At 36.2% G+C, this 56434-nt stretch carries 44 protein-coding genes and 2 pseudogenes; 11 read left to right on the top strand and 35 right to left on the bottom strand.

The genetic code is table 11. The features are described from left to right. Nucleotides 1-122 precede the first annotated feature (122 nt). Nucleotides 123-2861 carry a fibronectin type III domain-containing protein gene (locus H6W52_RS15290; RefSeq protein WP_116099881.1) on the bottom strand — a complete coding sequence of 913 codons (2739 nt, stop codon included), beginning with the start codon at nt 2859-2861 and terminating at the stop codon, nt 123-125. 298 nt (nt 2862-3159) lie between these two features. Here H6W52_RS15290 and rplS point away from each other — a divergent pair, with 298 nt between their 5' ends. After that, the gene (gene rplS, locus H6W52_RS15285; RefSeq protein WP_007846341.1) at nt 3160-3516 is read left to right on the top strand and encodes a 50S ribosomal protein L19; all 357 of its coding nucleotides are present in this window, start codon (nt 3160-3162) and stop codon (nt 3514-3516) included. A gap of 286 nt (nt 3517-3802) precedes the next feature. Here the strand turns inward: rplS and H6W52_RS15280 are convergent, their stop codons facing one another. The 7 genes and pseudogenes from H6W52_RS15280 to H6W52_RS21460 form a co-directional block, all read right to left on the bottom strand. Beyond that, the gene (locus H6W52_RS15280) at nt 3803-4798 is read right to left on the bottom strand and encodes an alpha/beta fold hydrolase (protein ID WP_116099880.1); all 996 of its coding nucleotides are present in this window, start codon (nt 4796-4798) and stop codon (nt 3803-3805) included. A gap of 72 nt (nt 4799-4870) precedes the next feature. Beyond that, the gene (locus H6W52_RS15275; protein WP_108411012.1) at nt 4871-5848 is read right to left on the bottom strand and encodes an EamA family transporter; all 978 of its coding nucleotides are present in this window, start codon (nt 5846-5848) and stop codon (nt 4871-4873) included. 123 nt (nt 5849-5971) lie between these two features. Beyond that, nucleotides 5972-8707, bottom strand: coding sequence for a T9SS-dependent M36 family metallopeptidase (locus H6W52_RS15270; protein ID WP_308196697.1), 2736 nt, complete (start codon nt 8705-8707; stop codon nt 5972-5974). A gap of 90 nt (nt 8708-8797) precedes the next feature. Continuing rightward, nucleotides 8798-10594, bottom strand: a complete 1797-nt coding sequence (rpsA, locus tag H6W52_RS15265; protein WP_076392562.1) for a 30S ribosomal protein S1 — start codon at nt 10592-10594, stop codon at nt 8798-8800. Nucleotides 10595-10819: 225 nt separating this feature from the next. After that, nucleotides 10820-13372 (bottom strand): DEAD/DEAH box helicase family protein, encoded by a 2553-nt coding sequence (locus H6W52_RS15260; RefSeq protein WP_116099879.1) that lies wholly within the window; start codon nt 13370-13372, stop codon nt 10820-10822. Nucleotides 13373-13376: 4 nt separating this feature from the next. Continuing rightward, on the bottom strand, nt 13377-15059 hold the full coding sequence (locus H6W52_RS15255; protein WP_241277932.1) for a site-specific DNA-methyltransferase: 1683 nt from the start codon (nt 15057-15059) through the stop codon (nt 13377-13379). Between the two features lie 96 nt (nt 15060-15155). Then, nucleotides 15156-15206, bottom strand: a pseudogene (locus tag H6W52_RS21460) (hypothetical protein); the annotation flags it as partial. 365 nt (nt 15207-15571) lie between these two features. Here H6W52_RS21460 and H6W52_RS15250 point away from each other — a divergent pair. Next, the gene (locus H6W52_RS15250) at nt 15572-16879 is read left to right on the top strand and encodes a DEAD/DEAH box helicase (RefSeq protein WP_116099877.1); all 1308 of its coding nucleotides are present in this window, start codon (nt 15572-15574) and stop codon (nt 16877-16879) included. Between the two features lie 69 nt (nt 16880-16948). Here H6W52_RS15250 and H6W52_RS15245 read toward each other — a convergent pair whose 3' ends face one another. Beyond that, nucleotides 16949-17842 (bottom strand): SMP-30/gluconolactonase/LRE family protein, encoded by an 894-nt coding sequence (locus H6W52_RS15245; RefSeq protein WP_116099876.1) that lies wholly within the window; start codon nt 17840-17842, stop codon nt 16949-16951. Nucleotides 17843-18104: 262 nt separating this feature from the next. On the opposite strand from H6W52_RS15245, the gene ccoG reads away from it, so the two are divergent. Then, the gene (gene ccoG, locus H6W52_RS15240; RefSeq protein WP_116099875.1) at nt 18105-19547 is read left to right on the top strand and encodes a cytochrome c oxidase accessory protein CcoG; all 1443 of its coding nucleotides are present in this window, start codon (nt 18105-18107) and stop codon (nt 19545-19547) included. A 71-nt stretch (nt 19548-19618) separates the two neighbouring features. Here ccoG and H6W52_RS15235 read toward each other — a convergent pair whose 3' ends face one another. Next, nucleotides 19619-20500, bottom strand: coding sequence for an AraC family transcriptional regulator (locus H6W52_RS15235; RefSeq protein WP_116099874.1), 882 nt, complete (start codon nt 20498-20500; stop codon nt 19619-19621). 166 nt (nt 20501-20666) lie between these two features. On the opposite strand from H6W52_RS15235, the gene H6W52_RS15230 reads away from it, so the two are divergent. Further along, nucleotides 20667-21011 (top strand): MerR family transcriptional regulator, encoded by a 345-nt coding sequence (locus H6W52_RS15230; protein ID WP_076392608.1) that lies wholly within the window; start codon nt 20667-20669, stop codon nt 21009-21011. A 194-nt stretch (nt 21012-21205) separates the two neighbouring features. Here H6W52_RS15230 and H6W52_RS15225 read toward each other — a convergent pair whose 3' ends face one another. The 23 genes and pseudogenes from H6W52_RS15225 to H6W52_RS15110 all read right to left on the bottom strand — a co-directional run bounded on the left by H6W52_RS15225 (nt 21206) and on the right by H6W52_RS15110 (nt 45911). Next, a complete protein-coding gene (locus H6W52_RS15225; protein ID WP_087711115.1) occupies nt 21206-22369 on the bottom strand; it encodes a cytochrome-c peroxidase in 1164 nt (387 codons plus the stop codon). A gap of 544 nt (nt 22370-22913) precedes the next feature. Then, complete coding sequence (locus tag H6W52_RS15220) at nt 22914-24326, bottom strand: RagB/SusD family nutrient uptake outer membrane protein (protein WP_087711117.1); 1413 nt, start codon at nt 24324-24326, stop codon at nt 22914-22916. An 11-nt stretch (nt 24327-24337) separates the two neighbouring features. Next, a complete protein-coding gene (locus H6W52_RS15215; protein WP_116099595.1) occupies nt 24338-27121 on the bottom strand; it encodes a SusC/RagA family TonB-linked outer membrane protein in 2784 nt (927 codons plus the stop codon). A gap of 312 nt (nt 27122-27433) precedes the next feature. Then, entirely contained in the window at nt 27434-28129 is a 696-nt protein-coding gene (locus H6W52_RS15210; RefSeq protein WP_087711121.1) for a VIT family protein, read from the bottom strand. 70 nt (nt 28130-28199) lie between these two features. Then, nucleotides 28200-29390, bottom strand: coding sequence for a DUF3570 domain-containing protein (locus H6W52_RS15205; protein WP_116099596.1), 1191 nt, complete (start codon nt 29388-29390; stop codon nt 28200-28202). Between the two features lie 35 nt (nt 29391-29425). Next, nucleotides 29426-29629 carry a DUF4266 domain-containing protein gene (locus H6W52_RS15200; RefSeq protein ID WP_087711541.1) on the bottom strand — a complete coding sequence of 68 codons (204 nt, stop codon included), beginning with the start codon at nt 29627-29629 and terminating at the stop codon, nt 29426-29428. A 250-nt stretch (nt 29630-29879) separates the two neighbouring features. Beyond that, nucleotides 29880-30806, bottom strand: a complete 927-nt coding sequence (locus H6W52_RS15195) for an FAD:protein FMN transferase (RefSeq protein ID WP_116099614.1) — start codon at nt 30804-30806, stop codon at nt 29880-29882. Between the two features lie 10 nt (nt 30807-30816). Further along, nucleotides 30817-31260 (bottom strand): thioredoxin family protein, encoded by a 444-nt coding sequence (locus H6W52_RS15190; protein ID WP_116099597.1) that lies wholly within the window; start codon nt 31258-31260, stop codon nt 30817-30819. 75 nt (nt 31261-31335) lie between these two features. Then, nucleotides 31336-31701: a hypothetical protein gene (locus tag H6W52_RS15185; protein WP_228457589.1), complete on the bottom strand. Its 366-nt coding sequence runs from the start codon at nt 31699-31701 to the stop codon at nt 31336-31338. A 679-nt stretch (nt 31702-32380) separates the two neighbouring features. After that, the gene (locus H6W52_RS15180) at nt 32381-33520 is read right to left on the bottom strand and encodes an efflux RND transporter periplasmic adaptor subunit (protein ID WP_116099599.1); all 1140 of its coding nucleotides are present in this window, start codon (nt 33518-33520) and stop codon (nt 32381-32383) included. Between the two features lie 4 nt (nt 33521-33524). Further along, a pseudogene (locus tag H6W52_RS15170) lies at nt 33525-37952 on the bottom strand (CusA/CzcA family heavy metal efflux RND transporter). Nucleotides 37953-38330: 378 nt separating this feature from the next. Continuing rightward, on the bottom strand, nt 38331-38714 hold the full coding sequence (locus H6W52_RS15165) for a hypothetical protein (RefSeq protein ID WP_087711133.1): 384 nt from the start codon (nt 38712-38714) through the stop codon (nt 38331-38333). Nucleotides 38715-38864: 150 nt separating this feature from the next. Next, nucleotides 38865-39449 carry a TlpA family protein disulfide reductase gene (locus H6W52_RS15160; protein WP_116099600.1) on the bottom strand — a complete coding sequence of 195 codons (585 nt, stop codon included), beginning with the start codon at nt 39447-39449 and terminating at the stop codon, nt 38865-38867. Nucleotides 39450-39452: 3 nt separating this feature from the next. Continuing rightward, nucleotides 39453-40154 (bottom strand): thioredoxin domain-containing protein, encoded by a 702-nt coding sequence (locus tag H6W52_RS15155; protein ID WP_185216787.1) that lies wholly within the window; start codon nt 40152-40154, stop codon nt 39453-39455. A 1-nt stretch (nt 40155) separates the two neighbouring features. Beyond that, nucleotides 40156-40452: a thioredoxin gene (gene trxA, locus H6W52_RS15150; RefSeq protein WP_116099601.1), complete on the bottom strand. Its 297-nt coding sequence runs from the start codon at nt 40450-40452 to the stop codon at nt 40156-40158. A 24-nt stretch (nt 40453-40476) separates the two neighbouring features. Then, nucleotides 40477-40713: a hypothetical protein gene (locus H6W52_RS15145; RefSeq protein ID WP_123892013.1), complete on the bottom strand. Its 237-nt coding sequence runs from the start codon at nt 40711-40713 to the stop codon at nt 40477-40479. A gap of 44 nt (nt 40714-40757) precedes the next feature. Beyond that, nucleotides 40758-41087, bottom strand: coding sequence for a rhodanese-like domain-containing protein (locus H6W52_RS15140; RefSeq protein WP_116099603.1), 330 nt, complete (start codon nt 41085-41087; stop codon nt 40758-40760). A 175-nt stretch (nt 41088-41262) separates the two neighbouring features. Beyond that, the gene (locus H6W52_RS15135; RefSeq protein ID WP_116099604.1) at nt 41263-41970 is read right to left on the bottom strand and encodes a lycopene cyclase domain-containing protein; all 708 of its coding nucleotides are present in this window, start codon (nt 41968-41970) and stop codon (nt 41263-41265) included. Nucleotides 41971-41972: 2 nt separating this feature from the next. Further along, a complete protein-coding gene (locus H6W52_RS15130; protein WP_116099605.1) occupies nt 41973-42431 on the bottom strand; it encodes a sterol desaturase family protein in 459 nt (152 codons plus the stop codon). Continuing rightward, nucleotides 42431-42901: an SRPBCC family protein gene (locus H6W52_RS15125; RefSeq protein ID WP_087711149.1), complete on the bottom strand. Its 471-nt coding sequence runs from the start codon at nt 42899-42901 to the stop codon at nt 42431-42433. Before H6W52_RS15125 ends, H6W52_RS15130 begins: the two co-directional genes overlap by 1 nt. A gap of 25 nt (nt 42902-42926) precedes the next feature. Next, the gene (locus H6W52_RS15120) at nt 42927-43763 is read right to left on the bottom strand and encodes a phytoene/squalene synthase family protein (RefSeq protein ID WP_108410405.1); all 837 of its coding nucleotides are present in this window, start codon (nt 43761-43763) and stop codon (nt 42927-42929) included. A gap of 2 nt (nt 43764-43765) precedes the next feature. Continuing rightward, nucleotides 43766-45235, bottom strand: a complete 1470-nt coding sequence (locus tag H6W52_RS15115; RefSeq protein ID WP_185216785.1) for a phytoene desaturase family protein — start codon at nt 45233-45235, stop codon at nt 43766-43768. Between the two features lie 4 nt (nt 45236-45239). After that, entirely contained in the window at nt 45240-45911 is a 672-nt protein-coding gene (locus H6W52_RS15110; protein WP_116099606.1) for a MarR family winged helix-turn-helix transcriptional regulator, read from the bottom strand. Between the two features lie 101 nt (nt 45912-46012). Here H6W52_RS15110 and H6W52_RS15105 point away from each other — a divergent pair, with 101 nt between their 5' ends. From H6W52_RS15105 to H6W52_RS15075, 7 genes are all read left to right on the top strand, one after another. Then, the gene (locus H6W52_RS15105) at nt 46013-46282 is read left to right on the top strand and encodes a hypothetical protein (RefSeq protein ID WP_116099607.1); all 270 of its coding nucleotides are present in this window, start codon (nt 46013-46015) and stop codon (nt 46280-46282) included. 368 nt (nt 46283-46650) lie between these two features. Then, on the top strand, nt 46651-47178 hold the full coding sequence (locus H6W52_RS15100) for a hypothetical protein (protein WP_123892014.1): 528 nt from the start codon (nt 46651-46653) through the stop codon (nt 47176-47178). Between the two features lie 62 nt (nt 47179-47240). Beyond that, nucleotides 47241-51116: a DUF11 domain-containing protein gene (locus H6W52_RS15095; protein WP_116099609.1), complete on the top strand. Its 3876-nt coding sequence runs from the start codon at nt 47241-47243 to the stop codon at nt 51114-51116. Nucleotides 51117-51198: 82 nt separating this feature from the next. Beyond that, entirely contained in the window at nt 51199-51771 is a 573-nt protein-coding gene (locus tag H6W52_RS15090; protein ID WP_087711162.1) for a hypothetical protein, read from the top strand. A gap of 197 nt (nt 51772-51968) precedes the next feature. Further along, entirely contained in the window at nt 51969-52406 is a 438-nt protein-coding gene (locus H6W52_RS15085; protein WP_116099610.1) for a helix-turn-helix domain-containing protein, read from the top strand. A 31-nt stretch (nt 52407-52437) separates the two neighbouring features. Continuing rightward, nucleotides 52438-52770 (top strand): transposase, encoded by a 333-nt coding sequence (locus H6W52_RS15080; protein ID WP_087711166.1) that lies wholly within the window; start codon nt 52438-52440, stop codon nt 52768-52770. A gap of 487 nt (nt 52771-53257) precedes the next feature. Continuing rightward, nucleotides 53258-54628, top strand: a complete 1371-nt coding sequence (locus tag H6W52_RS15075; RefSeq protein ID WP_185144436.1) for a tetratricopeptide repeat protein — start codon at nt 53258-53260, stop codon at nt 54626-54628. A gap of 89 nt (nt 54629-54717) precedes the next feature. Here H6W52_RS15075 and H6W52_RS15070 read toward each other — a convergent pair whose 3' ends face one another. Both H6W52_RS15070 and H6W52_RS15065 read right to left on the bottom strand, forming a co-directional pair. After that, complete coding sequence (locus H6W52_RS15070) at nt 54718-55323, bottom strand: hypothetical protein (protein ID WP_116099612.1); 606 nt, start codon at nt 55321-55323, stop codon at nt 54718-54720. A gap of 177 nt (nt 55324-55500) precedes the next feature. Further along, on the bottom strand, nt 55501-56118 hold the full coding sequence (locus H6W52_RS15065; RefSeq protein WP_116099613.1) for a DUF4142 domain-containing protein: 618 nt from the start codon (nt 56116-56118) through the stop codon (nt 55501-55503). Nucleotides 56119-56434 lie beyond the last annotated feature (316 nt).

Here is a 56434-nt window from a genome sequence, read left to right as displayed (position 1 = left end):
AAAGAAGGAGCGTAAAACTATACGTTTTACACTCCTTTTTTATTGGTTAATAAAAATTTAGTTTTTCAGTGACCTCCTTTTCTAAGCCCGTTTTGTTGATTTTATATAAAAAATGAAGTGTCTTACTGAATGACTAATTTTAAGGTAAATAATTTTCTTGTGTATACTTTTACAAAATACACTCCTTTCGGAAGATTTTCGTTGACCAGAGAAAAACGCTGGTTATTAACATTTTTCGACTGATATAAAAGGTCTCCGTTGGCAGAAAGAAGTTCTATTTTTTCGATCGGATAATCACTTTTAATGAAAGTCGGTTCACCCGGTTTTGTAGGATTCGGATAAAGAACCACATTTTTCTCTGTACTTTTTGTTTCTTCTGTTCCAAGCGGTGTTCCGGTTACCTGAAACTGAACCCTGTTTGAAACTTCCGTGTAAGAATCGTTGGTAAACATCACCATATAATAATTTCCCGGCGTTGCAGGAACTGCTGCTCCGGTGATTGTTTTGGTTCCCTGTGTAATTCCGTCAAAATAAGTATAAGAAATAAACTGATCATCCGGAACCGAAATATTCTGAGGATAAATTCCCAGCCAGTCTTTGATGATTCCCGGAGAATCCGTCCATGAAGCGGTGATATTTTCCCCTAAACTGTAAACCGGCTTGTTGATCCAAAGTTCGGTCACCACATCCCCTACTTTAAAGAAAACTTTTTCTCCAACCGTCGTATAGCCGTCTTCCAAGAAGTACTGTGCATAATAATATCCTTTGGCAAGGCCTGTAAAATTAAGCGTTCCCGAAGCCGTTGTCACATAGCTCCACTGAGTAGAATTTATGGTTCCGGGCGTGTGTCCCATTTTATAAATTCCGATCCAGTCTTTGGTTAAATTCGGTCCGTTGGAGAAATTTACGGTTACGGTTCCGCCAACAGGATAAACATCTGAAGTTGTGCTTAAATTAACTTTCGGACCAACGTAGAAATTTTTTCTCGGCGTAATTTCCGTGTACCCGTTATTGGCAAAAAAACCTGCAAAATACTGACCTTTGGCAGCAATTCCGTTCGGGAAAGTGGCTGTTCCTGCGGTTTGTCCGTTAGTGTACATAAAAGCCTGAGAAGTTACGGCAGAAGGATTCTGTCCTTTTTTGTAAATTCCAACCCAGTCCTGATTATTTCCGGGACCGTCTGTAAAATTGGCAATAATGGGCTCGTTTTGAAGATATTCTGTTTTGTTCAAAGTAAATGTAGGGTTGGAAACCACACTTCCAGTTACTGTAAACTGTTTTACATCGCTCCATTCGCTCCACTCCATATTTCGGTCTCTGTAACGCACTTTTACATAATAGTTTCCGTTGGTTATTGAGTTGGCGGCAATGGTCGCTTTGGTAATGTCTACTCCTGCATTCAGGTTTTTCGTGACATCGGGAGTTCCGTTTCCGTCTTTTCCGAACCAGTTTTCGTAATCTCTGTAAAATTCTTTTTCGATGATGGAAAAATCGGCAGCTTTACTAATTAAAAACTGAGTGGTATTCAGCAATTCTCCGTTTGAGCTTGAAAATGTACTTCCGTTTAAAGTTAACGGCAATGTAACCGGCGCCGTAAATGTATTGGAAATAGAAGGTTTTGCAGGTTTTGGCTGGTTTTTATAGCGGTGGAATGTATCAATCAGCTCATTATATTTTTTATGATAAACCCCTCCGATGGAATAAGACTCCACATCTACTTTTCCTGTGTTTACATCTACTTCCACAATTTGGTAAGTCCAATCTGTTAATGTTTTCTGAACATCATCAAAATCCTGTTCCGTCGACATTCCCCAGTACTGATCCCATGCAACTCCTCCGGAAATAATCTGGTAATTCGGTGTATTTTTCAACTGACCTCTGTGGTATAAATGGTGATGCGCTCCGACGTGCATTAAATATTTTGAAGAAGAGGTTAAAAGCGGAACTGCACTGTTTCTTATCCACGTAGAAATATCTCCTACATATTGTTCCGCCTGATACGGTCTGTGGCTAAGAGAAATGATCCAGTCGACCGTAGAATCGCCGTTTGCAGCATTTAATACCTGTTGCAGCCAAGTCATTTGCGCAGAACTGGTATGTTCGGAACTCAAACTTATAAACAAAACATTTCCAGCCTGTTGTGCGTAGTAATTTTCGTTTCCTGAGCTAATGTTTTTATACTGAATTTCATCGATGTAAAAATGTGCATAATAGGAATTCATTCCCAGACTTCCGTACGTTTCATGGTTTCCCACCGTGGTCTGAATCGGAAGATAAGGCGATAAATTAATATTTTTCTTGAAATGAACATTTTCGTAATGATCCAAAGTTCCCACATCTACCTGATCTCCAACCATAAAGGTTAAAGCAATATTATCTGAAGGATCTGAAGCTGCGCCGAATTTTTCCTTTAATTTTTTATACGCATTTAAAGTTAAGGTATCGTATCTCGGTTCTGCTTTAATCTGGTTGTCTCCCATGATGAGAAAACGAATTTTTCCGTTGGCTGTTGCCGCCTGTCCCGGTAAAGGAAGTGTTCGGAAATTATACACCGCAGATTCGCTGGTTCCTGTTTTAATCTTATAATAGTATTTTGTGTTAGGCTGAAGATTTGCAATTTTTGCGGTGTGATAAAAATAATTGTTGTTATACCCTGTATCTGAAAAAATATTCGTTGTTCCTGTAAAAGTAACATTCAGATTATTGGGGCTGGTTCCGTAAAAAACGGTGGTTTCATTATTGGAAGAGGTTTTCCAGTTGATGATCATGGAAGTTGGTGTAGGATTTTGTAAGTAAGGATACAAAGCCTGCCCAAAAGCCATCTGGACGACGAAAAGGAAAAAGAAAAAATAATGTTTCATTTTTAGTTTACTTTTTATTAGATTTATTGAGATTAAAAATTGTATATCAATGAATTATCAAAATTTTTATTGTCTGATTTTATATTCGTGCAAAAGTAGAATTCACATGTAAACTGTATCTGATGGGAAGTTGAAGGAAAGATTAAATCTGGGCCGAAAAAGGGGTTGAAAATTTCATGATATTTAATATAAAATTGTTTGGAAAATTTCAAAAATGTTTTGTACATTTGCAACCTGTTATTCAACCTCTGACGAAGTCCGTGTAAGTTGCTTAGCTTTAACATTTTATTTATTAATAATGGATTTATTAAAGTACGTACAAGACAAGTACATTACAAAAAAAGAATTCCCTGAATTCAAAGCGGGTGATACGATCACTGTTTACTACGAAATTAAAGAAGGACAAAAAACAAGAACTCAGTTCTTCAAAGGAACAGTTATCCAATTGAGAGGTACTGGTTCTACAAAAACTTTCACGATCAGAAAAATGTCTGGTGATGTAGGTGTAGAAAGAGTATTCCCAATCAACATGCCGGCTCTTCAAAAAATTGAAGTTGACAGAAGAGGTAAAGTTAGAAGATCTAGAATCTACTACTTCAGAGACCTTAGAGGTAAAAAAGCGAGAATTAAAGACGCTGCTTACAAGAAGAAATAATTCAGACAACAATACATACGAAAAGAGACTGCTAATTTTTAGCGGTCTCTTTTTATTTGAATTACTATTATTTGGAGCTTTTTCCCGCTTTCCGCTGCAATCTTTTTTTTCAAAAAAGGATTTTTATTGCATCGGGGCTAAGAAAAGGATGCATTTTAAAACCACCCCGTCAAAAATTTCAGGAAATTTTTGCCACCCCTCCAGAGGAGGGGAATTCATTCATTAAAAATAAATTTATATATTCTCTCAATCATTTAAATTTTCAATCATCAAACCTTTTGCTTTTCTACTTAATAAATTCATACAGCGCATTCCAGAATTTATCATAAACTTCGATATGCGGAAGGTGTCCTACGTTTTCAATTTCGACTAGCTTGGAACCAACAATCTGTTGTTGTGTTTTCTTTCCTAATTCCTGATATTGCCCCATTTTCGGTTGCAGTTCTTTTGGAGCACGGTCTTTCCCGATTGCTGTTCTGTCTCTTGTTCCTATAATGAGTAAAGTGGGAACTTTTATGTTTTTAAATTCATAGCAAACCGGCTGATTATAAATCATATCCGAAGTTAAAGCTGCATCCCATGCGACTTTCGGATAATCAGGATGCAACGTCCATCCTGCAATTAAGTCTAACCAGGGTTGATATTCTGCTTTCCATTTATTGTCATAATAAAATTTAAGCTGATAATTTTTATAGGTTTCTGCGGTATTTTTTAATTCTGACTGATATGCCTGATCAATGCTTTGATAAGTAGCGAATGTTTTATAATCTTCCAATCCGATTGGATTTTCCAAGATCAATTTTTCGACTTTTTCGGGGTATTGTAAAGTAAACCTTGTTGCAACCATCCCTCCCATCGAATGTCCTAAAACAATAATTTTATCGATTTTTAATTTGTCCAGAACAGCTTTTGTATTTTCTGCCAACTGCGAAAATGAAAACTGGTAACTTTGAGGCTTCGAAGATTTTCCAAATCCTATCTGATCCGGAATTATTACTCTAAAACCTTTATCTGAAAGGTCTTTGGCGGTTCTTTCCCAATAAGCTCCATTAAAATTTTTCCCATGAAGAAGCATTATGGTTTTACCGTTTGACTTTTTAGGCTGAACATCCATGTAAGCCATTCTTAAATCGTTTTTCTGAGATTTGAAATTTAAAAACTGAACTTCAAAAGGATATTGATAGTTCGTTAATTCCGCATCCAGTGGTCTCACCTGTGATAATAGAAGATTCGTACTTATAACAAAAATTAATGCGGTAAATATATTTCTGTAATATTTCATAAACCATTTTATCTACTGAAATTAAAAAACCGTTCCAAAAGAAACGGTTTTCAAGTATTAATGATGATTTATTTAAGATATTTCGGCTAGTTGTTTGTCTTTTTTGGGAAGATTCATTAAAACAATGGCAAAAAGAATCAATATAATTCCCACCCACTGAATAAAAATAACTTTTTCTCCCAATAAAACAAAAGCCATTGTTACGGAAACCGGCAATTCTAAAGAGGAAACGATACTTCCCAATCCGAGTCCGGCATTCGGAAATCCAACATTAAATAAAATCGGTGGAATTATGGTTCCGAAAAGTGATAAAATTAAACCATATTTCCATAAAATTGAATAATTAAAGGAATGAATATGCTCTGTATTGTCTGTAAAAGTAAGGTAAAAAGATTTTAATCCTTCGAAATGCAACGGCCCGATCTGTGCAAAAAACAAGAATGCAAAAACAACAACTGACCCACCCAAAAGCATAATAATACTTTTTCTGAAAACAGGCAAATGTGTCGCTAATGTATTGGAAGTAAACATAGTAAGCGTATAGGAAGCTGCTGCCAATAATCCCCAGAAAATGCCTTTCCAATCCAAATCCAAGCTTTCGTTGATTAAATTGGTTGCTAAAATAGTTCCCACCAAAACAATAATTACAGAAACGATTTTTCTTGCATTGGGTATTTTTTTTGTCAGAAAACTTTCCACCACTACACTGAACCAGACAGACTGCATCAGCAAAACAATCGCAATGGAAACATTAATGTACTGTACGGCAATGTAATAAAACAAACTGGTGCAGCCTAATGAAGTTCCAGCCAACATTAAGTTTCTTACTTCTTTTGATGTTGGCGACGGCAATGCTTTTTTAGAGGTGATTGTCTGAATAAAATTTAAGACTAAAAGACCAACGATTCCCAATAAAAACTGTGATGTTGTAACTTCTGAAGTGGTGTACCCATCCTGATAAGCGAGTTTAACAAACGTTGCCAACATTCCGTATATACTGGCTCCAATCCCTACAAATAAAACTCCCTTTAATATATTTCTCTTCTGCATAATTCATTTTTTACAGCCCGCAAAGGTACGGATATATTATTAAATTAATGAGATGGGATTAATGTAAAAAAGTTACGGCGCGAGCGAAGCTCGCGCCGTAACTAAAATTTATAAATGTTCAGATTATTTTTTAACAATAACTTTTGATGCCGCATCAATACCGATGCCTTTTACTTTCACCATGTAAGTTCCGTTAATCAACTTGTCTGTCGAAATTGATTTCTTAGCATCCGGAGAAATTTTATCTTCTGAAGAAACTAGTTTTCCAGACATATCATAAATTTCAACACTTACTTTACCTAATGTATTGCTTGGGAAATTGATGAAGAACTCATTTTTCGCAGGATTAGGGTAAATTGAAATGTTATTTTTAACAACATTTACTTCGTCTGTAGCTAACACACAGTCTGCAGGAACACTGAAATCTTCTACCTGATCGTTGATATTGGTTTTCGAACCAGCAGCAGCATTTACTCCAAGGCCTCTTTTCGCAAAAGTTCTCCAGATCATGCATCTGTCTGCTCCTCCTTTAGCCTGATCTGCCGCTATTATAGCATTTCTTCCATCAATAAATGTTGGATTACAAATTTGGAGTTTTAAAGCATCTGTAACTAACTGTAAAACTCTTGAGCTACCATTTGTCGTATTTGTCATTACATCAGAAGAATAACCATATTTAGCAACATACTGCCAATGAAGATCCCAAAGCATTGAAGCCCAAACAAATCCGATGGAATGAACATCAGGAACTATTTGTCCACTTGTATTGGTATACTCCATTCCATTCGTATCACCATAGGTATAATCATTTATAGTAAAGTCCGGAGAATATCTTGCCGGTCTAATACCTCCTCCTGAAATTCCTTGTCCTACAGCATATGTTCCAATACCTCTAGGTACAGAAGCATTATCTCCGGCTTTATTTGTTAACATCAAAGCAAAGAAATCTGACCAGCCTTCACCCATCTGTTCTTTGTCTGCAGATGAATTTAAACAACCCGCACCAGTTCCTGTTAATCTATTGGAAATTCCATGTCCATATTCGTGAACTACTATTCCATTATCAAAGCTTCCATCTGGTGTCACGCTGCTCGCAGGATCATTTTTTAGAGTTACGTTTACAGTTGTATTAGCTGAAAGCTGGCTTTTAATATATTCACCTTCAGTATTTGAAATTAAAACGGATGGGATAGTAATCGTTGCATCAGTTCCAGACATATTTCCGACCGTATCACCATTTGTAGTGTTATTATAAATAATTACTGCTGCAGCTCCTGCGTTTTGTGCATTTTTTACCTTAACTGTAAAATTACAGCTTCCTCTTTCTACTAAACCAATCTTACCTGTTAAAGATCCTGCAGGTATTGCTGTACAGCCATCTAAAACAGAGGATAACTGGACATTTCCTGTAACACCCGTTGCATCTAAAGCATTTCCAAATGAAGCTGTCCCTGCAATTGGTTGACGAGGTACTGCAGAAGTTGGAGCATTATAATAAAATATTCTATTCACAGTTGACCAAAGATACATTTGCATCGTTGGTTTATTTCCATCACTAGGACTTGCAAAGTTTGCGTTATTTGTTCCCCCTCCGTCTTGCGCTTCAGCCTGTACGTAATCATTACCAACACCACCTAAACCAAAATTAGTATTTTGAAAGTTTCTTGCAGCTGGTGTAAATCCAAACATATAGAAAATATCGTGAATTTTATTATTGATATAAAATAAATTCGTTATTGCAGCACTCTGATTATTAAATGGATCATCATTAATGTTAAAAGGATAATTAAAGTTTCTTGTAGCTCCTCCATCTGGTGAAAAACCTGGCGCATTTAAAGCTGATGTATCCTCATAAGCATGTACATTGTTACCTCTGGTAATTGTATAACGAGTTGTGCCATCATAATGCCAACCTTCCGGAGAGGCAGTTAAGATCCATGGGTTACTTACAATTGATCTTGAACCAAATGTAGGAGCCTCTATAGGTAATGCAAAAACATTATAAGAAGCGTTATCAGGTGCTAAAAGTGAAAAACTATTCTTACTTTCCTCTTGCTTTAGCGGTCCTGCTGCAATAGTTTCATTATGAACATGACTATAATCATGAGAATAGGCATCATGATGGAAATTACAAGATAGATTTAAATCTAGTTTGCTGATAATATTTCCTGTGTTTGCATCCACTAAAATATCCCAATAGCTTGGAGAATTCGGCTCCGGAAAGGAAAATTGGTAGGCTAATTTTAAAGCTCCATTATCTTGTACATATACCAATCTCTGTTTTGCAGCCGGTGTATTATTTAAATCTGTATCATTATACCCTAAAATAGGATAATTCTGAATTTTTTCTTTCTGTAAGTTTTCAGATATTTTTTGAAGCGCGGTTGTTTTTGAGATGGACGCAGTATTTGATACAGATGATGTATAATCTTTTAAAAATGTATCTGTATAATAAATTACCTTACTATCTCTTACCAAAACAGTACCTTCCGCATTATAAACGGGAAGTCCGTTATAAGTCTGTTGGAATTTAATTACATTTCCATTCAATGACTTTGACTCATCTACATTATCAATCTTAAAATTCGCAAGATCTGATTTTTTATATTCTCTAATCTTATTTTGAGAAATATAATCCTTAATTAACTTCTCATTATCCTGTCCGAAAAGAACAGAAGGAAACATTGCAGAAACTACAAATAAAAGGGGTAAAGCTACTTTTTTCATATACACTAATAAAGCCGCTAATTTACATATAATTAACAATAAAACAATATTATATTTAAAATTATTTAAATAGATATTTAATTTGATAACATTAAATAAATTCTCATTATTTTGTGAATAAATCAAATTCAAATTCCCACATTATAGGGGCAATATTATCTATTGTTTAAAAGCAAAAAAGCCACTCAAACGAGTGGCTTAATATTTAAAATGAATCAGGTATTATTTACCTTCTTCCATTTTTCTTTTTAATTCTGCTAATGCATCGATGTCTCCAAGAGTAGATCTCTCTTCGTTTGAAGAGGATGAAACATTATTAGATCTGTTGTTAGAGTTTTCTCTTACGTTTTTCTTCTCTTCGTCTCTGAAGATCCCTGTGTGAGAAACTACTACTCTCTTGAATTCTTTGTTGAATTCAATTACTTTGAAATCAGCCTCTTCACCTTTCTTGATTTTAGATCCGTCTTCCTTCTCTAATAATCTTGATGGACAGAATGCTTCAACTTCAGCATCTTCGAACTGTACAGAAGCACCTTTATCGTGTACTTCTACCGCTTTACCAGCGTGAACTGTTCCTTCAGCATATTTAGTTTCGAATGCATCCCAAGGGTTTTCTGTTAATTGTTTGTGACCTAGAGATAATCTTCTAGCTTGGATGTCTAATTCAAGAACTACAACATCTAATTTATCACCAACCGCACAGAATTCAGATGGGTGCTTGATTTTCTTAGTCCAAGAAAGATCAGAAATGTAGATTAAACCGTCGATACCTTCTTCTAACTCTACGAATACACCAAAGTTAGTGAAGTTTCTTACAGTTCCTACGTGCTTAGATCCTACAGGATACTTAGCTTCGATATTTTCCCATGGATCTTTGCTTAATTGCTTGATACCAAGAGAAATTTTTCTGTCTTCTCTGTCTAAAGTAAGTACTTCAGCTTCTACCTCATCACCTACTTTTACGAAGTCTCCTGCAGATCTCAAGTGAGTAGACCAAGACATTTCAGAAACGTGGATTAATCCTTCTACTCCCGGAGCGATTTCTACGAATGCACCATAGTCAGCAAGAACTACTACTTTTCCTTTTACTTTATCTCCAACTTTTAAGTCAGCAGAAAGAGCATCCCAAGGATGAGCTTCTAATTGCTTCATACCTAACTGGATTCTTGTTTTCTCATCATCAAAATCAAGGATAACCACTTTTACAGTCTGTCCGTCCTCAAGGATTTCAGATGGGTGGTTCACTCTAGACCAAGAAAGGTCTGTAATGTGAATCAATCCATCAACACCTCCTAAGTCGATGAATACACCGTAAGAAGTAATGTTCTTAACAGTACCTTCAAGAACTTGTCCTTTTTCTAACTGAGCGATGATTTCTTTTTTCTGACCTTCGATATCTGCTTCGATCAATGCTTTGTGAGATACTACTACGTTTTTGAACTCAGGGTTGATTTTCACAACTTTGAACTCCATAGTTTTACCTACGAACTGATCGTAATCTTTGATTGGCTTAACGTCGATTTGAGAACCAGGTAAGAATGCTTCGATTCCGTGTACGTCAACGATCATACCTCCTTTAGTTCTAGACTTAACAAAACCGTTAACGATTTCACCTGTTTCGTGAAGTTCGTTTACTTTATCCCAAGCTTTAAGCGTTCTTGCTTTTCTGTGAGATAACTGTAACTGTCCTGTTTTGTCCTCTCTTCTGTCTACCATTACTTCTACCTCGTCTCCTACTTTAAGACCTTGGTTGTAACGGAATTCGTTAAGAGAAATAACACCTTCAGACTTGAAGTTGATATCTACGATAGCTTCTTTATCAGTTAATCTTACTACTTTACCAATTAGAACGTCGTTATCGTCTAAGTTGTTTAAAGATCCGTTGTAGATTTCTTCTAAATCGCTTTTCTCTTTTCTAGCATCAGCATCAAGACCAGATTCGAAAGAATCCCAGTCAAATTGTTCAGGTGCTACGTTTTGATTTAATAATAATTCAGCTGAATTTGTCTCTTTTGACATAATTCTAATTAAATTTGTATTCCTTCTCTTTCAACGGTCTGAATAAATGTGAATTGAAAAATACGGAAGTAATTAATTTTTAGTTATTTACTCTTCAAACCTTTTCGCCACAAAAGTGGGTGCAAAGATATGAAATTTATTTGAAACAAACAATAATTTCAAAGATCAAACAATCCAATGTAAACAACTGAAATTCAAACCATTTAATTTAATCAAAATAACTTTTTACTCCATTAAAGTCTTTTCTAAGGTTTCCTTAAACTCATTCTCATTGCTGTAATTGTAAAAAGGTACAGCAGTAATTAAATAGTTGTCCGTATGAATCTTCACAGATTTCTGCCGATTTCCGATCTGTTTCAGAAAATCTTCCTTCCATTTATCATGTCCTGTTAAATGTTTTCCTTTCGGCTCTATAAATACCTGAAAAGTAAGCTCCTCTTCTTCACGGCGAGTACAGAAAAGAATAAAATCCGGTTCAAAAGCCCGTCCCAATTGATCAAAAACTTTAATTTCCCTTTCATTACGGATCAGGTGAATGTTCTGATATTTTTTATTGAGTCCTTCAAAACGTCTCGCAAACAGTTCGACAAACTTTTTCTCCTCATCGGTTCCGTAATTGGCATTATAAGCATACCATGGTTCATCCAGAACAAGCTCTTCCTGCCCATTTGCTCTTACACTGCCTTTACTTACTCTGATTTCTTTATCCTTAAAGACATCCTGAACAGGCCGCGCATAAAATTCGGAGCCTTCATATTCTGTAGAATTCTTTTTGATCTCTGTTTCGATGTCCTGCAATAAACCATTGAGCGCCTGAAGATAATCAAAATGAGAAATTTCATCAAGCCGGTTTCTGCTTCCTGTAAAAGTGATTTCCAGACCTCCCAGATATTGCTCACTTTCAATAAATTCAAAAATGGAAACAAGGCTGGGAAAATAATGAGAAAGACGATTAAAACAGTAAAACGGATTTCTGCTGAGCGCATATCTTACCACATGATTCTGTATTTCCGTAATCTTTATATCTTTTGACTTTATCTTTTCCTCACCGGATATTTCTTTTTCATTTTCTGAAAAAACATTAGAGATCCTTCCGAAACCCGAAGAAAGCTGATAACGGTAATTCATTTTCTTCACTCCCAAATCTGCAAAAGATTTAATATTATCAAACTTTTTCGGTACTTTTTTATTGGAAAAAACGACTCCTTTCTGATATAATTTCGAGGTTTTAAATACAGGCTTCAGCTTTAACTGTTTTGTTTCGAGATGGGCTTCATCTTCATAAATTCCGGATTCTACCAGTGCTTTTTTAAGTTCGGAAATATAGCGGCTGTCTTCTTTTGTATGGTAATAAAGTTCTTCCAGAATTTTAAGATCATTTGAAATGTCATCATCGTATTTTCTGGTGAACTTGTCTTCACCTTCATTCAGTGCAAAAGGATAATATCTCGCACCGCGACCGATCAACTGCGCCTCCGAGAGTGTGGTTTTGCCGGGATTGCCGTCTTTTCCATCGCGGTCTTCATACAAACGTACAATATCAAATAAATTTAAAACATCCCATCCTTCATTCAGTTTCTGAACGGCAAATATGGCACGGATCGGGTTATTTTCATCTTCGAGTGTATTCAGAAGGATCTGGTTTTTCTCCGCTTCCGAATCATTGTTTGCACTTAGGCAGTTTTCTTCCCGAAAACAGGATTTTACTCTCTGTGCAATATCATTTTCCGAGATATTTCTTAACTCAAAAAACTGAAAAGCTTTCTGTACAACCGAGACGGACGAAGTTTTCCTGATGCTGGTTACCATCGTTTCAGAAAATTCATCGATGAGCTTGTGGAAATTTTCTTTGTTCTGTTCAGATTCTTTAATAGTTTTTTTCGCTTTGAAAAGTATCACCGGCTTTATATTAATACCATGTTTTGCAGCCAGTTCCTGACGGTAAAGATTAAGGATCAGTGCCTGAATAATCCTTTCTTTTTCATTGTACATTGAGCGCACAAGATTAATTTCTTTGGAAAATTTATCTTTTCTGAACTGTGCAAGATCATATTTGTAAAGGACTTTATCCTTGTATTTATTCATAATTTCCCGGCTTTCATAATCCAGAGTTGCCGTAAATTCGAGCAGGATGTTTTCAAAATTCTGATTCAGGATCTGTAAAACAGTTTCTTCCCAACTTCCGAAAAGATTTCCGCTTTTGGTTCCGCTGTTGAGATGATGGGCTTCATCAGCAATCAGAACAATCTTTTTATCTTTAAAATCTTCATACGTAACGCTGTTTTCTCTGGTATTATTTAAATCTGTATGAAGCTGTTGAATCGTCGTAAACTTAATATTGATATTTTCCTGATCCGATTCATCAAAATTGTCAATCTCTTTCAGTAAAACCTCTTTTCCATTGATGATAATTTTATCTGTGAACAAATATTTGGAAGTCTGTGAATTAAGAAAATTATCTTTCGTTTTCTGAATGATGTTATTGCTGTTGACAAAAAACAGAAAATTACGGTAGCCTTTTTCAAATAGATGAAGCATAAGACCTGCCATGACCATCGTTTTTCCGCTTCCGGTTGCCATATTGTACAGCAGATGAGTCGGTTTGTTGGGTTTTCCTTCAAAATTCTCCTGTTCAATATACATATGCCGCCTGAATGCCTCTTCCTGATACGGACGAACTTTAAATTTTAAATTGTCTGTAATTTCGTTGGGAATAACAACCTGCGCTAAAGATTTTTTCGCAATAGGATTATTGAAGACCTCGTGTAAATATTCCATGGTTTCAGTTTTTAATTTTATAGAAATCTTGAGTCACTATTTTCTCCTCTTCAGTACATTTGAAATTTTCATCATTCAAAGAAGAAAGATTAACGTAGAGCTGGTTTTTATCCAGCAGTTCGCAAAGATGCCGTTTCTGTTCTTTCAGGCTTAACGCTTTGAAATCATCGAGATGTTGCTCCTGTTTTTTGAGATCTACATTATAATTAAGAAAGGATCTGGATTTCATTTCTTCCCAAATCTGAAGAAGTTCTGCTGTGTCTTCCGCAGCTTCTATTTTTTCAATAAAAATCTGGTTGTATTTTTTTAGTTCAAGATAAATGAAGGAACCGCCGCCTTGCCAGTTGACGGATTTGGAAATGCCTGTCTTATCTCCTTGAATTACATTTTGTAATCGAACAACACTGTCATTTTCATCATAATTTAGCTGTTCAATTCCAATATATTGTCTTTTCATTTTGTGGGCAACGGCTGCTGTTGTACCGCTTCCGAGGTGGTAATCCAAGACAATATCATTTTCATTAGTATTGAGCTCCAATATTTGTTTTAGAAGCTTTTCCGGTTTTTTACCATTTTTTAATTTGACTCCACCTTCGTTTGCAATTCCAGCCCAAGAAATATGATTCCAAAAATTAGTTAATAACTCTGTAACTTTCATTTCTCCATCAATTTCTCTAATTTTTGACGAATAAAATGCTAAAGCACCTCCATTTATGATATAAGTTTTTTCTCCATCTTGCTTATCATATACAAATATCCGATTTCTATCTATTTTAGATTTGTCTTGTAATTTTTTTATTAATTGCGTGGGTTTATGTAAATCTCTTACACTCACAATATTGTTACAATTTTGATATGCATAATCTTCTATCATTTGCTGTAAGAATAATAAATAATTTTTACCTAATTTATTTTTTAATTCTTTTTCATTTTTATATCCATTTTCTTGAATAACCTTTTCTTTCAATGGAATTAATTTCCAATTTTCGAAATTTGAATCACTATTGTCTAAATATTGATTATAATTTTTGTGATAACCCGTAACAACATAATTTTTTTTAAATTTTACAGCTTTCTTATTTTTTGAATAAAAAAAGATATTTTCGAGTACATCAATTGGACCAGGATTAACAGCTTTAAAGCCTGATGCAGAAGCTACTTTTATTGCTATTTGCTGAATTTTATTTTCGTTACCAAAAACTTCATCTAAAAGAATATTTAAATATCCCATTTCATGATGATCACACTGCACAAGAATAACACCATCTTCTGTCAATAACTTTTTAGCAATTTCTAACCTGTTTTTAACAAAAGTCAGCCAGGAAGAATGATTGAATCTATCATTATATTTAAACCCGTCATTCCCCGTATTGTAAGGCGGATCAATATAAATCAGCTTTACTTTACCGGCAAATTCTTTTTTCAGGGAATGAAGCGCTAAAAGATTATTTCCTTTGATAATCAGATTATCGGTAATCGTTCCGTTTTCATTGCGATTGAATTTATCAAAATTATTTTCACCGTTTTGGTCAATTCTTTTGGCGTTGGTTAAGACTTTGGGATCGAACAGTTCGGTAATTTCGTCCTGCGCCAATGTTTCATTGAAAAAGATTTCTTCCCTTTTATCCTCTTCCCGGCTTTGTCCGCCTTCCAGAACACAATCCTTAAAAGGCCAAACTAAGGACACTTCATTCCTCTGCTTTAAGTATTGATTTCCAATGGTGAGTCCAACCTTATTTTTAAACTGGGTATAGCTGTCGTTAAGATAATTTTTCTGCTCCAGAAACTGGATAAACAGAGTTTGCTTAAAGACCAGAACATCTTTTACCTTAATGAAAAAACTTTCCTTCAGATCCGGATCTTCCAGAAGCAGTTCAATTAATTCTTCATCCAGATTCTGTGCTTTGCTGAGAACGACCCATTTTTTAACTTCTCCGTTGTCGGAAACGTAATTAGGCTCCTTTTTAATTTGATTTTCAAGAGTTTGATAGAGTTTCATGGTGATTAATTTATTGAGCCAAATTTATCATCTCCTTAAGCTTCCACATTACGGATTTCCGTAATTCCAATAAGTTTGAAATATCATTTTAAGCTTCTGAATTTTCTCCACATCTTTTATTATTAAGAAAAATATCCTAAAATATCAAACCATCATCAAACAGCAATATTCCTCAGCCGCGAAATAACTATCTTTGCACCATGGAATTAGAATCTATCTACGAAAAACTGCAGATTCAGGACATGAATCAGATGCAGAAATCTACATACAAAGCAACAGAAAACAATCAGGATGTTGTTCTGCTCTCTCCTACCGGTTCGGGAAAAACACTGGCTTTTTTATTTCCTGTGCTGAGAAATTTAAAGAAAAACAGTTCTGGAATTCAGGCTCTTGTTCTGGTTCCGGCGCGAGAACTGGCTTTACAGATCGAGCAGGTTTTTAAAGCGATGGGAACAGATTTCAAAGTTTCCGTGTGTTATGGCGGTCACGACAAAAAAATTGAGGTAAACAACCTGATTGAAGCTCCGGCTGTATTAATCGGAACACCGGGAAGAGTGGTTTATCATCTGAGAAATAATAATTTTGATCCGAAAACCATCCAAACGCTGGTTCTGGACGAGTTTGACAAAGCACTTGAGCTTGGTTTTCATGATGATATGGAGTTTATTTCCAATTCATTGAAAGGATTGTCTCAGAGAATTTTAACTTCCGCAACAGCAATGGACGAAATTCCTGCATTTACCGGATTAAAAGATGAAAAGATTATTGATTTTTTAAAGCTGAGCGAAGCAAAACCCGACATTCAGTTTAAAAAAGTAATGACTACGCCGGAAGAAAAGCTGGATACGTTATTCAATTTAATCTGTAAAATCGGGAACAAAAGAACTTTAATTTTCTGCAATCACCGAGAAGCAGTTGACCGGATTTCAGAGCTTCTCCGCCAGAAAGGAATCGACAGAGAAACCTTCCATGGAGGAATGGAACAGGATGAAAGAGAACGCGCCCTGCTGAAATTCAGAAACGATTCTGCAAGAATTTTAATCACTACCGATCTGGCTGCAAGAGGATTAGATGTTCCGGAAGTAGAATCGATCGTTCATTATCAGTTACCGCCGAAAGAAGATGCTTTTATCCACAGAAACGGTCGTACAGCAAGAATGAACGCGAAAGGTTTTGCCTATCTTATTATGACGGAAGATGAAAATTTCCCTTTCATCAAAAATAATACACCGGAAGACAGCGTTGCCGGATTTACCAGAGTGCCGGAAAAAACGCCTTTCCAGACCGTGTACATCAGTGCCGGAAAAAAAGACAAAGTGAATAAAGTGGATATTGTTGGCTATCTGCTGAAAAAAGGAGAACTCCAGAAAGAAGATGTCGGCTTGATCGAAGTAAAAGACACAACTTCTTATGTTGCCGTATCGAGAAATAAAGTCAACGCACTGCTGAAAAAACTTGCCAATGAAAAACTGAAGGGCAAGAAAGTGAAAATGGAAGTGGCGTATTAAGATTGAGGTTAAGGTTTAGATTAAGGCTGAGATTAAAACACAACGCTTATCTAAACCTCAACCTTAAATTTATCTCACTCCTCTTACCCGTGTCGGTAAAGTATAAACAGATTTTGAAGCGGTGATGAACAGAACTTCGTTATTTTTCCCTCCGAAAGTCACGTTAGAAGTCCAGTCTTCTTCGATGGGAATATGATAAATCTTCTTCCCATCTCTGTTGAATACATGAACTCCTTTTCCTGTCAAATAAAGATTTCCGTGCTTGTCTAACGTCATTCCGTCGGAACCCATTTCGCAGAAAAGTTTTTTCTCGGATAATTTTCCTTCGCCCAAAATATCATAAACATATGTTTTTCCGGCATCAATATCCGAAACATACAATTTTCTGAATTTTTCGCTTCCTACCACTCCATTCGGCTGTGTAAAGGTTTCAAGTTTGGAAATCTGTCCGTCTTTATTTCTGTAGTATAAACTTTTATGCGGAGTTTCCTGCTTAAAATTCACCCAGTAATCTCGTACATACAGAGGATCGGTAAAATACATTCCGCCAAACTCGTCATTCCAGACATCATTCGGTCCGTTCAGTCTTTTTCCTTCAAAGCCTTTCAGCAGAACCTGTACTTTTTTATCTTTTGAAATTTTCCAGATTTCACCCTGATCATCGGAACAGGTGATTAAATTATCATCTTTATCGAAATGTGTTCCGTTGGCTCTTCCCGTTTTATTCATGAACTCAATCACTTTATTGGTTTTCCAGTCCCAATAATAAATCTTATCATTCGGCTGATCCGTGAAGTACACATTCCCTTCTTTATCCGAGGAAGGACCTTCGGTAAAACTGAATTGATCCGAAACTTTCTCGGGCTTTACATCTTCATAAAACATTTTAGTGGTATTTACTGATTGACAGCTATATACTGCTAAAATCAAACCAAGCGAGCCGGTTTTTAAAATATTTTTCATTCCGCACAATTTTTAAAGCAGGCAATTTACGATATGTAAAATGAGATTCAAAGTTTATTTTCTCTTTTTGATTAAATAAAAACCAAATCCAAAATGTCCGAATTGTACTATTTCAGAAGCAGATCATATTAGTTCAGGAAACAATTATTGCAGAGCTTTGTATCAGTGAAAAACACTATAGGATTTTAGTTAAAAATATCTGGAAATGAGCATTTAAACTTTATTAAATGATTTCAGCCAGCTTTCAGATCAAATCAAAAAGATGAATACACAGAACAGCAATTTTCAGGCTCCGGAACTTTATGAGGAAAGCTTCCGGAATTCCGTAGGAACAATGGACGAAACCGGAAAAAGAAAATGGGTCTATCCGAGAAAACCCAAAGGAAAATTTACCAACTACAGAGATTATGTAACTTATTTGCTTTTAGCGATATTTTTCACTTTACCTTTTGTGAAAATCAACCACAATCCTTTTCTTTTATTGAATGTTATCGACAGGAAATTTTTTATTTTCGGACAGCCGTTTTATCTACAGGATTTTTTCATTTTAGCACTTGGAGCCGTTACTTCTGTTATTTTTGTGATGCTTTTCACCGTTGTTTTCGGAAGGATTTTCTGTGGCTGGCTTTGTCCGCAGACCATTTTTATGGAAGGGGTTTTCCGGAAAATAGAATACTGGATCGAGGGCGACCGTAATAAACAGATAAAGCTCGACCGACAGGAATGGAACAGCGAAAAAATAAGAAAAAGGCTCACCAAATGGTCTGTTTACGCCGTTCTTTCTGTGGTGATTACGAATTTCATGTTCATGTATATTGTCGGTTATGAAGAAGTTTTCAGAATCATTATCGAAGGTCCCGCAGAAAATCCTTTGAAGTTTCTTGCGATGATCTCTTTCACTGCGGTTTTCTATTTTGTTTTTTCTTGGCTGAGAGAGCAGGTTTGTACTCTGGTTTGTCCGTACGGAAGATTGCAGGGCGTTTTAATCGACAAACAGACCATCAACGTTTATTATGATTTTAAAAGAGGTGAAAACCGCTCCAAATGGAAAAAAGACGAAGACCGAAAAGCCGTCGGAAAAGGAGATTGTATAGACTGTAATCAATGTGTCGTTGTCTGTCCTACAGGAATTGACATCCGAAACGGACAGCAACTGGAATGCGTAAACTGCACCGCATGTATTGATGCGTGTGATGAAATTATGGTAAAAGTAGGTCTTCCGAAAGGACTGATCCGTTATGCCACAGAAGCGGAAATTGAAAATCAGGAAAAATTCAAATTTACCGGAAGAATGAAGGCAACAACGGTAATTTTAAGTTTACTGATCGGGTTTTTAGGATTTCTGATGTACGACAGAGGTTCTATGGAAGCGAAATTCATAAAACCGGCAGGATCAACATTTTTCATTAAAAACGGAAAAATTACCAATACTTTTATTTATACGCTTTTAAACAAATCCAACGAAAAGAAAACACTCACCATAAAAGTCTTGAATCCTAAAAATGCAGAAATCAATTTCTTTGGCAATGAAAAAATCATATTGAAAGGAGATCAGATCTTAAAAGGAAATATCAATATTTCTTTCCCTGAAAAAGAAATCCGATTTTCGAAACAGAATATGACGATTGGCGTCTTTGATGAAAAAGGAAATCTGGTAGATTCTTTCGAAACCGTATTTGAAGGTCCTTTTCAATTGGTATTGTAGGTATTTAGTTTGAGTGTTTGAGTGTTTTAGAGAGAAGTTTGTTGGAGTTAATTTCATACCATCAACAAAAATTAAGCTTTATATTTTTTAATAAATTGCGTGGGAGTCATGCCGGAAGTTTTACGGAAGACTCTCACAAAATAGGAATATTCTTCGAAACCAAGACGGAACGCAATTTCCGTAAGGCTTTCATCAAGATACATAAGCATTCTTTTGGCTTCCAGAATTATCCTTTCTGTAATAACATCAGTCGCTGTCTTCTGAACGACAGTTCTGGTAATTCTGTTTAAATGTTTGGATGAAATTTCCAGTAGAGAAGCATAGAAGGCAACGGATTTTTCTTTTGCAAAATGCTCTTCAATAAGATTTTCAAACTGTTGATAGTGTTTAAAATAAGAAATGTTAACCTCAGAATTTTCTTTTCCCAGCTCTTTTGAAAAAGCTCTTGTTGCCTGAATGAAAATCTGTGACATCAGTGAAAGAATAAAACCATCTTTCATCACGTTTTGAAGCTGATATTCTTTTTCCAGCGCACTAAAAAGGTGATTATTTTCCGTTAGTTCCGTTTCAGTAAGCTGTAATTTTCTGGGGAAATTTACCGATCCGAAAAAGGGAAAACTTCTGAGCTTCTGATTGACGTAATGCATTTCATAAAAGTCCTGTGAGCAGAAAAAAATATATCCGTCGATATCCTCAGAAAGTTCCCAACTGTGAATCTGTCCCGGAGACATAAAAAATAAGCTTCCCGCCGAAACATCATATTTCTGAAAATCGATTTCATGTGTTCCGCTTCCTTTGGTAAAGAGAATCGTGGCATAAAAATCATGACGGTGCGGTTTTTCAATATGCCTATGTCCCAAAACCAGATGTTCTTTCATTCGGTTAAAATAAAAATCCGAAGTGTTTTTACCCGGTTGAAAAAGATTGATATGCAGGACAGAGATAGAGTTCAATTTTTTAGAAATTTTTATCCTTCAAAAATAACAAAAACAATAAAACTTCCTGTACTATAAAAATGACTTTTATCCCCTGATTTACAAAGTAAAAAAAGAACTTTTGCCCTCTTAATTTGCTGTGGGATTTAAAAAATTTTTATCTTTGACCATTACGATTCTAAAAATGAAGATAAATTTACCTGATAAACTGTATTATTCAATAGGAGAAGTAGCGAAAGCTTTTGATGTAAATACTTCATTAATACGTTATTGGGAACAGGAATTCCCTATCATTAAGCCTAAAAAGAACAAAAAAGGCAACCGGTATTTCACTCCGGAAGACATTAAAAATCTTCAGATCATTTATCATCTCGTAAAAGAAAAGGGCTATACTTTGGACGGTGCCAAAATCGCATTAACCACCAACAGCAAGATCTCCGAAACCATCACCATCATCGACAGGCTGGAATTTGTGAAGGCTGAACTGCTGAAACTGAAGGAGTCTTTGGCGGAGAGGGATGAGGAATAATTGAATTTTAAAATTACAATAAAAGCTACTTTATGAGTAGCTCATTATTTATTTTGAAATATCATTTTTTTGGAGATAAGCTCCAAACTTGTCCTGATGATATTTCACAACCATTAAAAAGTGATTATCAAAAAATAAAGATATTCAATAGTTTGTAATAATTATAAAAGCTCACATTTATAAATTCAGTTAAATTATTTGGGTAAGCCGGGAGGAACCAATCTTTGAGTTCTTGTACTCAGGGTAGCTAGAAATGCTTCTATCTGACTTATTTCTTTCTCGGTTAAATGTAAAGGTTTCAGCATCGCCGATTTTTTCGAAACCAACTGTACTCCATTGTGTACAGTTGCTCTTTTTTTAGGCGGCTCCGGATTTCCTCCATTGTAAAATGTCAATACATCTCTTAAAGTACCAAAAGCTCCGTTATGCATCCAGGGACCTGTTCTGGTGATCTCCCGCAAAGTAGGCACTCTGAATTTCCCTGCATCCGAAGGATCACCGGTTACTTTATATCTTCCCAAATCTTCCTGTCTGGATCCCAGAAGACCGGTTCCGTCATTCTCAAACTGATTATTGGAAAAATATCCTGAATTATGACAGTTCATGCATTGTCCTTTTGTCCTGAAAAGATGCATTCCGGCAACCTCGTCATCTGTAAATGCATCTGACTGACCATCAATGAATTTATCAAATTTTGTCTGAGGGCTCATTAATGTTCTCTCAAAAGTAGCTATTGCCATTGCAATCTTTTCTTTTGTAACGGTTTTGGTACCGAATGCTCTTTCAAAAAGCGATTCATATCCTTTAATTTTTGCAATCTTGTCTGTTGCAATATCAATATGCTCATTCATTTCTTTATGATCCTGTATGGGCATCTGAGACTGCTGTTCTATGCTTTCAGCTCTTCCGTCCCAGAATAATGATTTCGCAAATGCGATGTTCATAATGGTCATAGCGTTTCTGGTTCCCAACTGTCGGTCATGGCCAAAAGACTGTGTTTTGTTATCCGTCCATCCCAGTTCCGGATCATGACAGGAAGCACAGGCAATCTGGTTGGAACCGGAAAGTCTGGGATCATAAAAAAGTGTTTTTCCGAGGAGGACTTTTTCTTTAGAATAGGGATTATTTTCAGGAAACTTAACTTTGGGAAGGTGCCCGATTTCTGAAAAATGAGGAACAGCAAGTTCGTTAAGCTCGGGCTTCGGCCACAAAGAAGGATCTCCGGAGGAATACAGCTTTCTGATTTTGCTGATAAATGACTGATCCTGAGAAATATCTTTATGTAGCGTGGTTTTACAATTATTAAGTAAGAAAATACTTACACATACAATTAATGTCCAACTCAATGCATTCTTCATTTTTCCTGATAATTTTAAGCAAAATTAATGATTATAAACGGTGATATTTCCACCTTAAGTTTAATTTTGCGTAGGTAATTTTTAATAATATAAATCTTTTTAGATTTTTAATTTTAATTTTAAAAGCAGTTCTTTCCTGAATAAATAACGTTTAAAGTAACATTGAAAATTGATGAATTAAAATATTTCTTCTGTTTATTTTTATTAAAAGTCTGCTTAGCTTAAACTTTTATTTAACCTCAAAAGTCACAAAAGATCTACTATTTTTTTATTTAAAGCTGATCATTATAAATGAAAAAGCTCACAATAGTTTTTAAAAATCTTTGATTTTTATTCTTTTGAGCGCTTTGATTATTCTGGAAACTCGCTTTAACATTTTCTTTTGTCCCTTTTGCGGTTAATTCTGAAATTAGTTTAAACAAGTTTTCATCATGATTCTTACTGTCGCTGTAAAGTTCATCTGTTTTTTCCTGATATAAAAAATTTTGGACAACCGTTTCAACGTCTAACAGAATATGAGAAAGGCTCTAAAAAAAACCGTTATTTAATATCCCGGATTCTGCTGCATAGCAGAATTAACACTTATTGTTGCCTGAGGAATAGGAGCTACAAATTTATTATTGGGATAGGCAGGATTACAGTTTAAGGATATACAGCCATCATTTCTCACAATATTTTTATGATTTCTCATCAGATCAAAGAAATACTGATTCTCAAAAATAAATTCTTTTCTTTTTTCTTCGAGAATGGCATCGAGAGAGATATTGGTAAGACTTGTGAGTCCTGCCCTGTTTCTAATGGTATTGATATCATTAAGTGCCTGTATATTATTTCCTGCATGAAATGCTGCTTCTGCCCGAATAAAATAAGCCAGCGTGAGACGATAGATTAAACTACCGGTTTTTATTTTATATTTTCTTGTAAAGTGGTAAGGAAGAGATACCGATACTCCCGAAATCTTTGTTGCAAGATTTTTGGTTTCAAAAAGAGTTTTTCTTTTATCTGAAGAAGAAAATAGGTTGTAAACATCATGAGAAGCTACATAGCTGGATTTGCTTCCGGAACTTATAAAGTTATAGAGCTGTGAAGCAGGAAAATCATTATTACTGTCATTGGCAAGTTCAAAGATAGATTCCGAGACAGCCCAATTATCCGCCATTTCGTTGCCTGGAGTAAGAGTGTATGAAGAATTTGTAATCAAATCATTACTGTAATTAATGGCTTTTTGCCAGTCTCCTTTCCAAAGGGCAATTTCTGAAGCTAACAGTTTAACCGCATTTGCGGTGAGAAAGTTTTTCTTTAATCCTGCCGGAATTGCTTTTTCGGACTGAAAAAGTGATAGAGCCTGCTCAACGTCATTTTCCAACAGAACAAATGTTTCTGCTGCGGTTTTTCTGGACGGATAGTCTACTCCCACTTTCAGCGGTTTTAAGTTATAAACGATTCCGAGGTGAGAGGCATCTGCTGTGTAGCTGTAATTCTGAGCGTAATATTTATACAACTGAAAATGCGCAAAAGCTCTCATTCCCAATGCTTCCGCTTTTATTTCGCTTATTTCAGAAAGGGTTGCATCTGTTAAATTGTCTGCATACTGCAGAATAAGATTCACATTATTAATAAGCTGATACATATTGCTGTAGAAATAGGCTAGATCACTTTCTGTCTTCTGATCATCAAACTGATATATATTGGAAACTTGGGAATCTATTGAAATATTCCCGGATGTAGCCGGAGAAAATTTGAAATTACCAGACAACAGGTCTCCGTAAGTAATAGCCGGTTCCAGAAAATAGGTGGATCTTAGCTGATAATAGGCTCCGTTTAAAGATTCGAGCATTCCGGTTTTTGTTCCGAGCTGCTCATTGATAGAAACACTCTCAACCGGTTCGTTATAAAGAAAATCTCTGCATGACGATAAACTGATTAAGAATATAATGGTAAAAATTGTTTTTTTCATAATGCTGATAATTAAAAATTAACTTTGAATCCAAAGCTGAATGTTCTCATTTCCGGATATAAATATCTGAACTCTCTGATGCCATTTCTTCCTTCCGGCGATTTTTGTCTGTACCAGTACAGCACATTGGTACAGTCCATAAATATACTTGCAGATTTTATAAAACTTTTTTTAATGACATTAACAGGAAGCTGATAATTAAGGCTGATGTTCTGAAGTTTCACAAAGGTATTATCATAAACATATTTGCTGCTGTTGGCAATAGTTGCCTTGCTTGTAGGTTTATGATTCAGGGCATTATCTCCGGGATTTTTCCAATAATCAAGTGCATTTACACTCATGTTCCTGTTGAAAAGAATACTGTATTTATCTATCAGTTCACCCTGTACCAAAACATCTCCTCCTATTTCAAAATTAACGAGAAAAGACAGCGTGAATCTTTTATAGCTTAAAGAATTACTGAAACCGCCGATAAAATCCGGTTGAGAATTTCCAATGATTGTATAAGTAGAAGAATCCGGCGTGAACTGATTGGCATCTTTCACTTCTCCGTTTACCAAAAACATATCCTGTCCGTTTGCCGGATTTATTGCGAGCCACTGATATCCCCAGATTGCCGATGTTGACGCTCCGATTTTTTGGGCTCTGGCTAGTGATGCACTGGAAAAGCTATCTTCCAAACCCAGCATATCCGTAACTTTATTTTCAACCTTTGAAATATTGAATGAAGTATTCCATCTGAAATTTTTGTTGGAGATCCAGTTTCCGCGCATAGAAATTTCAAACCCTTTGTTGTACATTGCCGCACCGTTAATTTCTGCTGAAGAATATCCTGTCTCCAGCGGAACTTCTCTTGAAACAATAATATCTGAAAGATTATTCCGGAAAACCTCAACGGTAAAATCTACCTTTTTGAAAAAACTGAAGTCCAGACCCATATTCCATTTTTCATTTTTTTCCCACGAAAGAAGCCTGTTGGGAGGCGATGAAGATTCAGGATATGCATAATCGTAATCGTAAATAAATCCGTTTTGAGAAACTGTATAAAGCCCTGAAGAGCGGTAACTTCCTATTCTCGAATTTCCTGTGATTCCCCAAGATGCACGCAGCCTCAGGAAGCTGATGATATTATTGGACTTAAGAAAATTTTCATTCGATAAAACCCATGAGGTTCCTATTGCACCATTGGTAGAGGCATTGGTATCCGGACCAAAAGTGGAGCTTTCATCCCTTCTGATACTGGCAGAAAGAAAGTATTTTTTATCATAATCATAGTTAAGCTGTCCGAAAGTACTTCTCCCCGTATTTTGGCGCGTTAGCGAACTATAGGTGTATGTCTTTCCGATCATAGGTTCCTGATAAGTGGAGTAATCGGAAAAATTGCTTCCTATATGAGCTGTTTTAGAGTCTTTATTCTTTCTAAGTTCAAAACCTGCAATACCGTCAATATGATTTTTTCCTGCGAAGTTTTTCTCATAAGAAATGTGGGCACTCCAGTTCCAGTTAAAAGCATCTGAAATATACAAACGGCTTCTCCCATAATTATTATTTGAAATTCCGCTTTGGTTAAGTCCTGATTTCCAGTCGACATTATTTTTTTTGGATATATCCACTCCGAATAGACTGCTTATTTTTAGCCCTTTTGCCAAATCGTAACTGACATTAAGACTGGAAAGCAGAGAATTATTATCAACATTCAGGATATTCTGATTGGCTGCAGCCAGAGGATTGGGAACTCCGTTATTTCCGGAAAGTGCATAGTCTCCGTTTGTCTGATATATCGCTCTGTCCGGAGCCAGTATAAAATTAAAATATGTATTGGGCTGCTGTTTAAAAAAATTGTTATAGGCAGCGTAAAGATTTATCTTCAGCTTTTTGTAGTTAAATCCCAAAGAAACGTCAATTCCTTTTTTTTCCAGCGAATTGAGAATTTTAGACTCATTGTTTTTTGAATAATCCAGCCCTACCCGATAATTAAAATATTTTCCTCCTCCGCTGGCCGTAAAATTGGTTCGGAAAAAATCTCCGTTTCCATTCATTACCTCGAACCAGTCTACATCTGTTCCGTTCCAGACATAGCTGCCTGTTCCGTTGGCACTGTTATTTTTATTGTAATCGCTGAACACCTGGGCGTACTGCTGCCCGTTGAGATATTTAATTTTATTGATGCTTTGGGAAACTCCGTATTGCGTACTAAATGTATAGGAAGGCTTTCCTTTCTTTCCCTTCTTGGTCGTAATGAGAATCACCCCATTAGCAGACTCTGCTCCATACAAAGCTACTGCAGCTGCATCTTTCAGGATATTGATGCTTTCAATATTATCTGAATTAAATCTTGCCAAAGGATTGATATTCATTTCAGCAATAGATCCTCCGTTAAAATACGAAGCATCAAACGCCATATCTTCTCTGATGATAATTCCGTCAACAATAATCAGCGGCTGTGTTGATGTACCGGTTAATCCGTTCAATGAAATGATACTTCCCAAACCACGGATATTGATGTTTACGGCTTTCCCCAATTCCGTATTATTAACAATCTGAACCCCGGGCGTAAGTCCCATAATCATTTTATCAATGCTTTCAAAAGGCTGAGTTGTTACAATATCTTTTTCGGTTAAACTCACGATAGATCCCACTACCTCTTCCTTTAACTTCTTTGTTCCGTAAGAGGATGTTACAATTACTTCTGTAATCATCTGGGTTTTTACCGAATCGTTATCAGCCTTAAGATCCTGAGCTTTTAAAGACGTCAGTCCACATATCAGTATAGCGCTTGCAATTTTTCTTTTCATTTGGGAGCCAAAGTGTAAACTAAATTTATTTAGAATTAATAAAATTAACACGCAAAAATAATTATTATTCTGTGAAAAGTTTTACACTTTACAATAAAAGAACATGAAAATTATCATGTTTCATCTTAAGTCTCTTTATTTCAGAGCAGAATTATCTTGGTTGAATGTACAAAAACTATGATTTAATTTTTAAATCTGAATACGCTAAAATCAAATTACTTGATAAAAGTGATGAGGCTATATTTTTAATTTTCTGATTTTTTAAATCAAAAAAAGGGCTGGAAAAATCCAACCCTCATCTTTTTTTTTCTTTTAAGCTACCGTAACCCCGAAAAGATGCCCTATTAAAGCCGTAATTCCCATCGCAACCGTTCCCCAGAAACAAATTCTGAGAACGGCGATTCCTATTTTTGAGCCTCCTGTTCTTGCTGAAATAGCGCCCAGAATCATCAGAAATATAATAGAAAAGCCATATTGAAAATACACCATTTCCTTTAAGGGAGCCACCAGTGAAACGATAAACGGCAGTAACGCTCCCAAAGCAAAAGAACCGAATGACGCCAAAGCTGCCTGTAATGGTTTTGCCTGTGTAATTTCATTAATTCCCAGTTCGTCATGAGCGTGAGCTGCCAAAGCATCGTGTTCCGTAAGTTCTGTAGCTACTTTCAAAGCTATTTCTTTGCTTACGCCTCTTTTTTCATAAATTTTAGCCAGTTCCAGAAGTTCAACTTCGGGCATTTCTTCAAGTTCACGTTTTTCGCGAAGGAGATCTGCTTTTTCGGTATCTTCCTGCGAACTTACCGATACATATTCGCCTGCAGCCATAGACATGGCTCCTGCAATCATTCCGGCAAGTGCGGCAAGGACAATCGTATTTCTGTCCGGTGAAGCAGCGGCAACACCAATAACGATACTTGTGGTTGATAACAATCCGTCATTCGCACCCAAAACCGCTGCACGAAGCCAGCCTACTCTGTTTACATAATGTTTTTCCAACTGATGATGCATATGCTTTAGTTTTTAAGTTAAAAAAAATGACTTGCTAAATGTGTTAACAAGTCAAAATTAAACTGATTTTTTATTTAAACCTTAAATTTAACGAAATAATATCAGACTTCATTCCGATGGATTTTGTGTAATGTCCGTATCGTATTTCCAGCATATTCAGTCTTTCTACGCCGAATAAACCGTTCTTCGGACTGATTCTGATTCCTGCCCCATAAAAATGGCTGTCGAATTTGGACAGATCGTAATTACTGGTGTAGAAATCGTCAAAAGCGGTATGCTGCTGATAAGGCGCAAAATATTTAGCTGCAGTCTGCGAATAGTAACGATAGAAAGGACTTACCGAAACAAACGGAGAAATCTTTACAGGCGTTTCCAGACTGAAAGTATTGGATTTCAAGCCCCAATCGTCGGTATAATAACGGTAATACGCTCTCAGAATCACTTTGTCTCCCAAGAAATAATTGGCTCTTACTCCCAAAGGAATTTTAAATCTTTTATCCGGCAAAGCTTCCTGATGAACCGATTTATCATTAAAGTAAACCCTGTGGAAAGGTAAACTTAAATATCCGGTCTGCTGAACTCCATCTGCCAGAAATTCAACCTGAAAATTCTGATTGATGATCTGTGAGTACGCCAGAGAGAAAGCAAAGGTATTTCTTCCGCTGGTTCCGTAGTTTTCGTGTTCGCCGCCTGTGCTTCCGTTGGTTCTCAATTCAATAGGAGCAATGAGTTTTACCTGATCGAGATATGCCTGAAATTTCGCCGTGAACTCTCCCATTCTATTCGCTGTTTTTTGAGAAAACCCGATGTTTGCACCGTAAGATGCATAATCGAATTCGAAAGAGGTAGAAACTCCTGCCATTAAAGTCGTTCCTTTTTCGGTATTTTCGCGGCTCCAGCTTAATGCCGGATAAATTCTGTTGTCTGCATGGGAAGCCGATGAATTGGCTTTCAGATCAATCATATCCGAAGATGCGGAAGTATAATGATCGATCCCGACACTTACATTGAATTTATTTTTGCGGTCTTTTTTATCGTATTTTACCATCGTTACATCAATCGTGTTGGAAACATCGGTCAGTTTTTCTGAACCGATTCCTCCTGTAACGGCAGAATTGTTTCCGTCCTGTTTGTAGTAACTAGAAACTAAATTAGCTTCATCAAAAGTCAGCTTTTTGGGCTGTTCGTTATTTGTGTTTTCCTGTGCTTTTGCATTAAAAATTCCGAAAAGAGCAACAACACTTATGATTATTTTTTTCATTGTAGATCACATTAAATTTTTACCATTCTCTTTTCTTAATTGCATCCGCAACCACCGCCCACTTTTCCGGCATTTGCTCCTGAAGAACCTTCTCTGTAAGACTGAAAGCTCAGTTCGGTCTTTTCAATTGTTCGGTTTCCGAGCACCATTTCGGCATCGTTGAGTTTATTTTTTTCGTATTCTTTTACGGTGGTACAGGAATTCAAAAACGGAATTGTCAATATCGAAAGAACAGCAATTGTTCTGTAATTTAAAGCGTTGAATCTTCGCAGCCCGGCTTGAACGGAGCTCTTTTTGTGAGGAACGAGCAAAAAAGCGGGAGTGGAAGACGGTGAAAGCTGCCCAAATAAATATCCGAAAAGCTTCTGACTGTTTTTTATAAGGTCTGTCATTTGTATTGATTTGTTTTTAAAGTTGATTTAATTGCCTTACTCTGAATCAGATAATGTGTGTTTATTTAACTCAATTTTGTTCTGATAACAAAGCATTTTATTTTAAATTAATGTTTTGAGATGAATAAATTCTATCCTCATCGTCGATGATGATACACTCCAGATGATTGATCTGATTAATCATACCGAGTGCGGCATCGATTCCCATAATACTGACGGGAGTCGCCATTGCGTCGGCAATTTCTGCATTGGGACAAAAAATGGTAACACTTTTTACGCCCGAAACCGGCATTCCTGTTTTGGGATTGATGGTATGAGAATATTTTTTACCATTGATGACCACGAATTTCTCGTAATTTCCTGAAGTTGCGACCGCCATATCCGTAATATTCATATAAGAAAAAGGCTGTTTTGCATTGTCGGGATCGGCGATTCCTACAGTCCAGGGTTTTCCGTCCGCCTGATTTCCCCAAGTCGTTAAATCGCCCGAAGCATTTACAATTCCGGAATGTACATTTCTTTCCTGAAGAATTCTTTTTGCCATTTCTGCGGCATATCCTTTCCCGATTCCTCCAAAACCGATGCGCATTCCTTTTTCTTTGAGGAAAACGGTCTGACTGTCGCGATCGAGAATAATATTCTGATAATTAACGAGTTTCAGATGATCTTTTATTTTTTCAGGATTGGGAAGTTCTTTCATTTCACGGTCGAAATTCCAGAAACTTTTATCGATTCCGCCGTAAGAAATATCGAAGTAACCGTCTGTAATTCTGCTGATTCGTAAGCTTCTTTCAATGAGGTCGAAAATCTCGCGGTCTACTTGTACAGGCTTTATTCCTGCATTTCTGTTGATGAGATTGGTCTGACTATCATCGCTGAAGGTTGTCAGCAGTTTTTCGATTCTCCGGATTTCATCAATAGCGGCGTCAATATGATCGTAAGCGGATTTTTCATCATTACTTACAACGGTAATTTCAAAAGCGTTCCCCATTAGTTTTTGAGGTCTTTTGAATTCTCTAAGCATCTCTTTTCTGTTATTTTTGTTTTTCTCTGATTTCTCTGATTTCTTTACTGAAAGCCAGTGCATTTTCTGAAGGCAGTCCTTCCCAGCTTTTCAGAATTTTCCCTTCGGAATTTAATAAAAGGGTGTACGGAAACAAGCCTTTTTTATTGTATGCATCGGCAAGAGAAGCATTTTCTTTTTTGAGATCCGCAGAAAGCTGATTTTTCTTATTTCTCGGGAAATCGGCATTGATATAAACGATCACTTTATCGGAATCCAGTTTTTTGAAATCTTCTGTTTCAATGATGTTTTTATGAAGCTTGATGCACGGAATACACCAGTCTGAACCGGAAAAATTAAGCAGAATAAGTTCTTTGTTTTCTGCTGCCGTTTTTTTTGCGATTTCCAGTCTGTTTTGTGCGTGGAAACCAAAGGAAAATACAACCATAAGAATGGCTGATACTATTGTTTTCATTACTGTAAAATGTTATAATGATTTTTTAGAATAAATGATGTGTTCTGATTATGATATAATCAGATTGTAAATGGATTAAGAAAATGATTTCGGCGGTTCCCAGACTGATCCTGCGAATCCTTTGTAGCAGAAATCTTCGTCCTTTGAAGGAATCTTATGCGATTTCCGTAAGCGGAAATTTTCCGTTTTTGTTTCAAAATAAAAGCCCGGATTGATCGTAAAAACCAAATTCAGCGGTGCAGAATGAATTACAAACGGCAGTTTTCTGTCTTTACCGTAATCTCCGTCTTTTGCAGGATGATCGTAATGTGCTCTGAAAAACGCAATCAGTGGCATTTCCGGATTAAGCTGTTTATGTTCCCAGTAATGTTCCACCAGAGTAGGAATCTTCAAAAGCTGATACAGCTCGGTTGTAGAAACCAAGAATAAGGATAGTAACAATATGGAAACCAACTTTTTCACCTAATCAAAGGTATAAAATCTTCTGTTAAGAATGATTTTAAATTAATCCTGATTATAACGCTAAAATATTCAATAAATTGTTCAGCTTTAGTTTATTGTTTAAATTATAAATTTGTTTAGAGGCTGCTTAGATTTTATTTTTACCATTAAGAGAATTAAGGCTTTTAAGCTTAAAAAACTTAATAAAAATCAATTTATTGATTAATTCATTACAATCAACTTAACTACCTGAAATTCTTAATATTAAATTTAAGAATAAACGAGTTTATTTAATTTAGAAAATTAAGAAAATCTATAAAACTTTTATTTAGCAATATTAAATAAGCTCTTAAATTAAAGTTGTTTAAAGCAAAATTTTAGAAAACTCTATGGAGTTTTATCTGTGTAGAAATCATATTAGCAGTACGTTCGGCGTTCCGTAGGAACGCTATCTTTAGAACATTTATCGTATTACAGATATCAATCCTACGGATTGATTGATACACTTATTCTTGTTTCTACACAGATTCTGCACCTAAAGGAGCAAAGCTATTTTACTCTAAGCTACTTCAAAATTTCACTTCATCTTTTTTACTTTTGCGGTTAAATAAAAAGTTTAAACAGACTCTATATATTTAACTGACGATTGATTATATCAAATTACTTTAAACTTAATATTTTATTCTTCTTCCTCCGTATTTTTAAGTTTCATCAAAAGCGTATAGGCATTTTTGGTCACGATCTTTTTATTCTTAAAATCATCAGAATTGAGAATCTGGATAAAACCGTTTTCCGTTTCGCCTAAAGTCACCGGAGTCAATCGGTACGTCTGCTTTTTAACCTCAACAAACACAAAGTCTTTGCCTTCAAAATTCACGATGCTTTCTTCCGAAACCGCATTGGAAAAAGAGGTGCTGGTTTCAATTTCGGCGTTCATATACATTCCCGGAACGAGACTGTGATCGTATTTATCGAAATGGCAGTGAACTTCCGCCAAGCCGCCCTGACTGATATCTTTGCTGATGAGAAGGATTTCCCCGTAATATTTTTTGCCCGGATCTGCATTGGTGTACGCTGCAAAACGCTGTCCTTTTTTCAGGTTTTCCAGATCTTTTTCGTAAACTTTAAGATTCAGGTGAATGTCATCGGGATTGATGAGCTCAAAAAGCACATCCGAAGGATTTACATATTTCCCGATATTCACATTCACTTTGCTTACAAAACCATTGATTGAGCTGTACACCGGAACGCTTTTCGTAATGTTTCCCGATTTTAAAGATTCAGGATTGATATTGATGAGTCTGAGCTGCTGTGCCAATGAATTCATTAAAATTCTCTGGCTGTTCATTTCAGACTGAGCGAGCTGCATCGCTTTGTCGCTGCTTGCCTGACTTTGGTTCAGGGTTTTCTGACGGTTATAATCCAGTTCTGCAAAATGTGCTTTGGATCTTGCCATTAAATAATCCTGCTGAAGCTGAATGAATTGCGGATTTTCGATCACGGCAATCACCTGACCTCTGGAAACCGGCATTCCCGGAAGAAGATTGCTGGATTTCAGATAACCGCCAAGCGGAATGCTTACTGAAACCAGATTTTGCGGCGGAACATCGATCATTCCGTTTAATTTCAGGGTTGAACCGATATTCTGTAACGAAAGTGTGGTTGTTTCTATCGGTGCATTTCTTAACTGTGCATCGGTTAAAGTCACTACATTTTCGTCTTTCGGGAGGCTTTTTTCCTGCTTCGGAGCTTCTTCTTTTTTACATTGAATGAATACAAAAAAGCTGATTAATAAGGTATATATTGAAATTGATTTCATTTTTTTACGGATTTAAAGTAAGGTATTCCAGTTCAATGGCACTTTGGTTAAGTTTCCAGACTGCATCGGTGTAATTGTTTTTAAGCTGTACCGCCTGATTCACGAGGATCACAAATTCGAGGTAATTGATTTCTCCGCCGATAAACTGTCTTTTTGCCGTTTCGGTAATGACATCTGCATTTTTAAGGTCGGAACTTTCATATTTTGAAACAATTTCCAGATTGGACTGATAGATTTCTCTGGCTTTTCTAAGCTGATTCTGAAGGTTGAATTCCGCGTTTTTCAGTTCACTTTCTGCAACAGACTGCGCAACTTTTGCAGCTTCAATTCTCGCTTTCTGACCTCCTGAAAATATCGGAAGCGAAACACCGACCTGAACCGAATGAAACTGGGGTGTTGCATTGTAGAGTTTATCATCCGGTCCTAATCCTTTAAAACTGTTCAGATTGTACGCCAATTGCAGACCGGGAAGCATTTTCGCTTTTTCCAGTGCGATCTGTTCTGTGGAAATATTTTTCTGCTGTTCCCAGATTTTAACCAAAGGATGATCCGCCAGTTTTTCGTTTAAAGAATTGGCAAACGATTTTGAATCTTCGGGAATGAAATCTGTCTCCGTATTCAAAAGCCACTGAAACTGGATCTTTAAAACGGCTAATTCCTGCTGCAATTGTTTTAACTGAATTTCTATCGCCGATTTCTGGCTGGAAGCGGTTGTTTTTTCCAGAATATTGCTCTCCCCTGCTTTCAGTCTAAGGCTCGCTTTGTCTGAAAAGTCGGTGTACAGTTTCAGGATTTCATTCAGCAGTTTTTCTTTTTCTTTCCAGTACAGAATGTTGTAAAAGGTAAGGCTGACTGCTTTTTTAAGTTCATATTCTTTCAGGGAAACATTCAGCAAAGATTTTTTCCATTCTTCGGTGTATACATTTTTCTGCTTTTTATACACTGTCGGAAAAGCAATATTCTGGGAAACGCCAAATTTCATATCGTTGTATGCACTGTTGATCTGTCCGTAATCGAACGTTACACCAGTCTGCGGAATGTCATTAGCCGATTTTATCAAAGCTTTAGAATATTCCGATTTCAGCTTTTCGTTTTTAAGATTTCTGTTGTTTTCCAGTGCGGTATTGATCGCAGTCTGAAGATTGATTGGCGTTTGCGCTTTCACTCCGAATCCTGCAAAGCTGAACAGCAAAATGAATACAGCCGTTATATTTTTGTGATTATTTTTCATATGTAGATATTTATTGTTTTTTAAAGGTCATATGTAATCGCGTTTTCTTCATAGGCGTTTGCGTTTTCCAAATGATGGCGATTTCATTTTAAATCCTTTTTCAATGGTTACATAAAGAAGCGGCAGTACAAAAAGGGTAAGAAAGGTTGCAACGAGCAGACCTCCGATCACCACGGTTGCCAACGGACGCTGAACTTCCGCTCCGGCTCCGTTGCTTAATGCCATCGGAATAAATCCTAAAGATGCCACGAAAGCCGTCATCAGAACCGGACGAAGTCTGGATTCTCCGCCATCAATTACAATTCTTACGATATTCCGGATTCCACTTTTGTATAATCTGTTGAATTCTGAAATGAGAACGATCCCGTTGAGAACAGCCACTCCGAAAAGGGCGATGAACCCTACTCCTGCACTGATGCTGAAAGGCATTCCTCTCAAAGCCAGAAGAAATACGCCGCCAATAATTGACAGTGGAATTGCGGTGTAAATCAGCAGACTTTCTTTCACCGAGCCGAATGCTAAAAACAACATCACAAAAATAAGCGCCAAAGCAACCGGAACGGCAATCATCAGACGCTGTTTTGCATTGTTCAGGTTTTCAAAAGAACCTCCGTAAGTCATATAATAACCTGTCGGAAGTTTTATCTCTTTGTTGACTTTAGTCTGAAGTTCTTCCACGATGCTCTGAACGTCTCTTCCTTTGATGTTAAATCCAACGACAATTCTGCGTTGTGCATTTTCTCTCTGGATTTGGTTAGGTCCGTTTTTTACTTCAACTTTTGCAAGCTGGGAAAGCGGAATCTGGTTACCAAAAGGAGTCGGAACGAGCAGATTTTTAATATCATCCACATTTTTACGAACTTTGGAATCGAGACGAACGACCATATCGAAACGTTTTTCGCCTTCGAAAACGAGACCTGTACTCTGACCTGCGAATGCAGCATTCACAATCCGGTTGATATCTGAAATGGATAAGTGATATTGTGCAATAACAGGACGGTTGTATTCTATGGTTACCTGTGGCATTCCTGCAATCGGCTCGATGTAAAGATTCTGAGCTCCGTCTACAGTTTCGATTATTTTCCCCAGTTTCTGGGCATTCTGAGAAAGAACGTCCAGATCATCTCCGAAAATCTTCACCACGACATCCTGTCTTGCTCCCGTCATCAGTTCATTGAAACGCATCTGCACCGGAAACTGGAAACTTACCGTTACACCGGGAACATCCTGCAGTTCTTTGGTCATTTTTTCTGCCAATTCAGGGAATGTAGAGGCAGAAGTCCATTCTTTTTTATCTTTCAGAATCACCATTAAATCGGCGGCATCCATCGGCATCGGATCTGTAGGAACTTCGCCGCTTCCGATTTTTGTTACGACTTTTTGTACTTCAGGAAATCTTGATTTCAGAATATGAGCTGCCTTCTGTGTACTTTCAATGGTTGTATTCAGATTACTTCCCGGCAAAACTCTGGTTTCTACGGCAAAATCTCCTTCTTCAAGGGAAGGAATAAATTCTCCTCCCATTCTGCTGAGAATGAAAATTGCCAATACGAAAAGTACAGCCACGATGGAGAATACCATTTTCGGAACTCTTAAGATTTTAAGCAGTGTTTTCAGATAGAGTTTCTCTACTTTTTTCATCATCCGGTCTGATAAGGTTGGCTTTGAATTTCTTTTTCTCAACAGCAAAGAGCTCATCATCGGAATGTAAGTTAGCGACAATAAAAATGCGCCTAATAAAGCGAAAGCTACAGTCTGAGCCATTGGCTTGAACATTTTCCCTTCAATTCCCTGTAAGGTAAGAATGGGAAGATAAACAATAAGGATAATGATCTGACCAAAAACGGCACTGTTCATCATCTTTCCGGCAGAATCGATAACAATGATGTCCATTTCTTCTTTTCCAACGGAGAATATTTTTTTGAATTTTGAATTATGACTGAACTGATGCAGGACGGATTCTACAATAATGACTGCACCGTCGATTATCAGACCAAAGTCCAATGCACCGAGACTCATCAGGTTTCCGCTGACTCCAAAAAGATTCATCATACAAATGGCAAAAAGCATTGCGAGCGGAATTACGGAAGCCACGAGCAATCCTGCGCGTACATTTCCGAGGAATAAGACCAGTACAAAAACAACGATTAATGCGCCTTCTGTAAGATTTTTCTCTACGGTTCCTATGGCGTTGTTTACCATTTTGGTACGATCCAGAAATGGTTCTATTACTACTCCTTTCGGAAGGGTTTTCTGTATCTGGGCAATTTTTTCTTTTACGTTTTTAATGACCTGATTGCTGTTTTCGCCTTTCAGCATCATCACCACTGCTCCGGAAACTTCTCCCTGATCGTTGAACGTCATTGCACCGTATCTTGTGGCAAAGCTGGTTTTCACGTCTGCCACATCTCTTATAAACAGCGGAATTTCATTGGTTTTGGAAGCAATCGCTATATTTTTAATGTCTTCGATATTTCCGATGAGACCTTCGCTTCGGATGTATAAAACGGTAGGACCTTTTTCGATATACGCTCCTCCTGTGTTTTGGTTATTGGTGTTTAATGCATCAAAAACATCGTTGATGGTGATTCCGTAAGCGTTTAATCTATCGGGATTGACGGCAATTTCGTATTGTTTTAATTTTCCTCCGAAACTGCTGACTTCGGCAACGCCTTTTACACCGAGAAGCTGTCTTCTCACGATCCAGTCCTGAATGGTGCGAAGTTCTGTAATGTCGTATTTTTTCTCGTAGCCTTTTTCGGGACGGATCACGTACTGGAAAATTTCGCCTAAACCTGTGGAAATAGGACCTAATTCGGGGGTTCCGATTCCCTGCGGAATCTGGCTCTGAACCTGCTGCAGCCTTTCTGCAACCTGCTGTCTTGCCCAGTATACATCGACGTCATCCTCGAAAACGATGGTAACGAGCGATAAACCGAATCGTGAAAAACTGCGGATCTCTTTTAATCCTGAAATGTTATTGTTCGCCTGTTCTATGGGAAATGTCACAAGTCTTTCGATGTCTGTTGCTCCAAACGAAGGAGCAATGGTGATGACCTGAACCTGATTGTTGGTAATATCGGGAACGGCGTCGATCGGAAGTTTGGTGACCTGATAGGAACCAATGCCTATCAATCCCAAAATCAACAGCGCAATGATGAGTTTGTTCTTTACAGAAAACTCAATGATTTTTGTAAGCATAATGTTTTGTTGAGCTTATTAGCAGATGATAGATAACTAGGTTATAGATAAATATCTCTATTTGAATTTACTATTCTAGCAAATGCTTATGAATAAATAATAATGGTCTGATACCAATTAATGCCTGTTTTAAGCACTGAAATTTATACTTTTTGCAGCCCGAAGTGCCTCATTCTTTTACCTTTAAATTTTGAATCGGCGAATCTCGTTCCTCGATTTGAGTGGAGCTCTTCGTTGGAACAAAAAAGCGGGAATCCTTCGACAAGCTCAGGATAAACTTCTGGCGGATTAAGCTGCCCAAATAAAAACGTGTATAAAATTTACCAATAAGTATCAGAAATCTCCCAAAGTAATATTTGAGAGGAATTCAGAAAAAAATCAACAAGATTTCGGCGGCTGCCAGATAGAATTGAGAATATCTTTATTGTAAAAGATGCTTTTATAAAAAGTCTGTTTGGATTTAATAATCGGGTTGGATTCTTTGTCAGACAACTGAAACGTAAAGGGTGTCGCAGGTGTACATACGATGATAAGATGTGCTGCGTGGGAAACAAACGGCAACTGCTGATCTTTGGTATAATCTGAATCTTTTACCGGATTATCGTAATGGATTTTGAAGAATGAACCAATGGTGAGTTTCGGATTCTCCTGTTTGTGTTCCAAATAATGCTCAATAAGAACCGGAATTTTCAAAAACTGATAGAGCTCGGTTGTAGAAACCAAGTATAAACTAAGCAATAGTATCGAGATCAGTTTTTTCACTTATGCAAAATTATAAAATGTTTCGTTAAGAATGGTTTTAAATTATAGTCTGTCTGATTTTTTTTGCTTAGGCACAGATGATTGATTGATTATCCGTTATTAATCACATTGATTGTTAATGATGGATCGCTAAGGTTATTTTTATTTAAATCATTCTTTCAAAAGCTGTTCAATTTCCTGATAGAATGAGTCTTTGCTGTAATCTGCCATTCCGGAATGGTGCATTCTTATCTTCCCTGTCTTATCTAAAATAACGGTTGTAGGAAGGGAGCCGCTGTATAATTCTTTGGGAATACTGCTGTTTGGAACCAGAAAGGGAATGCTGAATTTTTCTTTCTGCAGATATTTTTTACCCAAAATTATTTCATCATCAAGATTTACGGTAAGAAATACCATATTTTCGTTTGATCTGTACCGGTCATATAGTTTCTGAACCGAAGGAAATTCTGCGCGGCATGGAGGACACCAAGAAGCCCAGAAATTGATGAAGACTACTTTTCCTCTGAGCTGAGAAGTTTCAGTTATTTCTCCGTTTTCATTTTTCACACTGAAATTTGGCGGTACAAGTGAAGATTCTTCTGTTTTTTCTTCGATTTTCGAATTGAATAATCCTGTGGAAATCATTTGTCTCATCACCCATGCTTTTGCATCGGGATTTACCCATAAAAGGATGAGTACAGCAATCATAATCACTGTACTCCAGTTTTTTCTGATCCACAGAAGAGATTTCTCCATGGTTTATTGTGTAATCTGTTTTCTTACCTCATCTTCGGTTACCAATCCCAGATTATCCCAAACGATTTTATCGTTTTTATAGAGTTTGAGCACCGGAAGTGCAGAAACACTGAGTTGTTTACAGAGTTCTGTGTTTTCATCAACATTGATTCTTACGATCTTTACTTTATCCGGCATTTCGGCAGCCATTTTTTTGAGGAAAGGTTCCATTTTTTTGCACGGAGCGCACCATTCTGCATAGAAGTCTACCAAAACGGGCGTTTTGCTTTTCAACAAATCATTGTATTGTGTAAGAGTGATTCCTTTTGCGGTTGAAGTTTTGATCTCGGGAAGATCTGCGTTTCTCCATTTCATCATTCCGCCCTGCATTTCGTAGACGTTTTTATAGCCTAATTCTCTTAGTTTTGCGGCGGCGGCGGTACTTCTCGGCCCGCTCATACAATAAACGAAAACAGGTTTGTTTTTATCTAAAGCGGCGGCTTTTTCTATGAAATCTCCTCCGTTCCAGTCGATATTCATTGCGTTTTTCAGATGTCCGTTTTTAAATTCTCCGGAGGTTCTTACGTCCACTAACTGTGCGTCTTTGGTTTTATCGAGTTTCTGAGAAAATTCTGTTGCGGAAAGTACATTATCTGTTATACTTTGTGCTTTTCCGCATCCTGTAATGACTACTAAAAATAATGCAATGATGATGTTTCTGTACATTTTAAATGTTTTGTTTTATTAATCTTTCCAATTCGTCTGCCTGAAATACTCCGGACTGTTTCCACTTCACTTCTCCGTTTTTAAAGATCATTAAGGTGGGAACGCTTCTGATTCCGAATTGTGCGGCAACTGCCTGATTTTTATCGACATCTATTTTGATGATATTTGCCGAATCTCCGATTGCTTTTTTAAGATCCTGAAGAATGGGAGCCTGCATTTTGCACGGACCGCACCATTCTGCGAAAAAGTCTACCAAAACGGGTTTGTCCTGACTGATGATTTCCTGAAATTTGTTCATATTCTATTTTGTTTATTAATGGTTTTATTTGATTTCTTCATATTCAATTTCATCATTAATCTGCTTAGGATTTTTGGTGGAAACCGAACAGCTTCCTCCTGAACAGCATCCGATATTCAGCAATGGCATCACTGTAAAAATCACTCCTGTAATAATCAGAAACCACATTCCTGATTTTACCGCTTCAATGGTGAGGAATATTCCCATTGCCAATCGCAGAAGTCTTACAAAGTTCCAGTTTTTAAATAGATTTTGAAACATTTTTTGATTTTTTATTTTACCGTAGATTTCCTTCTCATTGAAAATCAACCTATATTTTTGATTTTCTGCATTGTTTTTACTACATTTTCTAAACTTCCGCCATTCACCACATTTGAAATACCGTTTTTTTCCAGTGTTCCTTTTGCCATGGCGCTTCTGTTTCCGCTTCTGCAGAATACAATGATCTCGCTTTTGTTTTTAAACTTTGAAATCTGATTTCTAATTTCGTTCAGTGGAATATTCTGTGCGCCTTTTACACTTCCTGAAGCGAATTCGGAAGGAGTTCTCACATCAACCAGAAAAGAATTGTTTTCCAATGCATTTTCCAGTGTGGAGTTATCTTTTTTGCCAAATAATATGGATAATAAGTTCATTCGTACATTATTTATAAGGACAAATTTCAGGATTAAAAAACTGTTTTATTGCTACTTTTGTTACATAAGTATTTTTCTAAATTACTCTGATAAAAGATTTACGAAAAAAAGCCACAGATTCCGAAGAACCGTGGCCTGAAAAATAGATTTTAGAGAAGATTATATGATGATAGAATTATGCAGTTACTTCAATTGCCTGCTCTTTCTTTTTAAATTTCTGAAAAAGGAAGATATTCCAGAGAATCATCTCATAACCGTAAACCGTATCTTCAATCGGGATGGTTAAGATCCTGATTCCCAGAAAATGTTCCGGATTATAATTTACGATCGGAGAATCCAGTCCTGTACCGGTAAGAATTCCGTTGACACTTAAAAAACCGGGCATTAAAATCAAATAAATAAAAGAGGCTTTGCCAATCCATCTTGCGTTTAGTATGAAATACAGTACAAACATACTGATCGCCGTCGTTAAGCACGTCATAAACGGATAGATTCTGTCTCTACAGTACAATGTAAGAATAATTAAAGTAACGATAGAAAAAATAACAAATATTTTCTCCATCTCCGGTTTCCAGTCGAGCTTAAAAAATTTATCGAGACAAAAATAGGTAAACATGCAGGAGAAAGGGATACAGAAGAAAAAAAGTATTTCTTCTATCGGCAGGTTAACAATTCTGAATCCTATAAGATATTTATCGTTAAACCACCACACTCCTATTTTGGTAAACCAGATGTCCCAAATTATAAAAAACAGGGCTACAATAGAGGAAGCAAGAATAAATGCTTTAAAATGTCTGTTGAATTTTATCTTATGATGAAAGGAAAAAATGAAGCAGACAATAATTGTAAAAAAATTAACTAACAGATAGGTATATTGCTGCATTTTCAGGTGGTTTGTTTTTTAAAATACATTTTGAAATACTTTACCGGAACCCAAAGAAATCCAAAACACTCCCCTCTTTCTTTTCCTGTATGTTTATGATGCTGCTTGTGCGCTCTTCTGATCGCCAAAAGATAAGGATTCTGCGTATTTCGAAGAACTTTAAAACGCTGATGAATAAAAATATCATGGACGAAAAAGTAAGCCATTCCGTACAGGGCAATTCCGACTCCGATGTAAAACCAGTGGTTAAAATTCTGCATGGTTCCGTAATACATCAGAACAATCGTAGGAACAGCGAAAATAACGAAGAAATAATCGTTTTTTTCCAATGGTCCGTCGTTGCTGTGATCATGATGATCTTTGTGAAGTGACCACAAAAAACCGTGCATCACATATTTATGGATAATCCACGTCATTCCTTCCATAATAAAGAATGTGGCAGCTACAATTAGAAAATTCATTATTTGGCTGTATTTTTATTAAACATCTCTTCCAAAATCTTATATCTGTACGTGAAAATATCTTCCACTTTTTTCTTTACCAATACAGTGTGTGCAATTTCTCCCAAAAATCCCAAAGGCAGTTCGTAATCCACCGTATCTTTCATAAAAATACCATTTTCATTGGGAATAAACTCGTGATGATGATGCCACAGCTTATAAGGTCCCTGTTCCTGAAAATCCGTAAAACTCTTCTGATAATCTACCTGAATAATTTTCGTTCTCCACTTCATTTTTATTCCGAACAAAGGAGAAACATAATAATCGATGTTCATTCCTTCGTAGATTTCGTCGTTTTCCATTTTGGTGCGGACAACAAAGTTCATCTCTTTAGGAGTAATTTTGGAAAGATTGTTTGCCGAAGAAAAAAATTTCCATGCGGTTTCGATATCACAATTCAACTGCTGCTCTCTGTATAATCTATGTCTCATTATTAAGGGTATAAAGTAAATGTATCTACAAAAAAGATGTTTTATATTGTACATAGCTGCTCATCATCAGAGAAAGTTTTCTTCCGTTGGATATTCTTATTCTCTGGTTGATAATTTTGGTAGCGGATGTTTTTTTAATCTTTCTGAAAAGCGAAATATAATATCTGTACGCCAGATAAACGCCGAATCTTGAGGATGGAGGAAGCTTTCTGATTCCTTCCAGCGCAATTTTGAACTCTTCTTCAATTTCTTTTTCAATCTGTGCTTTTACTGCATTATCAAAGTATGAAATATCAACATTCGGGAAGTAAGAACGGCCTAAAATCTGATAATCATCTTTCATATCGCGAAGGAAATTCACTTTCTGAAAAGCCGATCCTAATGTCATGGCGTATGGTTTCAGCCTTTCAAATTCATCAATATTTCCTTCTGTAAAAATATGAAGACACATTAATCCTACCACTTCCGCAGAACCCAGAATATATTCTTTATACAAATCTGAATTATAATCAATCTTCTGGAGATCCATTTCCATACTTTTCAGAAACTGATGAATCAGCGCATGATCTATTTTATATTGATGAACGGTTTCCTGAAAAGAGTGAAGCACCGGATTCAAAGAAATTTTATCTTCCAAAGCACAGAATGTTTCTTCTTTATATTTTGAAAGAAGTTTCTGCTTATCATGATCATGAAAACTGTCTACGATTTCGTCGGCAAGACGCACATAACCATAAATAGCATAGATAGGATTACGAATTTTCGGAGAAAGCGCCATAATTCCTAAAGAAAAACTGGTGCTGTACTGTCTGGTTGTTTCCCTGCTGATTTTATAAGACAGGTCATCAAAAAGTTTTTTCATAGTTAATTCAATTTAATTACTTCTCTGGCGACTATTTTACCTGATATAATGGACGGCGGAACACCGGGTCCCGGAACCGTTAGCTGACCTGTATAAAGAAGGTTTTTAACTTTTCTGTTTTTTACAGATGGTTTTAAAACTGCAGTTTGTGATAAGGTGTTGGCAAGACCATACGCATTTCCTTTATATGCGTTATAATCTTTTTTAAAATCTTCTACGCAGTAGCTTCTTTTGTACTCTAATTTAGCAATAAGATCTGAAGTTCCGGTATGTTTTTCCAGTCTTGAGATCATTTCAAGGAAATATTTTTCTCTCATCTCTTCAGAATCTTTAATTCCCGGTGCAACAGGCATCAGAAGAAATACGTTTTCTCCGTTTTCCGGTGCGGTATCTTTATCGGTTTTAGAAGGGCAGCAAGCGTAAAACAATGGTTTGGTAGGCCATTTTTTATCTTCGTAAATTTCATTGGTATGAAGTTCAAGATCGTTTTCAAAAAATAAAGTGTGATGTGTAAGATTGGGAATCTTTTTGTTAAAACCTAAATAATAAATAAGACATGAAGGAGCAAATACCCTTTTTTCCCAATATTTTTCGTCATAATTTCTGTGAGATTCCGGAAGTAAAGTTTCGGTATGCTGATAATCTGATGAAGCTATAACTGTTTCGAATCTTAATTCCTCACCGTTTATTTTCAGACCAACCGCTTTATTGTTTTCAAGAATAATTTTTTCTACATTGGAGTTGAAATGGAAGTGCACTCCGTTTTCGGTAGCGATCCGCATCATTGCCTGTGTAACTTTTGCAAAACCGCCCATCGGATACCATGTTCCCAATTTGTAGCCACCGTAATTCATTAAACTGTAAAGAGCCGGAATATCTTTTGGTGCTGCTCCTAAAAAGATTACCGGAAATTCCATGAGCATGATAAGCTTAGGATTTTTGAAATATTTTCTTACAAAGCGCTGAAAATTCGTCAATAAATCTAATTTTAAAGCGCTTTTTGCAATTTTTGGAGAAACAAATTCAAACCATGAATGGCAGGGTTTATTAACAAAATCTTTCATGCCGACTTCATATTTGTACTGTGCGTCGTTCATAAACTCGTCAAGTTGCTTTCCTGCTCCTTTTTCAATGCTTTCGAAAAGGTTTTTCATCTCTTCATAGCTTTCCGGAATTCCCATCACTCCGTCTGAAAATACCATTTCAAACTGAGGATTTAAAGAAATAAGGTCATAAAAATCCGAAGATTTTCTTCCGAAATCGTTGAAAAAAGCTTCGATAATATCGGGCATCCAATACCAGCTTGGCCCCATATCAAATACGTAACCATTATCCGTTGTAAATTGTCTGGCTCTTCCTCCCACTCCACTGTTTTTTTCGAAAACATGAACTTCGTATCCGTCTTTGGATAAATAGGAAGCCGCCGACAAGCCGGAAAATCCTGAACCGATAATTGCTACTTTTTTGCTCATAGTTTTAGTTTTTGAATGTGTATTCCTGATAAACCGTATTAATAAGATCTTTGCTATCAATATTTCTGGAAAATATCGGATGATGAAAACGATCAAGTTTGTTCAGAATACGTATAAGTTCCATTTTTTCTGTATGATTTAGGTTTCCTGCAACAATATTTGTAGCAGCGCGGATCTTCTCCATTTGTTTTTCCAAAGCCAGTCTCCCTTTTTCTGAGATGCTGATGTACTTACTTCGCTTATCGTCATCAGATTCGGTCTGCTCAATCCATCCCTGTTTTAATAATCTTGTAATAATGAGCATTCCCGCAGGTTTTTCCTGAATATTTTTTTTAATCAGCTCTGTTTTGGTCATTCTTCCAAAAGCTCTCAGATTAATCAGATATATAAATTCTTCCTGCGTAGAAAATTCGGAATCGGCTATTGCAGATTTAGAATAAGTTTTTGCATATCTGTTGAGATGAACCAAAAGCGTATTAATGGCACTTTCAGGACTTCTTCCATTCTCTTTTCCTTCCCAATAGGGTTCTGTCTCCTTATTCTTATTTTTAGAAGATTCTTTATCAGATATCCAAGCTTTAAATCCTTTAACATCTTTAGAATATAAATTTCCTGAATTTTCTGTTTCAAATTCTTCTAATAATCCTATTATGTCTTTAATCAAAGAATATTCCATTTTATAAAAATTAGTATACAAATATACTATTTAATTTAAAGTAATAAATATTTATACACTTAAATATTTTTAATTATCTTTAAAAATTATTAGATCTGGGTATGGAAAATAATTCTGATGCGGAAAAAGCAGTTTCTGTTGATTCTAAAAAGTATATTGATGATTATCTGCATTCCTGTGTAAAAAAAGAATTCGGATTGGATATCTTTTTTGGTGAAGAATATGAAATAATGCGGAATATTGTTTCCAATAAATCTATGATTGTCCCTACATTTTCCGATTCCATTATAGAAAATACCAAACTTCATGCTTTTCTGAAAGCTCATATTGCACACCTCAACAAGAAAATGTTTGCTTCTGAGATTTTCTAGAAACAACAATTGAAAACACTAAACTTATGAAAGGCGTTCTGAAAATTTCAGAATGCCTTATTTATTTCCAACCCCAAAATTCCCGATGTAAAACATCTCAATTCTGCATTGTTTATCTCCTGAAACAGTTCAGAAAAATCCCAATTCAATTTTTCAAAAAGATAAAACAAAACAGAAAGACAAAAGCTCAATTATGTTAAGTTTAAAAAATAAATAACTGAAATTCAAAATATTAAAATAAAATAGATACACAATAGGTAGGCTGTTTTTGTCTTTGAACAGGTTTGTTTTCGTTCCTTTGAACCAGAAAACATAATCAGTTCCAATTGTCCCGTTTTATTTATCCATCTGCAAAAAACTTTTTTAAAATGAAAAAAGTTTTTACTGTTTTTATATTACTGCTTGTTCAGTTCTGTCCTTCTCAGATTTTCGTATCAGAAGGAACATATATTTATGCAGAAAAAGAATCACTATTCGACTCAGTTATAACAAAAGTTCCGATAGATCATAAATTATCTGTTAAAATTTCGTCTGAAAAAAACAGCAAAAAAAGTCTCAGGGAAAGAAAAACAAAACATAAAGGTATTTCCAGAAAACTTGATTCGGTAAATAAAAGTACAGCAGGAAAAAAAATAGAAAACAAAGAATCTTCCGAGGTAAATTTTAAAGATTTCCCCAATACAAACAATCACTTTCAAACAACTAAGAGACAAAATTACGCTGTAACATCTACGCAGGTTTTTAAAGTTATAGACATAGCTGTAACAAAATATCTTGTAAACCAAGATTATGATTACAGTGAAGTAAAAATTTTAAACTCAAAAATTTTTCATTTTTTCTCACAACCAGCCAACGTATGTTTTTCTGTAAGACCTCCTCCTATTCTTTCAATATAAATGAAAAACAATTTGATGAAATATTTTGGTGACTATAACCAATAAATAAAATTTTTAAAATAATGAAATTCTTTACAATTTTTTATAGAAAACATCAAAAATTCAGCTTTGCTTTATTTTTGTTGTTATTGCTTTTAAGCAACATAAACAGCCTGAAAGCAGCGACTTATGATGTAAATAACAATGGAGACGGAACTGGTTCCTCAACAGTAAGAACCTTAAGATACTGCATTACACAAGCTAATTCGAATCCCGGAGCTGATATCATTACTTTTAGTGGATTAGGAACCGGGACTCATACAATTACTTTAACATCATCTCTACCTGATATTACTGGGCAAGTAAGTATTCAAGGATATACCGCAGCATCTGCAGCTCAAGGTCCTTTAGGGCCATCAAGTAGTCGCAGTATCAGAATTCAGATTAATGGAAATGATATTAGCTCCCATATGTTTGCGTTTGTTGGCGGGTCAGACGGATCTTCCATCAGTGGTTTGGCAATGTATAATACCAAAGGAGCTTGTATTTTCGTACCGGCGAATATTAATGGATTGCATATTTGGGGAAACTATTTTGGATTGCTTGGAAACGGCAGCGTTAGTGCTAATCCAGCCGATACCAGATTAGAATCATCAGCTCTGTTCTTTGGCTCGACTTCTGCAACTGCAACTATTTCCAATCTAATTATCGGAACTAACGGTGATGGAGGATCAAATGGTGGTACAAATGATGTTAATGAAGGCAATGTTATTGCCAATACTTATCGTGATGCGGTTGCCGGCGGTAGTGTTAACGGAATATTTTTTTATGGAGATGTGGGTTTAACATTAAACAACAGCAAAGTAGCAGGTAACTATTTCGGACTTTTGCCAGATGGCACAACAGTTTCGCCAATCGGACAAAACGTACCTGCTGCTGAAGGATGCCCAATTTCATTTATTGGTACAGTAGGAACCAATGTAACAATAGGAACTGATGCTAATGGTATATCTGATGCAGCGGAAAGAAATATTATTTCCGGAAGCACTATTTATGGGATTCAAATGGAAAGTGCAAGCGGAATCAACATTGCAGGCAACTATATAGGAACCGATTATACAGGTACAGTGGCAAAGCCGAATGCCACTAGAGATGGCTTTTATCCAGCAATTAATATTCAGCAAAGAGCCGGATTATTTGCACCTAATAATATTGTTGTAGGTTTCGATGACAGAATTCATACTGCTGTTGATGCCCCGTTTGTAAGAAATGTAATTTCTGGTAATGGCGGCAGAGCTGTTGTTGCTGCTACTCTTGCAGGTGCAACTTTAGCTACAAGAACAAATAATATTGTCGTTGCAGGTAATTATATAGGAGTTGATGCCACAGGAAACACAGCATTACCAAACGGAACATTCGGTACAGCACTAACTTTTAGTACCGGAGCCGGAGTAAGCTTAAACAGTGTTACAAATTGTAGGATAGGAACCGACAGTGATGGTGTTGAAGATGCGTCCGAACGAAATATAATTTCCGGAAATCTTAATGGAGCCGGAGTTTACTTAGCATCCAATAACTTTGCGGTAAGTAATAATATTGTTGCTGGAAACTATATAGGTGTAGGAGCAAACGGAACAACCGCTTTAGGAAACGGAAATGCAGGAGTGTATATAAACTCAAATGGAAATGGGGCTAACAATAATATTATAGGATCTAATGATGATAACACAAGGGATGATATTGAAGCTAATATTATTGCCAATAATGGATATAAATCCGGAGCAACGATACGTGGCGGTGTGATGATTACCAATAGCAGTAGTGTCGCTACCAATGCATCCAACAACAACAGGATTTCGAGAAATGTTTTTTATAATAATACGGGGTTACCTATAGATCTGGCAAGTTGGAACGGAACTGCGAATGATTATGGCGTATCACCCAATGATGGTGTAACAACAGCCAATCAGCCTAATTTATTACTGGATTATCCTGTAATTACTGCTTATAGCATTACATCCGCTACAACTCTGGATGTTTCAGGATATATAAGCATTTGTAATGGAAATGAATCTACAGCGGGGGCTACCATTGCAGGAAATAAAACCATTCAGTTTTATAAAGTTGCTGATGATGGCGACCAAAATGGAGCAATTACAAGTGGACTCTGTACCAGAGTAACCAGTCATGGTGAGGGAGTTCAATATTTAGGAAGCATTACAGGAGTTGCAAATGCTTTTAGTAATCAGACGTTAACATTTGTTTCAGGAGCTACATTTTCATCAGGTGATAAATTAGTAGCAATTGCGATCGATGCTAATGGAAATACTTCAGAATTTGGAGCTGCGGCAATAATTGCAGATTTAGCCGTAACAAAAACGGTAAACAGTCCAACAGCAGGAGTAGGAAGCAATGTAATCTTTACCATTACCGCAAGTAATGTAGGTCCGGATTCTGCAAGTAATGTTGTAGTAAATGATATTTTACCTTCCGGTTATACTTTCGTAAACGCCACAACTTCTACAGGAACTTGGACAGCTCCGAACTGGACTATTGGAAACCTAACCAACGGAGCTAATGCAACACTTACCATTACAGCAACTGTAAAAGCAGGAGGAAATTATTCTAACACGGCTACAATTAGCGGAACATCTACACAGGCTGATCCTGTTTCCGCAAATAATTCTTCAATAGCAACAGTAAATCCAGATTCTGATGGAGACGGAATTCCAGACAGTACCGATGTAGACGATGATAATGATGGAATTTTGGATACGGCAGAGTGTAGCGGAAGCACCATTCTTAATAGTACTTTTCCAACTACAGGTGGTAATACAGATACAGTACCTGACTGGACTGTTGATGGTACATATGGTGGTACTTGGGGTTCAGGTACGGGAAGAGTTAATCTTAACACCAATGGCCTTGAATTCAGAAGAGATGCAGGAACTACAACTACTTTATCAAGAAACATATCCAGTGTTTTCGGTACTACTTTTATCAATCTGAACAATTTGTATTGGTTTAGAACCACACAAGGTAATAATACAGGAGGTTTTAGCTTCACCGTTTCGTATGCAGGAACAGTTTACGCAACAATTTCATCCGCTACTGTTAATAATACAACATCGCCTATAGTTACAGCTAATAACGGAGCATCTGTAAATATAGCTTCTCTTCCGTTAGTAACATCAAACTCTACAAAATCTGCGAACAGCAATCTTATTATTGCTTTACCAAACAGCACTCCTGTTTCAGGGGATTTGGTATTTACTTTTATAGCTAACAGTGACGGTTCTCAAGTAAGAGATCTTGGAATGGGATCTGTAGTAATAAACTCATGCAGTGATACTGATGGCGACGGTATTCCGGATTATTTAGACTTAGATTCTGATGCAGACGGCTGTTCTGATGCAGGTGAAGGAAGTGCCGATATTGCCAATTCTGAACTGGTTACAGCAGGAGGATCACTCAGCGGAGGCAGCACAACCATAAACCAAAATCTCTGTGCTTCTGCAACATGTGTAAGCACAACAGGAATTAATATTGGCCTTCCGCAATTTTCATCATTGCCTACAGGATATAGCAATGCAACGGGACAAAGCATAGGAAGTTCTCAGAATACAATGGTAAAAGGATGCATTTGCTATGAAGATCCGACTTTAGTAGCGGGACAAAATTATCCTGTAAAGCAGGGAATTACAGTTTTGGGCAGAGCCGGAGGAAGCAATGCAAGCTGGCCGATGATCAGAAATTCAGCGTATACTGCACTAGAAGCCAAAACAAAAGGTTTCGTCATTACAAGAAACTCCAGTCCGGAAACTACGATTGCCATTCCGGTTGTCGGAATGATGGTTTTCGATACCGATGAAAATGCAGGTGCAGGATGCATGAAAATTTATATGGGAGCTGGAGCCGGCGAAGGCTGGAAATGTTTCAGCACACAAGGTTGTCCTTAATTCACTCATTTTTTGCAACCGTTTAAATGATGATTTATCCGGTTGCTTTTATTATCGTTTTTATTAATTTAAATTTTAAACAATGAAAAAGACCGCAATTATATTATTCGTTTTCATATTTGGAAAAGTTTTTTCGCAGGTAAGAATAGGATCTGCAAATTCTGTAGGAAATGTCAGCAGCACTTCCGTTCTTTTAGAATTCGGGACAGATAACGACAAAGGTATTATTCTTCCTTATACAGAAACCTTACCTTCAGGAACCAATAATTCTAAAGGAGGAACCTTTATTTTTGATGTTACTTCAAATACAGAGTATAAAATAAAAGTTAAAAATGAAAATACAGGCTGGACAGATCTAAGCGTTCGTTCCGGCTACTCTACCGTAATAGAAAATACAGTAAAAACACCACAGGCATTACCTTTAAATGATTTCAACGGAGCAAGGGCAATTATCGGAAATTCAGGCACATCTACGGACGGTGTTCTGGTATTGGATTCCCCAAATAAAGCATTGGTTTTACCAATAGTCTCCAATTTTACCAATATTAAAAACCCGTCTCCGGGAATGATGGCATTTCTTAAACATCCAACAGATGCAACGAAACACCGACTGATTATTTTCAACGGACAGAAATGGACGTTTTGGAAGCCTTAAGAATAAATCCAGTATTTTTTATAATTAAACAAAAGTACGTTTTAGCTACTATTAAAGCGGAATTTTACAAATAAGAGAGCAAACATACATTTAAAAAACATTCATATAAAAATGTAGAATCCTGATAGATCGATATTTTTTTCACTATATAAAAATATTGCTCTTATTTTGGTCATTAAATCAAAAATTAACAAAACTTGAACTTTAAAAATATTCATATTGGCTCGCTCATCAATCAGAGGATTATTGAGACGAATATAGATCTTACAAGAATTTGCAATTTCATGGGTAAGACAGAAAATGAAATTGAAGAAATGCTGACTTCAGAAAGCATAGATGCAATTACCATTTTGAAATGGTGCAAACTTCTGGAATACGATTTCTTCAGGATTTACAGCCAACATTTAATCCTGTACTCTCCACCTACCTCCGCATTGAATCTGATAAAAAAAACAACCCACAGATCCAGCCTTCCTTCTTTTCGTAAAAACATCTATACCAAAGAAATTATAGATTTTATTCTGGATCAGATCAATTCCGGAGAGCTTAGCAGAAGTCAGGTTATCGAAAAATACGGCATTCCCAAAACCACTTTATACAAATGGATTAATAAATATGAAAAGATTAATAAATAGATTCAATTCTTAAATAAAAAAGCCCATAATTATGAAGGAAATCCAGCCCAATTATAAACTTATATTTTCAGATATTCTGGAGAAAAAACATCCTGAAAAACGTAAAGAATGTGAAAAAATTCTCAGAAAAAAAACATTGTCAAGTTTTGATATCATCAACCTCAACACAATTATTTTCGGGAAAGAAGTTCAGAAAAAAGACGAAAATCAAAAGCACAAATCCTATAAGAGGTCTGATATAAAAAAAATTATAGAATACCAGAAAAAAAATAATCTGAATAATATTGAAACTTCCCTTCAATTTAAGATAAGCAGAAATACAATTTACAAATGGAAACTTTACGAAAAAAAGAATCTGATTTAAAAAAAGTTTCGTAAAACAAAAAAATAAAAACTGATTTTCAAAACATTACAGCAAATAGATACAGAATAGATGCCTATTTTTTTTGAGCTATCACAAAAGATTATTTTTCTTTGCAAACAACAAAAAGCAGGTAAAACACAAATGAATCCAATAATCACGGTGCAAAACTTTTTTCATTTCCGAAGAAAGTTTTGCTTTTTATAAGAAGGTTTTTTAATGTTTTAAAGAAAATTATTTTCTGAAAAATGGATAAAAATTCTGTCTGAAAAAAAAAGAAAAATGTACTTTACGTTTTTCTGTATTCACGAAAATCAAATCTATTTAAAAGAATATCCGGAAAGGACAGGTTTAATAATCTGTCTTTTTTTTAAATTATAACTGAATACTGTTAATTTTAAGTAATTTTATTTTGTGATGATTGTACTAATTTATGAATTCAAATAAAGCATTATTTTTTTTAGTCATTTTACTCTTTTCAAATTTTGTTTTGGGTCAAAAGTCCAAAAAGCAACTTGATTCCCTTTTCAGCCGTCTTTTGGTAATGCGTTCTGAAGGAAAACTGAACGAGTCTTTGGTTGTATGCAGAGAATTAATTTCAGGATATGAACGGCTGAAAGACGAAGAGAAAGCTCTAAAAACCTACATTATTGCAGCCAATGTATCGAGTAACCTTTATAAAACAAAGGAAAGTCTTGCTTTTCTGGATATTGCCGCAAAAAAAAATGAAGCATTGAATAATGACGATGTTTTCACAAAAATAAACGCTGAATATGGAAGAAATTATAAAAATCTCGGATTTTATGAGCTAGCTCTGGAATATTACCAAAAAGCGATAGATGCCGCAAAAAAAAGCAACAGCAAGCCCAATCTGGAGTATTGTTACAGTCTGCGTTCCGTTGTTTATGAAGAGCAAAAAAATTACTCCAAAATGTATTCGGATCTTTTTAAAGCCCACGAAGCAAATCCTTCAGCATACACCGCTTCAAGACTCGCCAAATATTTTACATCATTCAAAAAAAATACAGATTCTACAAAATTCTATTTGGATCTGGGAGAAAAATTCGATCTTTCTAAAAAAATAACCTCGTTCGAAAGATCAATCTTAGACCGGAACTGGGGAAGATATTATTTAGAAAAGGGAGATTATAAAAATGCAGTTTCCTATTTTGAAAAATCTCTTGAAATTTCCAAAAAGCTGAACAAACCTCAAGATATAAAAGATACCCACAGACTTTTGGCGGATGCTTATAAACTGATGAATCAGCCAGATAAAGCTACTGAAAGTTTAGAAAAATATACCACGATTAACGACAGTCTTTCTGTTGAAAAACAAAAAATACAGGATTTCCCCGTAAAAAAAATCATTCAGGAAAAAGAAATCAGCAATCAGAAAACGTACACCAAACTGTATTTTTTCATTGCTTTGACGATTCTCTTATTTATAGCGATATATCTTTATACTTTAAAAAAACATAATACCCGAAAAAGAGAAAATATTGCACTGATAAATACAAAAGAGGAAGAAAATCTGCAGCTTCAGCAAAAGGTAAATGAATCTTTTGAGGATATCATCGAGCTTGCCAAAAGCAACAGTCCAGAATTTTTCACCCGTTTTCAGGAGGTTTATCCTGAAGTTGTGAATGAACTGCTGAAGATTGATCCCAAATTAAGGGTCTCAGAACTCACTTTATGCGCTTTCATCTATTTGGGTTTTAACACAAAAGACATTGCAGGCTATACGTTCCGAACTGTGAGTACTGTACGAAACCGAAAGCATAACCTGAGAACCAAACTGAATATTCCGGCGGAAGAAACTACGGAATTGTGGTTTAAAAATCTTGGAAAAAAACTGTACTGATTCTAAACATATTAAACCAAAACTCCTCAAGCTTTTGAGGAGTTCAATAGAAAAGTAAAATGGGTGAAAAAACAAGTGTATCAATAATTTTAATCAAAATCAAGTAATCCGTCCGTGAGAATCTTCCACTGCATTTTCCCGAATCCGAAAATTCCGCCTAAAGCAATAAAAAAATTTCTTACTTTATCCCAAAAAGACGCATTGAAATTAGGACTTTCGTTCCTGCCGTAGATTGCGGCTTTTAAAATATTGCCTTCTCTGGAAATCAGCATGTTGGATGTTGCTGCAGGAGTATAAAAATGGGCAATATGACTTTTCAGCTTATTGGGCTGTTTGGAAGGTCTGCACATCATCAGATACGATTCATGTCTGTCTGTATCCCTGTGAGAAATATTGATGATCTCCACCCAATCATATCCTTTAGCTTCCACCGTTCCGGGACCCGGAATGGAAATTCTTATAAAATCACCTTTTCTGGGAATTCGGTCTGCAACGTTTCCGGAAGCATCAAAATGTTTAAAATCAGCAGAAGCTTTACCAGAGTATTCTTTCCAGCGATTGATGGAGAAAAAACGTTCTTTAAGAACAGCAAATTTTGAATTGATTTCTAAAATCTTACACTGTTTGGTACTTTCTGTATCGTGGAATCCGCCTTTCTTCTGGATCGGAACCCCCGGAATCTGTTTCGGCTTCATACTTCTTTCTTTGTGATTATTTACAAATTTAAAAATCTGGATATTAAATCATTATGAGCAGGATCATAGTAAATTTAAATAATCGAAATTTTCCTTTTCAAACATTCAAATAAAAATATCCTCAAAATCATTTTACAGATTCTGAGGATCTTCTTAAAAGTTCTTTTTTGATCTTTTCTATTTAACAGCCATCATCGCTTTTTCGGATTCCATCAAATGATGTTCCAGCGTTGGAAGCGTTGCGCTTGCAAAAGATTTTAATGATGCCTCAGAACCTGCCGAAGCTTCTTTTTTAAATGCCGCAATATCTTCTTTATGATCGCTTACCATAAGATTTGCATACGCTTTATCAAAATCTTTTCCTTTTTTGGTTTTCAGATCGTCATACATTTTCTGTTGATCGGCGTCCATAGCAGTCGGTAAAGTATAACCTACCGTCATTGCCCATTTTTTTAGTTCTTCATTAGCTTTGGTGTGATTACTCACCATCATTTCTCCCAAAGATTTTACGGTAGCACTTTCAGCATTGGTTGCAGCCAGTTTTCCCAGCATCACTTCCATCATTCCGCCTTTTGCAGCGGCATCGGCAAACATTTTGTCCTGATCGCTGAGAGAAGCAGAGGCGTTTACCGCAGGTTGCGCTGCAGTTGTAGCAGAATCGTTGTTCATCATTCCGGAATCTGCAGGAGAAGTCATTGCTGTGCTGTCTGTAGAAGTATCTACATTTGTCGTTTCATTTTTTTTACACGCTACCATTGCTGCGATGGCAAGAATACTTAAGATTGAATTTTTCATAATGATATTATATTTGTGGTTTGATTTTCGGGATATTTCTTTAATTGATTTCTAATCTGTAACAATTTGTCTGCCAAAAACTTAAAATAAATCCTGATATTAAAATAACGGATACCACAGTTTTTGATTAAGGCTAAATATTTTTCAGAAAATCATAAACTGCTGATCTCGGATTGGGAAGAAGAAGGAAAGGAATAAGGTGAAATATGATGCTTCAGCTCGAAACTGAATTCCGGAAACTGCTGTTTTCAATGGTTCCGTTGCTTGTAATATAACCTACTGTGGAATGGCTGCTGTTTTCAATGGTTCCGTTGCT

This window comes from Chryseobacterium sp. C2(2020) (assembly GCF_014218915.1).
GTDB classification, from domain to species: Bacteria; Bacteroidota; Bacteroidia; order Flavobacteriales; family Weeksellaceae; genus Chryseobacterium; species Chryseobacterium mucoviscidosis.
The sequence above is the reverse complement of the archived record's forward strand: the minus strand, read 5'-3'. Positions and strand labels throughout refer to the sequence as shown.

Coding starts and splice junctions, on each gene's coding strand:
- H6W52_RS15290 (WP_116099881.1), bottom strand. CDS start 2,861: ATGAAACATTATTTTTTCTTTTTCCTTTTCGTCGTCCAGATGGCTTTT.
- rplS (WP_007846341.1), top strand. CDS start 3,160: ATGGATTTATTAAAGTACGTACAAGACAAGTACATTACAAAAAAAGAA.
- H6W52_RS15280 (WP_116099880.1), bottom strand. CDS start 4,798: ATGAAATATTACAGAAATATATTTACCGCATTAATTTTTGTTATAAGT.
- H6W52_RS15275 (WP_108411012.1), bottom strand. CDS start 5,848: ATGCAGAAGAGAAATATATTAAAGGGAGTTTTATTTGTAGGGATTGGA.
- rpsA (WP_076392562.1), bottom strand. CDS start 10,594: ATGTCAAAAGAGACAAATTCAGCTGAATTATTATTAAATCAAAACGTA.
- H6W52_RS15260 (WP_116099879.1), bottom strand. CDS start 13,372: ATGGAATATTTACACGAGGTCTTCAATAATCCTATTGCGAAAAAATCT.
- H6W52_RS15250 (WP_116099877.1), top strand. CDS start 15,572: ATGGAATTAGAATCTATCTACGAAAAACTGCAGATTCAGGACATGAAT.
- H6W52_RS15245 (WP_116099876.1), bottom strand. CDS start 17,842: ATGAAAAATATTTTAAAAACCGGCTCGCTTGGTTTGATTTTAGCAGTA.
- ccoG (WP_116099875.1), top strand. CDS start 18,105: ATGAATACACAGAACAGCAATTTTCAGGCTCCGGAACTTTATGAGGAA.
- H6W52_RS15230 (WP_076392608.1), top strand. CDS start 20,667: ATGAAGATAAATTTACCTGATAAACTGTATTATTCAATAGGAGAAGTA.
- H6W52_RS15225 (WP_087711115.1), bottom strand. CDS start 22,369: ATGAAGAATGCATTGAGTTGGACATTAATTGTATGTGTAAGTATTTTC.
- H6W52_RS15220 (WP_087711117.1), bottom strand. CDS start 24,326: ATGAAAAAAACAATTTTTACCATTATATTCTTAATCAGTTTATCGTCA.
- H6W52_RS15215 (WP_116099595.1), bottom strand. CDS start 27,121: ATGAAAAGAAAAATTGCAAGCGCTATACTGATATGTGGACTGACGTCT.
- H6W52_RS15210 (WP_087711121.1), bottom strand. CDS start 28,129: ATGCATCATCAGTTGGAAAAACATTATGTAAACAGAGTAGGCTGGCTT.
- H6W52_RS15205 (WP_116099596.1), bottom strand. CDS start 29,390: ATGAAAAAAATAATCATAAGTGTTGTTGCTCTTTTCGGAATTTTTAAT.
- H6W52_RS15195 (WP_116099614.1), bottom strand. CDS start 30,806: ATGCTTAGAGAATTCAAAAGACCTCAAAAACTAATGGGGAACGCTTTT.
- H6W52_RS15190 (WP_116099597.1), bottom strand. CDS start 31,260: ATGAAAACAATAGTATCAGCCATTCTTATGGTTGTATTTTCCTTTGGT.
- H6W52_RS15180 (WP_116099599.1), bottom strand. CDS start 33,520: ATGAAATCAATTTCAATATATACCTTATTAATCAGCTTTTTTGTATTC.
- H6W52_RS15160 (WP_116099600.1), bottom strand. CDS start 39,449: ATGGAGAAATCTCTTCTGTGGATCAGAAAAAACTGGAGTACAGTGATT.
- H6W52_RS15155 (WP_185216787.1), bottom strand. CDS start 40,154: ATGTACAGAAACATCATCATTGCATTATTTTTAGTAGTCATTACAGGA.
- trxA (WP_116099601.1), bottom strand. CDS start 40,452: ATGAACAAATTTCAGGAAATCATCAGTCAGGACAAACCCGTTTTGGTA.
- H6W52_RS15145 (WP_123892013.1), bottom strand. CDS start 40,713: ATGTTTCAAAATCTATTTAAAAACTGGAACTTTGTAAGACTTCTGCGA.
- H6W52_RS15140 (WP_116099603.1), bottom strand. CDS start 41,087: ATGAACTTATTATCCATATTATTTGGCAAAAAAGATAACTCCACACTG.
- H6W52_RS15135 (WP_116099604.1), bottom strand. CDS start 41,970: ATGCAGCAATATACCTATCTGTTAGTTAATTTTTTTACAATTATTGTC.
- H6W52_RS15130 (WP_116099605.1), bottom strand. CDS start 42,431: ATGAATTTTCTAATTGTAGCTGCCACATTCTTTATTATGGAAGGAATG.
- H6W52_RS15125 (WP_087711149.1), bottom strand. CDS start 42,901: ATGAGACATAGATTATACAGAGAGCAGCAGTTGAATTGTGATATCGAA.
- H6W52_RS15120 (WP_108410405.1), bottom strand. CDS start 43,763: ATGAAAAAACTTTTTGATGACCTGTCTTATAAAATCAGCAGGGAAACA.
- H6W52_RS15115 (WP_185216785.1), bottom strand. CDS start 45,235: ATGAGCAAAAAAGTAGCAATTATCGGTTCAGGATTTTCCGGCTTGTCG.
- H6W52_RS15110 (WP_116099606.1), bottom strand. CDS start 45,911: ATGGAATATTCTTTGATTAAAGACATAATAGGATTATTAGAAGAATTT.
- H6W52_RS15105 (WP_116099607.1), top strand. CDS start 46,013: ATGGAAAATAATTCTGATGCGGAAAAAGCAGTTTCTGTTGATTCTAAA.
- H6W52_RS15100 (WP_123892014.1), top strand. CDS start 46,651: ATGAAAAAAGTTTTTACTGTTTTTATATTACTGCTTGTTCAGTTCTGT.
- H6W52_RS15095 (WP_116099609.1), top strand. CDS start 47,241: ATGAAATTCTTTACAATTTTTTATAGAAAACATCAAAAATTCAGCTTT.
- H6W52_RS15090 (WP_087711162.1), top strand. CDS start 51,199: ATGAAAAAGACCGCAATTATATTATTCGTTTTCATATTTGGAAAAGTT.
- H6W52_RS15080 (WP_087711166.1), top strand. CDS start 52,438: ATGAAGGAAATCCAGCCCAATTATAAACTTATATTTTCAGATATTCTG.
- H6W52_RS15070 (WP_116099612.1), bottom strand. CDS start 55,323: ATGAAGCCGAAACAGATTCCGGGGGTTCCGATCCAGAAGAAAGGCGGA.
- H6W52_RS15065 (WP_116099613.1), bottom strand. CDS start 56,118: ATGAAAAATTCAATCTTAAGTATTCTTGCCATCGCAGCAATGGTAGCG.